The organism is Streptomyces sp. NPDC048002, assembly GCF_040653275.1.
Classification (GTDB): Bacteria; Actinomycetota; Actinomycetes; order Streptomycetales; family Streptomycetaceae; genus Streptomyces.
Genome location: NZ_JBEZNL010000043.1, coordinates 1 through 56,760, shown reverse-complemented (window position 1 = coordinate 56,760; position 56,760 = coordinate 1). Strand labels below are relative to the sequence as shown.

The following is a 56,760-nucleotide window of genomic DNA, read 5'->3' as shown; positions in this document are numbered from 1 at the left end:
TCGGGATCTCCTCCTGGCAGCGCGGCGAGGCCATGATGAGCGACGAGGACCTGGCCACGTACAAGAAGCTCACCAAGGTCGCGGGCGAGTCGGCGGCCGAGACCAACTACGAGGCCATCGCCGAGGCCGACCCGGACCTGATCATCCTCGGTGTGCCGGTCCCCGCGCTCGGCGACATCGACATGAAGCGCCTGAAGTCGATCGCCCCCGTCGTCGCGGTCGGCCCGATGGTGCCCTCGCAGTGGCGCGAGGTGTCGGAGAAGCACGCCGACGCCGCCGGAGTGCTCGACAGCTACGAGAAGGTCAAGGCCGAGTACGAGGCCAAGGCCGCGGAGCTGAAGACCAAGTACCAGGACGTCCTGCCCCAGTTGAAGCTCGGCCACGTCGGCAGCTACGGCGACACCTCCAAGGGCACCTTCCAGCGGGAGTTCGGCGGCTCGTGGGGCACCAGCATCGCCGAGGACATCGGCGCCACCTACTACGGCGAGGTCAAGAAGAAGGGGCCCGGCTCCCAGTCGGTCAGCGAGTACCCGTCCATCGAGGAGCTGTCGGACTCGCTCGGTGAGGCCGACGCCATCACCTACTCCGTCAACGCGGACGGCAGCGTCCCGGAGGGCGTGCAGTACGTCATGGACTCCAAGCTGTGGAAGAACCTGCCCGCCGTCAAGAACAAGATGACCTTCCCCGTCGCCTACACCGAGGCGGCCACGTACGGCGACGCCCAGAAGACCCTCGACGCGCTCGACAAGTCGCTCGCCCCTCTGCTGGACAATTGACGTCCTCCCCGCTCTAGAGATCGGGAATTCCTGGCTCCCGTTGGCTGGGGACCAGCGGTCCGCCAGCTCATACACGATCAACACCAGCCGGGTTGAGACCAGCCCGGACCAGCATCATGCGCGCGGAGTTCTTGTCCCTGAGGGACACGGCTCCGCACGCGGTGCAGGTGTAGGTACGTTCCGAAAGAGGAAGTGCGTGCTTGGCTCTCGCTCCGCACAACGCGCAGTCCATGGTGGTATGCGCGGGATGCACGAGACGGATATCCCGTGCGTGTTTGCAGCCCATCTCGATCAGGGCCGTCTTGGTGGCGCCGATCGCTGCATCAGCGGCCTTGCGGGCCATGGTGGTCTTCGCGAGGAACTTCGGCTTGAAGTCCTCGACGGCAATGGTGTCGTGGTCCGTCACAACACGCTTGGCCCATTTGCGGGCGGTGTCCTGCCGCTGCCGGGCGATCTTCGCGTACGTCTGCGCCCGCCACTTCTTCGCCTCGCGGTAGCCCTTCGACCCTGCCTGCCCGATCTTCGGCTTCCGACGTGCCATCATCCGGTCGTACCGGGCCTGCTTCCCCTGCGCCTTGCGTCCGTGCTGCGGGTGGGGGAGATCATGGACGTCGGACGTGGTGGTGGCTGTCTCCTTGACGCCCCAGTCCACACCCAACACCCGGCCCGTGGCCGGAAGTGGCTGGACCTCGGGCGTGACAACGAACGATGCATACCAGTGCCCCAGGCTGTCCTGGTGGACGCGCACGCTCGTCGGTGCTGCGGGCAGGTCCCGCGACCACACCACGGTCAGGACGATGCCGCCCGCGATGTGGAGGCGGCCGTCCCTGAGCCGGAAGCCGCGGCGGGTGTAATTGAGGGTGGGCAGCGCGTCGCGCTTGCGCTTGATGCGGGGCATCCCAGCGCGTTGCCTCACAGGCAGCTTCGCCTTGATGTCCGACAGTGCCTTCGTACGGGACCTTGCGAAGTCCCGGATGGTCTGCTGCTGCGGCACCGAGGCACCCTCACGCAGCCACAACATGCCCGCGCGTGCCTCGGTCAGCATCTTGTCGAGTTGGGCCGGACCGCACGTCGTCTTACCAACCGTGTCCCGATTCGCGGCGTGGACCTTACGAGACATGGCCACGCACTCGTTCCACACCCACCGGCAACGCGCCCACTCGGCCATCAGGTGCGCTCTGGCGGTCGACGACACACGAAGCCGGTAGGTGTACCGGGCACGCCCGGCATACTCCGGGCCCCTCTGTGGTGTCGCCATATTGCGATCGTTGCACTGGACAGGCGATTTGGGGCCACTTCTCTGAAGTCATACATAAGTGCCCTTGGAGGAACCCGATGACCGTCGGGATCCGCGCCGCCGAACGGGCGGGCAGCAGGCGGGAGTTGCCGCGTCTCGGGCTGCTGGTGGGCGGGATGCTGCTGCTGGCGGGTGTCGTCGTGCTCAGCATCGGCGTCGGCGCCCACCGGGTCCCGCCCGTGGAGGTGGTGCGGGCCCTGTTCGACTACCGGGGAACGGACGACCATGTGATCGTCCGGGATGTCCGTGCGCCGCGCGCGCTGCTGGCCGTGGCGGTCGGCGCCGCGCTCGCGGTCGCCGGCGCGCTCATCCAGACGCTGGCCCGCAACCCACTGGCGGAGCCCGGCATCCTGGGGGTCACCGCGGGTGCCGGACTCGCCGTCACGGTGGGTTCGGCGCTCGGGCTCGCGAGCGGGGCGGGCGGCCAACTCGCCTGCGCGGTCGTCGGATCCGTGCTGGCGGCCCTGCTGGTGATGGCGGTCGGCCGGCAGTCGCCGCTGCGGCTGGTGCTGGCCGGCATGGCGCTGACGGCGGTGCTGGGCGGTGTCGGGCTCGGCCTGCGGCTGATGCTCCCGGACGTCTTCGACGCCTTCCGGTTCTGGTCCGTGGGCTCACTGGCGGGCCGCGAACAGGCCCCGCTGCTGCTGCCGATGACGGCGATCGGGCTGTCCCTGCTCGCCGCGCTGCTGCTGAGCAAGCCGCTCAACGCCCTGGCGCTCGGCGAGACGGTGGCGCACACGCTCGGCGCCCGGGTGCGGCACATCCGGGCCGCCACGCTGACCCTGATCACGGTGCTCAGCGGCGCGGCCACCGCGGTGGCCGGGCCGATCCTCTTCGTCGGGCTGATCGTGCCGCACCTGGTGCGCAGGCCCACCGCGGGCTCGGTGCCCTGGCTGATCCTGTACTCGATGGTGCTGGGCCCGGTGCTGCTGCTCGTCGCCGACATCGGATCGCGGGTCCTGCTGCCGACCGGCGAGGTTCCGGTGGCCGTCGTGACCGCCTTCCTCGGCGGCCCGATGCTGATCTGGGCCGTCCGCCGGCACGGGGCGGGGTCACTGTGAACGTGATCGCTCTCGCCCTCGGGACCTCGCGCCGCACCGTGCTGACGTCGACCGTCCTGGTCGCCCTCAGCCTGGGTCTCGGGTTCCTCGGACTGTGTTACGGCGGCGCCTCCTGGGCCACCCCCGGCGAGGTGGTCGCCGCGCTCAGCGGGACGGACCACTCCGTGGTCATCGTCGACTGGCGGCTGCCCCGGGTCACGGCCGGGCTGGTCTTCGGCGCCGCGCTCGGCGTAGCCGGAGCGCTCTTCCAGAACCTGACCCGCAATCCGCTGGGCAGCCCGGACGTCATCGGACTCGACTCGGGCGCGTACACGGGCGCGCTGTTCGCCATCACGGTCCTGTCGGGCACGTCCGCGCAGCTGGCGGGCGCCTCGCTGGTGGGCGGCCTGATCGTCTCGGCCGTGGTGTACGTCCTCTCCGTGGACCGGGGCTTCTCGGGGCTGCGGCTGGTGGTGATCGGCATCGCGGTCAACGCGATGGTGACGGCCCTGAACTCGTGGATCGTGCTGCGGGCCGAGCTGGAGGTCGCCATCGCGGCGGTGGGCTGGAACGCCGGCTCGCTCAACGGCGTGGACTGGGCCGATCTGTTCATTCCGTTCTGGGTGATCGGGCTGCTGCTCGCACTGATCGCCGCGCAGGCCCGTGCCGTGCACCAGACCTCGCTCGGCGACGCGCTCGCGGTCACCACCGGGGTCGCGCTGAACCGGCTGCGGCTGCCGATGGTGCTCGTCGGTGTCGGCTGCACGGCGACCGTGACCGCGGTGGCCGGGCCGATCGCGTTCATCGCGCTGGCGGCCCCGCAGATCGGGCGCCGGCTGGCGGGCGCGCCCGGAGTTCCGCTGCTGCCCGCCGCGTTGACGGGTGCGGTCCTGCTCCAGGGCGCCGATCTGCTGGCCCAGGCGCTGCTCGCGCCGGTGGCGCTGCCGGTGGGCGTGGTGAGCACCGCGATCGGCGGCTGCTATCTGATCTGGCTGCTGTCCAAGGAGGTGGGGCGACGGTGAGCGCCGACCGCAAGCAAGGTACGAGGGTGGACCAGGAGCCTTCGGGTGAGGCGACGGTCGCCGTCGAAACCGCAGGCGAAGCCGGGGCGGACGGAGAACCGCGGCGCGCCGCGCTCCGGCCGGCGCGTCTGACGGCGCGTCTGACGGCGCGGCGGATCACCCTGCGCTACGGCGAGCGCGTCGTGTCGACCGAGCTGAGCCTGGACATCCCCGACGGCGCCTTCACGGCCGTCGTGGGCCCCAACGCGTGCGGCAAGTCGACCCTGTTGCGGGCGTTCGTGCGGCTGCTGGACCCCGCGTCCGGGCACGTGGAGCTCGACGGCCGCGAGGTCGGCGGCTACAAGTCCAAGCACCTTGCCAGACAGCTCGGCTTCCTGCCGCAGGACCCGCTGTCCCCCGAGGACATCAAGGTCCGTCAACTGGTCGCCCGGGGACGCTTCCCGCACCAGTCGCTGTTGACGGTGTGGTCGCCCGACGACGAGGCCGCCGTACGCACCGCCATGGCCTCGGCGGGCGTCGCCGACCTGGCGGAACGGCCCGTCCAGGAACTCTCCGGCGGCCAGCGCCAGCGGGTGTGGATCGCCATGGTCCTGGCCCAGCAGACGCCGTACCTGCTGCTGGACGAGCCCACGTCCTTCCTCGACATCACCCACCAGTACCAGTTGCTCGGTCTGCTGTCGGCCCTGCGCGACGAGGGCCGCACGGTGATCGCCGTCCTGCACGACATCAACCAGGCCTGCCGTTTCGCCGACCACCTGGTGGCCATGCGGGACGGTCACGTCGTCGCCGAGGGCAACCCCGCGGACATCGTGGACGCCGAGTTGATCAAGCACGTGTTCGATCTGCCCAGTGTCATCGTCCCTGACCCGGTGACGGGCACGCCCATGGTCGTTCCCACGCTTCAAGGAGCATGAGTTGAGCACCCCACGCGTCCCCTCGGATCGCCTGCTCCCCCTGACCGGCGCCCAGTTGGGGATCTGGAACGCGCAACGCCTCGAACCGGACTCGCCGTACTACGTCGTCGGTGACGTGGTGGAGATCCGCCAGGAACCCGGTGCCGAGCCGATCGACACGGCCGCGCTGGCCGAGGCGGTCCGCGCGGTCAACGAGGAGGCGGAGAGCCTGCGTCTGCGGGTCTTCGACACGCCGGACGGGCCCCGGCAGACCGTCAGCGACACGCCGGTCGACCCGCCCCGTGTCATCGACCTCGGCGCGGAGGCGGACCCCTCCGCCGCCGCGGCGGCGCTGGTGGAGGCAGAGCGCGCGCGGGCGGCCGAGGTGTGCCGGGAAATGACCGACCGGCCGCTGTACTCCCCCGTCGTCCTGCGTCTGTCGGACCACGAGGTCTGGTACACGCAGATGGGCCACCACCTGGTCATCGACGGTTACAGCGGCGCGATGCTGGCCCGCCGCACCGCCACCCGCTACACGGCGCTGGTGCGTGGCAAGGGGGCTCCGCGGAAGGCCTTCGGCACGATGGCCGCCCTGGTCGCCGACGACCGGGCCTACCGCGACAGCGACGAGGCGGCCGAGGACCGCGCGTACTGGGTGGACCGGTTCACGCCGCTGCCGGACCTCGGCGACACGCCGGCCGTCGCCGGGCCGCCCGGTCCTGCCCTGACCGCTCGTACCGTGCTGCCCCCGCAGGACACGGCGAGGCTGCGCGCCTTCGCCGACGAGGCGGGCGTCACCTGGGGCGAGGCGCTCATCGCCTGTTACGCCGCCTTCCTCCAGCGGATGCTGGGCCGCTCCGAGGTGGTCTTCGCGCTGCCGTTGATGTGCCGGTCGACCTCTGCCGAGCTGCGCACTCCGGCGATGGCCGTGAACGTGCTGCCGCTGAAGGTGGCGGTGCACGCCACCGACGACCTCGCCGAACTGACCAGGCGGGTCGCCGGTGTCCTGCGGGAGACCCGCGCGCACCAGCGCTACCGGGGCGAGGACCTCCCGCGTGACCTCGGGGTGCCGGGCGCGGGCGGGCTGCTGCACGGCCGTGGCATCAACCTGAAGGCGTTCGACCTGGCGATGAACTTCGCCGGGGCGAAGGGCACCATGCGCAACATCGCCGGCGGCCCGCCCGAGGACATGGGCCTGGCCGTGCTGCCGACGCCGGACGGCGGGCTGCACCTGGGCTTCGAGGCCGACTCCCGTACCAACGACCAGGCCACGGTCGACGGCAAACTGACCGCGTTGCGGGCCCTGTTGACCGGTCTGCTCGACGGGCTGACCGTGGCCCGCGTCCCGATGTCCGGGGAGCCCGGCGGGCCGCCCGCGCGGTGGACGCCGTCTGCGCTGCCCGGCACACCGCTGGACGTGCCGACCGCCCTGGACGCGATGGCCGCCGCCGACAGCGAGCGCACGGTGCTGGTCTGCGGCGACGAGCGGCTGTCCGCGGGCGGGCTGGCGGAGCGGGTGCACCGGCTCGCGCGAGCGCTGCACGCCCGCGGGATCGGCCCCGACGACGTCGTCGCCCTGGCGCTGCCCCGTTGCGCGGACATGGTGGCCGCGCAGTTGGCGGTACTGGACGCGGGCGCGGGCTTCCTGCCCCTGGACGTCACGCATCCGGCCGAGCGGCTGCGCTCGCTGATCGAGGACACCGGCCCCGCGCTGGTCCTGACGGCCACCGAGACCGAAGGACTGTCCTGGGCCACCCTCCTGGCCGAGGCGGACACCCACCCGGGCGGCCCGCTGCGAGCGGAGGAACTGGCCGCGCCGCGGCACCCCGAGCACCTCGGCTACGTGATCCACACCTCCGGATCGACCGGACGCCCCAAGGGTGTCCTCGTCAGGTCCGGTTCGCTGGCGGCGCTGCTGCACCACCAGCGGTCCACCGTCGTCGCCGACACCGAGCGCGGCGCGGGCCGCCGCCTGCGCGTCGCGCACACCTACTCCTTCGCCTTCGACTCCGCCTTCGAGCACCTGGTCTGGCTGCTGTGCGGGCACGAACTCCACGTCTACGACGCGGAGACCACCCGGGACGCCGAGGCCCTGCTCGACGCGTTCGCCCGGGACGGCATCGACGTCGTCGACACGACGCCCTCCATGGCCGCGCCGCTGCTCGACGGCGGTCTGCTGGACCTGCGTCCGGCGCTGCTCGTCCTCGGCGGCGAGGCGACCCCGCCCGCGCTGTGGCAACGGATCGGCGAGTCCGCCGTCCCCGCCCGCAACATCTACGGGCCGACGGAGGCGACCGTCGACAGCACCTGGGCACCCGTCACGGGCAGCGTCCCGTCGATCGGGCACCCGCTGGCCGGGACCCGGGCGTACGTCCTGGACAGCGCCCTGCACCCGGTGCCGCGGGGCAGCGCGGGCGAGCTGTACCTGGCCGGCCCGCACCTGGCACGCGGCTACCACGGCAGGCCCGGCGCGAGCGCCGAGCGTTTCGTGGCCGACCCGTTCGGGCCGCCCGGTGCGCGGATGTACCGCACGGGTGACGTGGCCCGCTGGGTGCCGGAGCGGGGCTTCGAGTATGTGGGGCGCGCCGATCACCAGGTCAAGATCCGGGGCCACCGGGTGGAGACCGGCGAGGTGGAGGCCGCGCTCACCGCGGTTGCCGGGGTGAGCGCGGCGGGCGCCGCCGTACGGTCGTCCCGGCTGATCGGGTACGTCGTCCTCAGCCCCGCCGACACGACGCCGGGCCGCACCTCCGACGCGCGCCCCAGCTTCACCACCGACACGCGCCCCGGCCGCACCGCCGACACGCCCCCCGGCCACGCCGCCGACTCGACGCCGGCCCTCACCGGCGACGCCGTCCGCGCCGTTCTCGCCGAGCGGCTGCCCGAGCACCTGGTGCCCGCCGCGGTGGTGGTGCTCGACGCGCTGCCCCTGACGCCCAACGGCAAGCTCGATCGCGCCAGGCTGCCCGCCCCGGCGGCGGCAGGCGGTGGCCGGGCCCCGAGCACGGAACGGGAGCGACTGCTGTGCGCCGCCATCGCCGAGGTGTTCGAGGTGGCCGAGGTCGGAGTGGACGACGACTTCTTCACGCTCGGCGGCGACAGCATCACCGCGATCACCGTCAGCGGCAGGCTGCGCGCGCTGGGACTGGAGTTGCGGCCGCGTGATCTGCTGGCGCGCCGCACCTTGGCGGCGCTGGCGGCCTCGGCCCAGTGGGTGGCGGACGCCCCCGAGCCGGCCGACGAGCCCACCGGTCCCGTTCCCGCGCCGCCGATCGTGCGGGGGCTCCTCGACCCGCACCCGGATGTGGCCGTCGTGGCGGGGTACGCCCAGTGGACGGCCCTGGCGGTCGACGAACTCACCCACGCCGACCTGGTGTCCGGGGTGCGCAAGGTGCTGGACCGGCATGACGCCCTGCGGCTGCGCGTCGGCGACGACGGTCTGGAGATCCTCCCCGAGGGCGCGGTCCGGCCGGTCGTCCGCGAGGTGCGCGGCGAAGACGTGGAGACCGTCGCCCGGCGTCTGGTGGGCGAACTCGACCCCCGGGCCGGCGACCTGCTGCGGGCGGCTCTGGTCCGCTCCGCCGGCGACGCGCCGGACCGGCTCGTCCTGGCCGTGCACCACCTGGCGATGGACGGCGTGTCCTGGCGTGTCCTGCTGCCCGACCTGCACACCGCCTGCGCGGGCCGAACGCTCGCCCGCACCGGGGCGTCCTGGCGACGGCACGCGACGCTCCTCGCCGCCCAGGGCACGTCCGGCGCGCGCCGCGCCGAACTCCCCGTGTGGCGGGCGGCACTGGACGCTGCCGCCCGGCTGGGCGAGCGGCCGCTGGACCCCGCCCGGGACACCGTGGCCACCGCCCACCGGTCGGTCACCGTGGCGTCGCCGGAGGTCACCGAGGCCGTGCTGACGACGCTGCCCGCCGCGTACCGCGCGAGCGTCGACGAAGTGCTGCTCGCGGCCCTCGTCCTGGCGCTGCGCGAGTGGGGCTCCGGCGACGACGCCGTGACCGTCACCCTGGAGGGCCACGGCCGCGAGCAGCTCGATCTCTCCGCGACGGTGGGCTGGTTCACCAGTGAGTTCCCGGTGCGCGTCCCGGCGACGGGCGGCGTCGGTGACGTCCTGCGCGCGGCCAAGGAGGCCAAGCGCTCCCTGCCGGACGCGGGCATCGGCTACGGCGTCCTGCGCCACCTGGACCCGGCGACCGCCGCCGAGCTGGATGCCGTACCGCCGCCGGACGTGCTGCTCAACTACCTCGGCCGGTTCGCGCCGTTGTCCGGCACCGGGTGGCGGCTGCCGGAGCGGGACGCGTTCTCGGTGCTCGAACCGGACGGCAAGGCCCTCGAACAGGTGCTGGCGCTGAACTGCTTCGTCCACGAGGAAGGCGCGCCCCGGCTGTCCGTGGACTGGACGGCGGCGACCGGCGTGCTCGACGCGGACACCGTCGCCGCCCTGCACAAGTGCTGGGCCACCGCCCTGGACGCGCTGGCCGAGCACGCGCGCGGCGCGGTCGGCGGGCTCACCCCGTCGGACCTTCCGCTGGTCGGCCTGGACCAGAGTGCCATCCACGCGCTGGAGCGGGTCGGCCCGGTCGCGGACGTGTGGCCGGCCACACCGCTCCAGGTCGGGCTGTCCTTCCACACCCTGGTCCGCGACGACCGGGACACCGACGTCTACGTCGTGCAGGCGGTGACGACGCTGGAGGGCGAACTCGACGCGGAGCGCATGGCCGAGGCCGCGCGGGAGCTGCTGTGCCGCCACCCCTCACTGCGGGTGTACCTGGCCACGGCGGGCGACGAGGTGGTCCAGGTCGTCCCGGCCGAGGCGGTGCTCGACTGGAGGGCGGACGACCGGTTCCCCGAGGCCGCGCACGAGGAACTGCGCCGTCCCTTCGATCCGGCCCGTCCGCCCCTGATCCGCTTCCTGCTGTGCCGCACCGGCCCCGCCGAGCACAAGCTGGTGATCACCAATCACCACGCCCTGCTGGACGGCTGGTCGATGCCGCTGGTCGGCCGTGCCCTGCTCGGTATCTACGCGGAACTCGGCGGCGGCCCGGACGTGCCCGCCCCCACTGACGTGTCGGAGTACTTCCGCTGGCTCGCCGAGCGGGACCGGGCGGCGTCCCTGACCGCCTGGCGGGAGGCCTTGGCGGGCGTCGACGGTGCCACGCGGCTGGCCCCGGCCAGTACGGAGACCGCGGTGGAGCGGCCGGGCCGGGTCGCGGTCGAACTGGGCGCCGAGTTCAGCGACCGGCTGCGCGCCTTCGCCCGCGAGCGGGGCGTGACCCTGACGACGGTGCTGGAGACCGCCTGGGGACTGCTGCTGGGGAAGCTCACGGGCCGCCGGGACGTCGTGTTCGGCTGCCCGGTGTCGGGGCGGCCCGCCGAGGTCGACGCGGTGGGCTCGATGATCGGCCAGCTCGGCACCACCGTTCCGGTACGGGTACGGCACACCCAGGACCAGAGCACGGCAGAGCTGCTGGCGCAGGTGCAGGCCGAGAGTGTCGCCCTCGCCGACCACCACTACGTGGGCCTGCCGGAGATCCAGCGGGCGGCCGGTGTCGGTGAACTGTTCGACACCATGCTGGTGATGGAGAACTTCCCCCTCTCCAGCCGGGACCGGCAGCCGGTCGGCCCCGGACTCGACCTGGCGGGCGTGGACATCACCGACGCCACGCACTACGCGCTCACCGTCATCGTGCTGCCCGGCGAGGCCGTCACGATCGGACTCGGCTACCAGCCGCGCGCCTTCACCGAGGACACGGTCCGCGACTACGGCCGCAGGCTGCACCATCTGCTGCGGGAGATCGTCGCCGACCCGGAACGGCCCGCGATCGCCCTGCCCAGCCTCGACGCCGACGAGCGGGACCGCGTGCTGCGCGTGGGCACCACCATCGTGCCCGCCCGGGAACGCGGCCACTGGCTGGCGGAGTTCGCCGGCTGGGTCGGCCGCAAGCCCGACGCCGAGGCACTGGTGTGCCGCGACCGCAGCCTGTCGTACGCCGAACTGGACCGGCAGGCCAACCGGTTGGCCCACGCTCTCATCCGGCGCGGGGTACGGCCGCAGGACCCGGTCGCCGTACTGCTGGGCCGGGACGTGGAGATGACGGTGGCGCTGTTCGGCATCGCCAAGGCGGGCGCGGTGTACGTGCCGATGGACTCGGGTTACCCCCGGGACCGGCTGACGTACATGCTGGACGACATCGCTCCGGCCGCCGCGCTCACCACGGGCGCCGAGGTGCCGAGCACCCGCGAGGTGCCGGTGCTGCGTCTGGACGACCCGGCCACGCTGGACGGGATGCCCGACACCGATCCCGCCGAGGCGCGTGCCGCCCTGACCGAGGACGCGCTGGCGTACGTCATCTACACGTCCGGAACGACCGGCCGCCCCAAGGGAGTCGGGGTGACCCACCGAGGTGTGCCCGATCTGATCGCCCTCCAGGAGGAGGTCGTCGGCGTCACCGAGCACGACCGGTATCTGCACTTCGCCTCGACCGGGTTCGACGTGGCGTTCTGGCAGACGATGGTGCCGCTGCTGTCCGGCGGCACCTCCGTGATCGCCCCCGACGAGGTGCGCGTACCGGGCGACGAACTCCTCGACTACATCGTCCGGCACCGGGTGACCGGCGTGAACCTGCTGCCGTCGTTCCTGGCGGCGATGCCCGACGACCGCACGGTCGACCCGGACGTGTTCTTCGTCGTCGGCGCCGAACGCCTCGACCCGGAGCTGGCCCGGCGCTGGGGCAAGGGCCGAAGGGCGCTCTTCAACGCCTACGGTCCCACCGAGGTCACCATCAACTCCGTTACCTGGCAATACGATCCGGACGATCCGGGCCCGCTGCCGATCGGCCGCCAGGACCCCGGGGTACGCGCCTACGTCCTCGACGGCGGCCTCCAGCCGGTCGGAACCGGGGTGACGGGCGAGCTGTATCTCGCCGGACGGAGCCTGGCCCGCGGCTACATCGGCCGCCCGGCGCTGACCTCCGCGGCCTTCGTGGCCGACCCCTTCGGGCCGCCGGGGGAACGGATGTACCGCACCGGCGACCTCGTGCGCTGGCGTCCGGACGGGCAGTTGGTGTTCCTCGGCCGCGCCGACCACCAGGTCAAGATCCGCGGCTTCCGCATCGAGCTGGGCGAGATCGAGTCCGCGCTCACCCGCCACCCGGGCGTACGGGCGTGCGCGGTCATCGTGCGGGAGGGCCGGCTCGTCGGCTACGTCATCCCCTCCGACGGCTCCGAGTGGGACCCGGCGGCCGTACGGGCGTATCTGGCATCCCAGTTGCCCGACCACATGGTGCCCACGGCACTGGTGCCGCTGGACCGGCTGCCCCTGAGCCCCGGCGGGAAGCTGGACGCGGCGGCGCTGCCCGCCCCCGAGACCGCCACGGCCCGACGGCGCGAGGCTGCCACCGAGGCCGAGGCCGTGCTCCTGGGCGTGCTGCGCGACATCCTCGGCGACGACGCCATCGGACCGGACGACGACTTCTTCGCCCTGGGCGGGGACAGCATCGTCTCCCTCCAGGTCGTGTCGCGGGCGCGTCGCCAGGGGCTGCTGCTCGGCGCGCGCGACGTCTTCGAGGGGGCGACGGTCGCCGGGATCGCGGCCCGCGCCCGCACCCGGGACACCACCACCGCCCCGGCCGTCGGGGACGCGCCGCTGACCCCCCTCATGCGCGACCTGCTGCGCCGCGCGGGAACGGCGGCGGACGGCTTCTGCCAGTGGGTGGAGATCTGTGTCCCGCCCGGCGGCCGCGCGACGCACTGGCAGGGCGTCCTCGACACCGTCCTGTCCCGTCACGACGTCCTGCGCGCCCGGCTCACCGACGACGCGCTGCGCATCCCGGAGGCCGGAGCGGTACGCGGGGCGGACGTGCTCACCGGCATCACGCAGACCGGCGATCCGCGGGCCGTCGTCGACGCGTGGACGGCCGCCACCCGTGACGCGATGGATCCGCGCACCGGACCGCTGCTGCGCGCCCTGTGGGTGGACGCGGGACCGGACCGGCCCGGCCGGCTCGTGCTGCTCGCCCACCACCTCGTCGTCGACGGCGTGTCCTGGCGCGTCCTGCTCGACGACGTGCGCCACGCCCACGAGGGCGGGACTCCGGACCGGCACGGACAGTCGTTCCTCGGCTGGGCGCGCTCCCTGCGCGAGGCGGACCGGCGGGACGAACTGCCGCACTGGCGGCGGATGACCGCCCCGCGGTCCCTGGCGCCGCGGCCGCTCGACCCCGCACGGGACACCTCCGCGACCGCGGCGCACCACGAGATCCGGCTGACCGCGGAGGCCACCCGCGCCCTGGTCACGACTCTGCCGGCGCTGTTGCGCACGACGCCCGACGCGGTGCTGCTGCCGGCCCTCGCGCGGGCGGTGCGGAGCTGGCGCGGCACGGCGGAACTGCTGGTGGCGCTGGAGAGTCACGGCCGCCCGCCCGAGGTGGACCTGTCCCAGACCGTCGGCTGGTTCACCGCCGTGCACCCCGTCCTGATCGACCCCGAGGACGGCCCCCGGGAGGTCGGCGAGCGGCTGCGCGCGCAGGGCGACGGGCTCGGCCACGGCATCCTCACCACGGCCGGACTGCTGGACCCGGTCGAGCCGGAGATCTCCTGGAACTACCTGGGCCGCTTCCCCGGCGCCCCCGCCGGGGAGGTGCCCTGGCAGGCCCCCGCGGACGCGGATCCGCTCGGCTCCGGCGGCTCGGACCGGATGCCGCTGCCGTACGCGCTGATGGTCAACGCGCTGGTGCGCGACGACGCGCTCGGCCTGCGGATCACCTGGCCGCGCGCGCTGTTCGAGGAGTCAGAGGTCGCTCGGCTGGCCGACCACCTGAGGACCGAGTTGCTGCGTTCGGCCGCCGACCCGGAGATCGCCGCGGTCGGAACGGGCGGCGCGGGGGCGGAGGTGCAGTCGCTGACGCCTCTTCAGGAGGTCATGCTGCGGCACTCGCGCGCGGAGCGGCCCGACCCCTACACCGTTCAGTCGACGTTCTCCCTGTCCGGGGCGCTCGACCTCGACGCGCTGCGTGCCGCGGGCGAGGAGTTGCTGATCCGGCATCCCAACCTGGGCGCGGTCTTCCCCGCGGGCCTCGCGGTGCTCCCCGTCGCACCGCGACCGGAGTTCCGGGTGACGGACGGCCCGGCCGATCAGGTGCTCGCCGCCGATCTGGCCCAGCCGTTCGACCTGGCCGAGGGCCCGCTCTTCCGGCTCACCGTGATCCGTCACGGCGCCGAGCGCGCCGACCTCGTCCTGACCAGTCATCACGTGCTCACGGACGGCTGGTCGGCACCGCGGATGCTCGGGGAGCTGTTCGCGCTCTACACGGCCAGGGTCCGTGGCGCGGCAACGGACCTGCCCACGCCCGTGCCGTTCGCCGACTACCTGCGCTGGCGCGCCGAGCACGAGCCCGATCTCGCGCTGTGGGCAGCGGAGTTGGCAGGGTTGCCCGAGGGCGACTACCTGGGGGCCGGGGAGCTGGGACCGGCGTGGCGGGAGCCGACGGTCGTCACCTTCGACCGGGAGCTGGTGGCCGGGCTGACCCGGCTGGCCGCCGAGCGCGGTCTCACCCGGAACACGCTGGTGCAGGGCGCTTGGGCGGTGCTGCTCGCCCGGCGCTCCGGCCGCCGGGACGTCTGCTTCGGCGCCATGGTCGCCTGCCGTCCGCCGGAGCTGGAGGGCGTCGAGGAGATCATCGGCCTGCTGGCCAACACCGTGCCCGTGCGGGCCCGGCTGACGGGCACGCTGGCCGACACACTCGCCGCGCTCCAGGCGGGTCAGCGCCGGCTGGTCGACCACCAGCACGTGGCCCTCGCGGACCTGGAGCGGACGACGGGGCGACAGCGGCTCTTCGACAGCCTCGTGGTCTTCGAGAACTACCCCGTGGACCCGGACCGGCTGCGTGAACCCGCCCCTGGGCTCACCCTCGTCGGGACCCGGTTCCGGGAGGCCACCCACCACCCGGTCACCCTGACCGTCATGCCGGACGGCGACACCTGGACGGCCGTACTCGCCCACCGGGGCGCACCGGACGCCGACGGACTCGCCGCGGAACTCCTGGCACTCCTGCGGAACCTGGGCGACCACCTCGACGACGACATCCTCACCTTCCTGGAGTGCCGATGAGCAAGGACACCGCGTCACCGGCGCCCGCCGAGCGGGTCGACGGACAGCTGATGCGTATCGCGTTCATCCTGGTCCTCGGCACGTTCATGGCCTCCCTGGACTCGACGATCGTGAGCGTCGGCATCGACACCCTCGCCACCGAGTTCGACGCCACCGTCACCGAGATCCAGTGGGTCAGCACCGCCTATCTGCTGGCCATCGTCGCGGCGGTGCCCGCCTCGGGCTGGCTGGCCGACCGCTTCGGGGGCCGGCGGGTCTGGCTCGTCGCGGTGGGCGTGTTCCTGGTCGGGTCGGCGCTGTGCGCGCTGGCCTGGTCGGCGGCCAGTCTCATCGTCTTCCGGGTGCTCCAGGGCCTGGGCGGCGGTCTGCTGCCGCCGACCGGGCAGGCGCTGCTGGCGCGGATCGCCGGTCCCTCCCGTACCGGGCGGGTGATCAGTGTCGTCGCGGTGGTGCCGCTGCTGTCGCCGGTGCTCGGCCCGTTGGCCGGCGGAGCCCTGCTGGGTGTGGCGCCCTGGCAGTGGCTGTTCCTGGTGAACCTGCCGATCGGCCTCGTCGCCGTGGTGCTGGCCCGCCGTCATGTCCCGGTGCTGCCGCCGTCGCCCCGGCGGGCGGCGTTCGACGTACGGGGCGCCGCGCTGCTCTCCCCGGGGCTGGCCGTGCTGGTGTACGGCCTGACCGAGGTGGCGCACGGCCGTGAGGTCACGGCGACGATCGGTGTGGTGGCGGGCGCCGCCATGCTGGCCGCGTTCACCGTGCACGGCCTGCGGACCAGCGGCACCCCCCTGATCGACCCCCGGCTCTTCGCCCGGCCGCCGTTCGGCGCCGCCGCGCTCGCGCTGGTCGTCCTGGGCGCCTCGGTGTTCGGCACGATGTTCCTGCTCCCGCTGTACTTCCAGACCGGCCGCGGCCTCTCGGCGTGGGAGACGGGTCTGCTGCTGGCTCCGCAGGGGGCGGGCGCCGTCGTGGGTACGGTGCTGGTGAACCGTACGATCGACAGCGTCGCCCCGCGGACGCTGGTCGTCACCGGGATCGCCCTGGTCCTCGCCGGCACCGTGCCCTTCACCCAGCTCGACCACGGGCTGCCGGATTTGGCGAGCGCTGCGGCACTCACCGTGCGCGGTTTCGGGATGGCGATGATCAGCTCTCCGGTGATGAACATCGTGTACAGCCGCATCGAGCCCGAACGCATCCCGCGGGCCTCCGGTGCGCTCAACCTGCTGAACACGGTGGGCGGTTCGGTCGGCACGGCCGCGCTGGCCGTGGTGCTCCAGGACCGGCTCGCGGCACGTGACCAGGACATCCCCGCGGCCTTCTCCGACACCTTCTGGTGGGTGGTCGGACTCGGCGTGCTGGCGGCCGCCGGTGCGACCCGGCTGCCCCGGACCCATGCCGTGCGGAGGCCGTGATGGAGGTGTCCACCCGCGTGGGCGGCACCGCGCCCGCCCCGGTGCTCGATCCGGCCGGTCCCCCCGTCGGCGGACCGCTGCCCGGTCCGGCGGAACTGACGGCGGCTCATCCGCTGCCGCCGGCCGTGCGCGCGGCCGTGGCCGGTCACCGCGAGACGATCGCCGGCGTGCTCGACCGCAGGGACCCGCGGCTCCTCGTGGTCGTCGGCCCCTGTTCGGTGCACGACACGGACGCGGCACTGGAGTACGCGGACCTGCTCGGCGCCGCCGCGCGACGCCTCGCGGACGACCTCGTCGTGGTCCTGCGCGCCTATCTGGAGAAGCCGCGCACCGCGTGCGGCTGGCCCGGTCTGCTCACGGCACCGGCGCTCGGCGAGCAGGGGGACATCGCGGCGGGCCTGCACACGGGCCGGTCCTTCCTCACCCGTGCCGCGGGCACCGGTCTGCCGCTCGCCTACGAGTTCGTCGACCCGGTGCTCGCCCCGTACGTGGCCGACACGGTGTCCTGGGGTGCCGTGGGGGCGCGGACGGTCGCCAGTCCCCCGCACCGCCATCTGGCGTCCTGGCTCGGTATGCCGGTCGGGATGAAGAACTGTGTCTCCGGCGGCCTCGACACCGCCGTGGCCGCGATCCAGGTCGCCGCCCGTCCGCACGATCTTCCGGTGCTGTCGCCGGACGGACGTCTGGCCGCCGTGCGGAGCGTCGGCAACCCGCACGCCCACCTGGTGCTGCGGGGCGGTCCCGCCCCCAACCACGACCGCGCGTCCCTCGCGTGGGCCCGCACGCTCCTGGCGGCGGCCGGTCTCCCCCGGCGGGTGGTCGTCGACGCCTCGCACGGCAACAGCGGCAAGGACCACAACCGTCAGCCGGGCGTGGTCGCCGACCTCGCCCGGCAGGTCGCCGAGGGGGACACCACCCTCACCGGCGTCATGATCGAGTCCTATCTGTCCGACGGGGGCCAGAGCGCGGAGGCATGGCCCCCGCGCCCCGATCTCAGCGTCACGGACACCTGCCTTGGCTGGTCCCGCACCGTCCCCCTGCTGGACACACTCGCCCTGGCGGCCCGCCGCCGGGCCCGGGTTCAGCTCGCCTGACCCGGAACCGTCAGGTGAAGGACGCGGCCACGGTGCACGGGGCCGGCCCGCCGACGTGCCGTACCCGGTGAAGGCACACGGCGAATGAGCGTTCCCGACGCCCCCTGGTGCGGCTGATTCCGGTCCCGGTAAGCTCAGCCGACCCGGGCGACAAAGGGAACGTCTGCCGTACGGGACCGGCCACGATGACCAATCCGACCTCGTTCGGAGACTTCCGTGGCCGAGATTGAACGGTGAGGAACCCGCGCGCGTAGAAGTGCGGGAACGGCGTGAGCCGCCCGACGAGCGCAAGGAGGGGTGATGGCCGACCGTGGCATGCTCCGCGCCGCGCGGGTGGCACTCTTCACCCTGGTGTGCGTCGCACTCGCGGCCACCGGTCACAGCCTCGCCGGAGGACACCGGCCACCCCTTCTCGCCCTCGCGCTCGGCGGCACGACCGTCGCCCTCCTCGCGGGGCGCCTCGCCGGAAGGGAACGCACCTTCGGGCAGCTCGCCGGCGCGGTCACGCTGACCCAGGGCGCCCTCCACCTGCTCTTCACTCTCACCGGGCCCGGCCACACCGCCACGGCCCCCGCCGCCCAAGGCGGCCTGCACGCCAAGCACTTGGCGCACGCGGACGCCACGGCGTTCTACGGCGCGGAAGCCGTGAACGGGGCGGCCGACGCCGGCGCCGCTCCGGTTGGCATGGTCATGGCCTCCACGCATCTGAGTCCCTTGATGCTGCTCGCGCACCTCGTCGCCGGACTCGGTACGGCCTGGTGGCTGCGACAGGGCGAGGCGCTGGTGTGGCGGCTGTGCCGACTGCTCGGCGCACCCCTGTCGACGGCGCTGCACGCGCTCGTTCTGCTGCGCCGCTGGGCGCGGCTCCAGGCACGGCTGGCATGGCGGCGGCTGCCTCCGCTCTTCCGCACGGCCCACCAGGTGCCGTGCCGGATCCGGGTCCTGGAGCACACGCTCGCCCGGCGGGGTCCACCCGTTCTGTTCACTCACTGATCCGGCCGGGCCGACGGTGCCGACGCACCGCCGACCCCTTCCGGTGTTCCTCCGCCCGTGTCCCCGGTCAACCGGGAGCGCGGCGGCTCTCACGCGTACCACCCCCGCCCTCGGCACGGCACCGCTCGTCACGCCGGGAGCGCCGGTGGCACGCGCCCTTTGGCAGTGAACAGATCCCGGCCGCACCCTGTGCGGTCCGGGCTGGACCTCAGGAGCTGAACCCAGGCATGAGCACCACATCCGACGCCTCCCCCGACGGCGCCCCACTCGCCGACTCCCCGGCCGGGACGCCCGCGTCCGCCGCTTCCCCCACCGCCGCCCCGGCCGCCACGCGCACGCGCTCCGGCTGGTGGCCCCTGCTGACCCGGCTGCACTTCTACGCCGGTGTCCTCGTCGCCCCCTTCCTGCTGGTCGCCGCGCTGACCGGGCTGGCGTACACGGCTGTTCCGCAGCTGGACCGGATCGTGTACGGCCAGGAGCTGCGGGTGGAGAAGGTGGGTGAGACGGCGAAGCCCCTGTCGGAGCAGATAGCCGCCGCCCGCGAGGCCCACCCCGAGGGCACCATCGCCTCGGTGATCCCGCCCGAGGCCGACGACCACACCACCAAGGTCGTCCTCTCCGTCCCCGAGCTGGCCGAGCAGGACAAGCAGCGCACCGTCTACGTCGACCCCTACACCGGCGAGGTCCGCGGCGCCCTCACCACCTGGTTCGGATCGACCCCGCTGGCCACCTGGCTCGACGACCTGCACCGCAACCTGCACCTCGGGGAGACGGGCCGCCTGTACTCCGAACTCGCCGCGAGCTGGCTGTGGGTGCTGGTCCTCGGAGGTCTGCTGCTGTGGTTCGGACGCCGGCGCTCCTACGCGGGCGGGGCCAAGCGCAACACGGTGGTGCCCGAGCGCGGGACGAAGGGTGTGCGCCGTAGCCGCAGCCTGCACGCCGTCACCGGTGTGTGGATCTCGGCCGGACTGCTCGTCCTGAGCGCGACCGGGCTGACCTGGTCGGCGTACGCCGGTGAGCGCTTCACCGAGCTGCGCACCTCGCTGAGCGCCTACGCGCCCGAGCTGGACACCTCGGTCTCCGGCTCGGAGGCGTCGGGCGGCCACGACCACTCCGACGAGCACGGTTCCGCGGACGCGGGCGCCGGCCTGCCGGAGGGTCTGAGCGTCGACCAAATCCTGGAGAACGCCCGTGGCGCCGGCCTCGACGGCCCGGTGGAACTGACCGTGCCCGCCGACGAGGAGAGCACCTGGACGGTCGCCCAGACCGACGGGCTGTGGCCGGTCCACCTGGACCAGGCGGCCGTCGACCCGCACAGCGGCGAGATCACCTCCCGCGTCGACTGGGCCGACCACCCGGTGCTCGCGAAGCTCAGCACCCTCGGGGTGCGCGCCCACATGGGCACGCTGTTCGGCCTGGCCAACCAGATCGTCCTCGCGGTCATCGCGCTCGGCCTGAGCGTGGGCATCGTGCTCGGCTACCGCATGTGGTGGCAGCGGCGGCCCACGCGCGCCGACCGCCGTGCCCTCGTCGGCCGCGCGCCGGCGCGCGGCACCTGGCGGCACCTGCCCTGGCCGGCGCTGGTCGTCGCCGTACCGGTGGTGGCCGCGGTCGGCTGGGCGTTCCCGTTGCTGGGCTGGTCCCTGCTGGCCTTCCTGGTCCTGGACGCCGTGCTCCCGCTGCTCCAGCGGCGGCGGGCCGCGACTCCCCCGGCCGGCGCCTGACGGGACCCGGGCTCCCGTGCGGTCCGCACTCGGCACCGAGTGCGGACCGCACGGTCCTGCCGGACTCCGCTCAGCGGTGCCGGAACTCGGGGGGCCGCTGGTCGGCGAAGGCGCCCATCCCGTCCTGCTGGTCGGCGGTGGCGAGGCCGAGTTCACGCTCGCCGAGAGGGGTGAAGAACCGCTCGACGTCGGCGTCGGTCACCTCGTCGAGTGTCGTCGGCGACCATCGGGGGTTGCGGTCCTTGTCGATGACCTGGGCACGGATGCCCTCCACCAGATCGGGTGCGGTGAGGGCGGCGCAGGAGACGCGGTACTCCTGGTCCAGCACCCGCTCCAGCACTCCGAGACGGCGGGCCCGGCGCACCGCGGCGAGGGTGACCTTGAGCGAGGTCGGGGACTTGGCGAGCAGGGTCTCGGCGGTCTCCTTGGCGGCCGGGTCACCGTGGGCGAGGAGCCGTCGCACGATCTCCTCGACGGTGTCGGCGGAGAAGCAGGCGTCGATCCATTCCTTGCGGCCGGGCAGCTCCCCCTCGGGATCGGGCGTCACATGGCGGGCGACGGCCTCGCGCGCGGGCAGGTGGGCGAAGTCGTCGACGAGATCGCCCAACTGGGCCGAGGGCACATAGTGGTCTGCCAGCCCGCACAGCAGGGCGTCCCCGGCGCCGATCTGCGCGCCCGTCAGCGCGAGGCAGGTGCCCAGCTCACCGGGGGCGAGGCCGAGCAGGTAGGTGCCGCCGACGTCCGGGACGAAACCGATGCCGGTCTCCGGCATCGCGATCCTGGACCGTTCGGTGACGATCCGGACGCTGCCGTGCGCGGAGACGCCGACGCCTCCGCCCATCACGATGCCGTCCATGAGGGCTGCGTACGGCTTGGGGTAGCGGGCGATACGGGCGTTGAGCCGGTACTCGTCGCGCCAGAACGCGGCCGAGGCGCTGCCGTCCCGGTCGCGGGCGTCGTCGTGGATGGCGCGGATGTCACCGCCGGCGCACAGACCGCGCTCTCCCGCACCGCTGATGACCACGGTCTCGATCGCCGGATCGTCCTCCCACTCCGTGAGCGCCTGGTCGATGCGCGACACCATGTCGTGGGTGAGGGCATTCAGGGCCCTGGGGCGGTTGAGGGTGATATGGCCCGCCCGGCCCGTCACATGGAACAGGACGTCGTTCATCCGAATGCCTCCGTCAGTCCGCGGGCCACGATGACACGCATGATCTCGTCGGTTCCTTCCAGCATTTGTTGGAACCGCAGGTCTCGGTCGATCTTGTCAGTGCCGTACTCACGGAGGTGACCGTAGCCGCCGTGCGGTGGCTACGCCCGGTCGGCGACGGGGCCGTTCATCGGGCCAGGGAACAGTCGCCGCACTTCTCACCGGAAGGCACCCGGTAATAGAGGCAACAGCTGCGCCTGCGGAAGGTGAGATCGGGTCCCAGGACCTTTCCGGTGCCGTTCAGCCGGCCCGTGTTCAGCAGGCCCGCGACGAGTGCGGAAAGGGGGTCGGCCAGGTCCGGGCGGGCGGTCAGGACGGCCCGCGCCGCCTCCACCAGCGCCGACGCCGCGTTGCCGGCGAGCAGTCCGGGAGCCACCTTGACGCGCAGTCCGGCGGCGAGCACGTCCAGGTGCCGGGTCATGACCATCTCGTACAGCACCTCCGTGAGCCGCGGTATCGCCGGGGCGTACCAGCCGTCGGGGTCCGCGGGCAGGCGCAGTGCGGGGCCGTCGTCGGCGCGCAGGACCCGGCTCAGATCGGGGACGATCGCGTGCACGACCGTGCAGGCCAGCAGGGGTGACCACAGGCGGGCGGCGTGCCCGAGCTGCACGATGGAGGCGCCGATGCGCAGTTCACCGGTGCCGTAGCGGTCCGCGGTCGCCGCGACGAGGTCGGCGAAGCCGCGGGCGTACGCCTCCTCGACCGGATGCCAACCCTCGGCTGGGCCGCCCGACTCGACGGAGAAGAAGGATCCGAACGCCGCGATGTCCTGGAGGGCTTCGGCGACGACGGTCCCGGGTGCCTGGCGTGAGGTGTTCACTTCGGCCTCCCGAAGGAGTCGGTGCCCGTGAGGAGCGTGATGGGCGGCGCACCGGTGCCGGGGCGCCTGGTCACCTCGGCGTCGACGCGGTAGACATCGGCCAGCAGTTCGGCGGTGAGGACCTGCGCGGGAGGACCGGTGGTGACGACGCGGCCGCCGGCCAGCACGCAGATCCGGTCGCAGAACGCGGCGGCCAGGTTGAGGTCGTGGAGCGCGACGAGGGCCGTCACCCCGAGCCGCCGGACCAGGCGCAGGGTGTCGAGTTGGTGGCGCAGGTCGAGGTGGTTGGTCGGCTCGTCCAGCACCATCGTGCCCGCCCGCTGGGCGAGGGCCCTGGCGATGAGCACGCGCTGCTTCTCGCCGCCCGACAGCCGGGAGAAGGGGGCACGGGCGAGTCCGGCGGCGTCGAGTTCGGCGAGCGCGGCCATGATGACGGCACGGTCGTCGGCGTCGTCCCCGTCGAAGGGCCGCTTGTGCGGGGTACGGCCCATGGCCACCACGTCGTAGACGGAGAGTTCGAAGTCGCCGGCGGACTCCTGGAGAACGGCGGCGAGCAGCCGGGCGAGGCTCTTGCCCTTCATCCGCCGGACGTCCTGACCGTCGAGCAGCACCCGTCCCGAGGTCGGACGCAGCGCCCGGTAGACGGTGCGCAACAGGGTCGATTTGCCGGCCCCGTTGGGTCCGACGAGGCCGACCACCTCGCCGGGGTCCACGCGCAGGGACGCCCGGTCCACCAGGGCCCGTCCCTCGACGACGACGGAGACGTCCTCCACGGCCAGGGTGCCGGGCGCGGCCGTGACCGACATCGGATCCACCGTCTTCTCCATCACCTTCTCCGTCGCCTTGGCGGTCGCCTTCTCCGTCGGCTTCTCCGTCGGCTTCTCCGTCGGCTTCTCGCTCGGCGTCTCCGTCGTCCTCGTCATGCTGTCCTCCGACGCATCAGCCACAGGAAGAAGGGACCGCCGACCAGGGCGGTGAGGATGCCCACCGGAATCTCCTCCGGACTCATGACCGTGCGTGCCGCGAGATCCGCGGCGATGAGGAACGCCGCGCCTAGCAGGGCGGCGGCGGGCAGCGCACGGCGGTGGTCGGCGCCGACGAGCAGGCGCACCACGTGCGGCATGATCAGGCCGACAAAGCCGATCTGGCCGCTGACCGCGACGATCGTGCCGATCATCACCGCGACCAGCGTGAACAGCGCCGCCCGGAAGCGGTGCACGTCCAGACCGAGCGCGACGGCCGCCTCCTCCCCCGCGAGCAGCAGGTTCAGCGGCCGGCAGACGCCGAGCAGGACGGCGGTGCCGAGCAGGACGGCGCCCACGGGGATCCAGACCACGGTCCAGGTGGTGCCGCCCAGCCCGCCGAGCATCCAGCGCAGCGCCGACTGCGTCTTGTGCGGGTCGTCGGAGGTGACGATCAGGAAGCTGGCGAGCGCCGACAGCACCTCGGCGGTCGCCACGCCCGCCAGCACGAGCCGGACGGTGGTCATCCGGCCACCGGAGCGGGCCAGGAAGTAGACGGCGACCAGCGCGGCCAGTGCCCCGAGGAAGGCCGCGATCGGCAGGGAGAAGACCCCGAACAGGGAGAGGTTGAGGACGACGACGAGCACCGCGCCGACCGAGGCGCCCGAGGAGACCCCGAGCAGCATCGGGTCGGCGAGCGGATTGCGCACGAGGGCCTGAAGGGCCATCCCGGACACCGCCAGGCCCGCGCCGACGACCCCGGCGAGCAGCACCCGCGGCAGCCGTACGTCGATGACGATCGTCTCGCGGACCGGGGTCCAGGTCGGATCGGCCAGCGCCGGATGCACCCGGTGCAGGAGGATGCCCCACACCTGTCCGGCCGGGACGCTGATCGACCCGACGGCGATCCCGAACGTGGCCGCGACCACGACGAGCGCGCCGAGCACCAGTAGCACGAGCGGGAAGGGCATCCGACGGGTGCGCCGGCCATCGGCGCCGCCGTCCCGCACCGCGGGGAGGGCGGACTTCGTGCCCTGCTCCTCGGTCAGTTCCGCCGCCTCACTCACTTGAAGCGGTCCGGGTGGATCTGGCGGGCCAGGGACTCCACCGCTGCGGGGACCCGGACGCCCAGCACCGTGGACGACAGGGGCAGCACGGCGAACCGCTCGTTCTTGATGGCGGGTACGTCCTTCAGGGCCGGGTTCGCCAGCAGGAACTTCTTCTTGTCCTCGACCGTCTGGTCGCCGTAGTCGTAGATGACGATGACCTCGGGCGCCCGTTCGGCGACCTGCTCGAAGGACACGTCACCGAACGCCTTGTCCAGATCGGCGAAGAGGTTCACGCCACCGGCCTGCTCGATCATCTCGTTGCCGATACCGGCCCCGCCGGCCGTGAACGCGGTCTTGTCACCGCTGTCGTAGACGAAGAGGTCCACCGGATCGACTCCGTCGAGCTTCTCCTCGACCGTGTCGAGGGTGGCGTGGAGTTCCTTCAGTTCCGATTCGGCGCGTTCCGAGACGCCGAAGATCTTGGCGACGTTGCGGATCTCCTGGTCCATCGTGGCCATCGTCACGGGGCCGGAGGGGCATTCCTCGATGTTCAGGTAGGAGTTGATGCCCGCGTCGGACAGGGCCTCGCGGCTGCGGCCGTCCTTCTCGTCGAAGGTGGAGGCGAACCCCCCGTACGCCAGGTCGGGTTCGGCCGCCAGCAGCGTCTCGAAGGACGGGTACTCCTTCGCGATGACGTCGATGCCGTCGTAGGCGTCCTGGTACTCGGGGAGGATCTCGTCGTCGAGGTAGGCCGTACCCACCATCGAGTTCTCCAGGCCGAGTGCCAGCATGACCTCCGTGGCGTGCTGGTTGAGCGACACCGCTCGCTCCGGGGGACGCTGATAGGTCGTCCTCACCCCGCAGTTGGACACCGTCACCGGGTAACCGTCGGCGGCGGCACCCTTCGGAGCGGCATCGTCCCGCGTGGCGCTCTCACCGCAGCCGGACATCAGCAGGGCCGCGGCTATCGCCGACAGCAGGGTCACAGGGCGCTTGCCCGTCATGGGGTGGGTCCTCTCACCGAGGGATGGCACGGGAACGGTCCGGATCACGGTCCGGGGCACGGCTGGGGGCACTCGCGTCGAGTGTCGACGACCGGGTAAGCGGCGTCGCCCCCGCTCGGCTACGGGGTCGCGACGGCAGCCGGAGCCGCTGAACGACCGCACCGGGTAGGTGGAAGCGGGGTCACAAGACGGAGCGGGGCAAGGGTACGGAGCCGCGGGAAACCGGGTGTCAGCGGGCGGCGCGCAACCCCCGCGGTCGACCACGGTACGCCGTGGCCGCAGGGCATCGAGCCGGGTCGCAACCCCTCCAAGGGCATCACTACACGCCCTCCTCTCCGGGGAAATCCGCCCCAGCTACGTCGAGGAGGCGACCGCGTGAGTCTCCTGGCTCTCGGGTCAAGGCTCGCCCCGGCCTTCCCACCCGCATCCGGGCAGTGGTCTGTTCGGGGTCCGCTCGCCGATCACAGTGGCGGGACCGCGCCGGATTCACACCGGCTTCCTCGTTCCGCCGTCGCCTTTGTCGCGAGCCATCATGGCACGTGGTCGGCCCGGTCCACCACGCCCGCCCGGCAACGGACCGGGGTGACACGCCCCACGCGAGCGCCGTGCGCACGCGACACGCGCCCCCGCCGTCCCTGCCCGTCAGCGGTGCCCCAGTACGTTCACCACCTGGCCGTTGGGGTCGCGCACGCAGAACCGCCGCACCCCCCACTCCTCGTCCTGCAAGGGATGAACGATCTCCGCACCGCTCTCCCGCACAGCCGCGTAGGCCGCGTCCACGTCATCCACCTCGACGCTGAGGTCCGGGGTGACGGGCGCGGTCTTGTCCTCGCCCATGAGACTGATCTGCGCGGTCGGGCTCGACGGCGACGCGAGCGTCATGATCCAGCCGTGGTCCATGACCTTCTCGAACCCCAGCAGCCCGTAAAACTCGCGGCTCTCCTCCACAGCCTCCGACCGGACATTGGGTACGACACGACGAACGGCCATCGACAACTCCAAGGCAACACAGATCGGGCGTTGAGCCTCAGGTTGAGGCTCCCCAGCAGTACTACGCCACAACGGCCGCCGCACGCACCGCAGATCCCGGACAAGGCCCACCACCACGTTCAGTGTCCACAATCCCCTTGCGCAATGGTCAAGAGTCGTTGACCATTGCTCGCATGCCTGCCGACGACCTTCCCGAGACCTTTCACGTCACCACGGACGAACAGCTGCGTGCCGTCTCCAACCTCACGCGGCACCGGATCATGGCCGTGCTCCGCTTCGAGCCCGCCACCATCACGCAGATCGCCGACCGAGTGGGCCTCGCGAAGGGGAGTTCCAGCTACCACGTACGGCTGCTGGAGCGGGCCGGACTGGTGAAGGTGGTCCGGACCCGGAAGGTACGCGGGGTCACCGAGCGCTACTACGCCATGGCCGCGCGGTCGATCGTGCTGCCGGACCCGGGCGAGGGCGGCCCGGACGTCCTGATGCGGCACGCGATGGCGGACCTGGAGAGGGCTTCCGCGGACAGCGCCAGGCACGTCCGCATGGCGCATCTGCGCCTCACCGACGAACAGTTCGCCGAGCTGGGGACGCGACTGGAGGCGCTGGCGGACGAGTACCGGGCGCTGTCCGATCCGTCCCTGCCGGACACCTCCCTCGTCTTCGCCCTGTTCCACCCGGCCTCGCGCGCACAGGCCGCCGAGGAGGACGCCAAATGACGTCACCCATAAGCAAGTTGCCGACCGGGTTCGGACGGCTGTGGACCGCGCAGACGATCTCCTCACTCGGTGACGGTGTGTCACATGCCGCCCTGCCGCTGCTCGCGCTGACCTTGACCCGGGATCCGATGGCACTCGCCGTCGTCACCGCCGCCGGAACCCTGCCGTGGCTGCTCTTCGGGGTGCTCGGCGGCGCCCTGGTCGACCGCTGGGACCGACGCGTCACGATGTGGGTCACCGACGCGGCGCGGGCGGCACTGCTCGTGGTACCGGCGGCAGCCGCGGCCCTGGACTTGCTGAGCATCCCGCTGCTCGCCACCGTCGCCTTCCTCCTCGGCCTCGGCGGACTCTTCTTCGACACGGCCGCCTCGGCCTACCTCCCGGACCTCCTCGGCCGTGACCCCGCGCTGCTGGAGCGGGCCAACTCCCGCCTGCGCGGGACCCAGACGGCGATGTCCGGCTTCGCCGGGCCCCCCGCGGGCAGTGCCCTGCTCACTCTCGGGCGGGCGGTTCCGCTCCTCGCCGACGCGGTCTCGTTCGCCCTCTCGGCCCTGCTCGTACGGTCCTTGCCCGCGGCGCCCCGACCCGTTCCGCAGGCCCGCGAGTCGCTGCTCCAACAGGCCCGCGCCGGCGCCTCGTACGTCTTCCGCGACCGCTTGCTGCTCGGGCTCGCGCTGCGTCCGGCGGTCGGGAACATCGCCTTCATCGCCGTGGAGACGGTCCTCGCCCTCTTCGCCCACGACCGCCTGGGCATCGGCACCTTCGGCTTCGGCCTGCTGCTCACGGCGGAGGCGGCAGGCGGACTGGTCGGCGCGGGCATCGCCTCCTTCCTCGGCCGCCGCCTCGGCACCGGCACGGCGCTGACCTGCACGGCCGCGGTCGAGGGACTCGCCGTCCTCGGCCTCGCCACCGCCTCGAACCCGTACCTCGCGGGCCTCGCGCTCGCCGTCTGCGGCGCGGGCATGGGCGCCACGATGGTCCTCGCTCCCTCCCTCCGTCAGGCGATCGTCCCGACGCACCTGATGGGCCGGGTCACCTCCACCTCCCGGATGCTCGCCATGTGCGCCGCCCCGTTCGGCGCCTTCCTCGGCGGCTGGCTGGCCACCGCCTACGACGTACGCACCCCTCTGTACACCGCCGCGGGTCTGCTCCTGGCGATGACGGCGGTCACGGCGACGATGACCAGCGACAGCCGCGTGGAGGCGGCCCTGCGTGCCGCCGCGCGGGACGATGAGGCAGCGACCCAGGACTCCCCTCGGAGCCTGACCTCTTGACGAGGCGTCATCCAGCCTCCCGCGCACCGCGACAAACCGAGCGACGGCGGCCCGGATCACCGGGCTGCGAGGTGGACGTGCTCAGGGCGCGGCTGCGGGGTTGAGCACACCGACCGCTGGGCTCGCGGTCCGAGGTACCGCCGTCGTCAGTGGAAGCGCCGCGCGGCGTCGATCCAAGTGGCCTCGTGGCGATTGTCCGTGATCTCACGGAAGTTGCGGGCGGCGACGGTGGCGCTGGGCCGACTACGCTTACGGGGCGCCGTGTTGAGGAGTACGGACGTGGCCGCCGACAGTGTCTTGATCGCCTGGTAGGGCCTGGCTCCCGAGGAGTTCCAGGCGATGGGTCTTCCCTGTCTGATACTCCGGCGGACGACCTTGAACGCCTGGCGGACACCGCCGAGCATGTCGATCTCGTCCTCGGTGAGGAAGCGCTCCGCGGCCAACTTGGCCATGAGCGCCTCGATCTGGCCCTCGGCGGTGGTGGCCCGTTCGAGGCAGCCCCAGCCGGGATGCTCGGGCGTGGTGACAGGCGTGTGGCCGCCCGTGAGGGCGTTCCACGTCTTCCAAACGGCCACGAACTCGCCGTAGAGGCGTTGGAAGTCCTGAGCTGCCGCGAGATCCATCTCGCGGCTCTTCCTGACCTGTTCCCAACGGTCGGCGACCCGGGTGGTGACAAGCCAGCCGCCGCCCAGCGTGACGGCCACGGTGAGCAACGGAGCCCCCAAGGACTCGGTGATCGACATGGGTCTCCCGACGGCAGGCGCGGCCACTTCGGACTCAAACTGCCCAAGGGGGCCCCGCCCGCACACACGAGAGCCGTGCTCTGTCAGTTGCCCTGGGTACCGGAGTCGAGCTGTCGGGCGTCGGACGCGATCAGCTTCGCCGCGGATGCCGGGAGCGCGTTCTGCCGGGCGGCCAGTTCCGCGGTTCTGGCGAGCAGCGAGTACTTGCCGTGGGCGAGCTGCGTCAGGAGCACGGACACCGTGCTCTGCTTGCCGCGGGAGGCGAGGATCAGGTGCCCGAGCCCGGCCCGGTCGGCCTTGACGGTGAAGGTGCTGGTCGCCGTGGCGGTACCCGAGGGACCGGTCGCCTTGACCGTCAAGGTGTGTTCGCCGGCGGTCAGTTCCGTCAGGGCCAGCTCCTCCCCCGCTTCGCGCGGCACACCGTCGACGGTGATGACGGTCTGCGCGGCCTCGGCGTTGTCCACGTCCACCGCGATCACGGGACGCTGGGCGCGGTCCAGTTGGGCGCCGTCGGCGGGCGAGGTGACGGTCACGGCCGTCGCGGGAGTGACCTGCTGGGCCTGGGACTGGGTCCAACCGATCAGCTCAGTGGGCCGGTTGGTGATGATCGCGTCGACGCCGTACTCGTCGTACAGCTTCCATTTCGCGGCCGAGTCGATCGTCCACACCATGATGGCGACCCCTGCGTCATGCAGCTGATGCACGGTCTCCGGCCGGGCTTCCAGCGCGGCGCCGCTCGGGTTGTACGACGTCAGGTGCAGGTCCTCGGCGACGGCCACGGGGTCGGCGTGCAGCGTGCCGGTGAGCAGCCCGAGCGGCAGTTCGGGCGCGAGTTCGTGAACCCAGCGCAGGTGGTTCTCGGTCAACTTGACCCGGTCTTGAAGGACCGGGCTTGGAGGTAGTGCCCAGCTGGCTGCTGGGGTGGACTTCTCCGTCCTGACACCCCGTTATGGGGTGTCAGGGACGCGTGACTCACGCCCCGCGTTCCACACGCTCTCGCCGCGGGCGGCGATGTTGTGGGAAGCGTTCCGGTCGGCGTGGGCAACGACCCCGCACCCCCGGCAGATGAAAAGCCCCTGGCCGACACGGTTTCGCTTGTCGACGTGGCCGCATTCGGCGCACGTCTGCGACGTGTAGGCGGGATCAACGAAGACCAGGGGCACACCGGCCCGCCTGGCCTTGTAGACGATGAAGTCTCCGAGCTGAGCGAATGCCCAGGAATGGAGTGCGACCCGTTGGGGCTTGCGGAGCCGTACCCGGGTGCGGATTCCCTTGAGTTCTTCGAGGGCCAGGCCGCGTCCGGTGCGTTCAGCCTCGGTCACGATCGTCTTGGAGATGATGTGGTTGGTGTTGGCTGCGTGCCGCGCCTCTTTGCGGGCACGGGCCTTGAGCCGCCGTCTGGCGCTCTTGGTGCGCTTCTTCTGGAGCTTGGCGCGCAGCGCGAGCTGCCGCTTGCGGTACCGGTTGAGTCCCCGCCCGGCAGCGAGGTAGCCAGTGGAGGCGGTGGCGATGTTCCCGATGCCGAGGTCCACGCCGATGAAGCCGTCCGGCTCGTACTGCCCGGCCTCGGGCACGTCGCAGGTGGCGACGAGGTAGAACACGCCGTCACGCTCGATCAGGTCGGATTCACCCTGCCGGTGCGCCTGGAGCATCCTGAACGCGTCGGCGGAGCAGGCGAAGCGGATGTTCTTGACCCGGCCGTCCACGGTCCAGATGGAAACGGTCCGCTGATCGTACTGCCAGCTCAGGCACCGGTCGTCATACGGCTGGGCAGCCTCGGGCCGGAAGGTGACCGGTTTGGACTCGGCCCTGCGGCGACGCCTGGAACCTTCCTTGCCGAGGTTCCCGGCACGGATGTTGGCCCTGAGCGTGGTGTACGCGTCGCGCACCTTCTTGATGACGTGCTGCGCGGCCTGCGCACCCAGCCCCCGCGCCTTGAGGTGGGTGTAGGTGTGCTTGCGCAGCTCGTACTCACGCGGCACGCCGTGCTCGAACGCCACCTCCGACACCCAGTTCGCGGCGTCGTTGACCGTACGCAGGGTGCGCTCAAGCATGGATGCCTGCGCGGCATCCGGCATGAGTTTGACCTGCGTCACGATTTTCACAGCCGTGATCGTAGCAATGCTCTACGTCACCACGTCGGGAATCGAACCCCTCCATCCGGAGGGGCCGTACCGTTGCATGCACGATCCACGCACACGTGGTCTTCACACCCAAGCACCGGCGTGCCATGCACCGACGAGACCCTTCGACGCTGCGAAGAGGTCATGCGCGACGTGTGCACCGACTTCGGCGCCCAGCTGCGGGAGTTCAACGGCGAACGCGACCACGTCCGCCTGCTCGTGCACTACCCGCCCAAGGTCACCATCTCCCGACTCGTAGGCTCCCTCAAGGGCGTCTCCGCCCGGCGCCTCCGGCAGGAGTTCCCCTGCCACATCCGCACGTACCTGTGGGGTGAGCACTTCTGGTCGCCGTCATCAAGGAGTACATCGAGAACCAGGACCGTCCCGGCTGAGGCCAACAGCGCAGCCCCGTGCACCCGCGCGGGTCAGAACAGCGTTCGCTCCAGGACACCGTGTACCGCGGGGGCGGGTGGGTACCCGCCGCGGCATCAGCCCGACCACGGGACACGGACGAGGAAGTGGAGTTGAAGATGTCGAAGATCGAGGAGTCGGTCGAGGTCGACGCCCCTCTGCGCGCCGTCTACGACCAGTGGACCCAGTTCGAGAGCTTCCCTCAGTTCATGGATGGCGTCGAGCGGATCGAACAGCTGTCGACGACGCTGACCCACTGGGTGACGGAAGTCGGCGGGGTCCGCAGGGAGTTCGACGCGGAGATCACCGAACAGCACCCGGACGAGCGGATCGCCTGGACCACGGTGCACGGGGAGGTGCGGCAGGCCGGAGCGGTGACCTTCCACCGGCTCGACGACACCCGTACCAAGGTGATGCTCCGACTGGACCACGACCCTTCCGGAATCGCGGAGACCGTCGGAGACAAACTCGGGTTCGTCCGGCATCAGGCCAGGGGCGACCTCAAGAGGTTCAAGGCGTTCATCGAGGACCGCGGCGGTGCCTCGGGCGGTTGGCGCGGAACGGTCTGAGTACCGCCATGGGGGTGCGCCGCGGCGCACCCCCATGAGCTTGCGATTCCACCGGGTCAACCGGGTCAACCGGGTCAACCGGGTCAACCGGTGGGTTCGTCCGGTTCGGGGTCCTCTTCGACGTGGGAAGTGTCGGAGTCGAGGTCGCGGTCGTCCCTCCGGCCGGTGCCGGCCTCGTCGGTGTCGGGCACCGGCCCCTCTCCCTCCCCCTCGCCTCGCCCGTCGGGGACGGGGATCGCGAGCGGATCGTCCTTCGGCTCACCCGTGGCCTGCTGGTCCTGGGGGTCCCGCGGCAGCGGCTTGTCGGCCCGCGGGCTCGTGTAGCGGTCTTCGTGCTCGTCTCGCCTGCTCATCCTCGTGCCGCCTCTCCTTCGGAAGAACGCCTGGTGTCCGCCGCGCGCCCGCGACCGGGTTCTGGCATGACGTGGCCCTACCGCTCCGGGCCCCGGCGGCCGTCCGTCCGCCGGTCCACCGGCCGATGGGGCTGCTCCTCCGGTCGCGGCGGCGGGGGCCGACGGCGGCGCTTGCGGATTCCGAGTTGCGCCATCCCGATCAGCAGGGCGACGACGACGATCCCGACCAGGAGCGGTATCACGCCCGTCGCTCCACCCGCGGCTGTCGTGTAGGGCATTTCCATGGCAGTCATGGCCCGCGAGTACCCCTGCGCCGCTTCTCTATCACCAGGCCGACAACGCGCCGCGCCCCTCCGATCCCACCGGCGGGGCCACATCCCCGCTCCCAGCATCCGGCTTTCGGAGTCGATCGCGGTCATGCGGGTACTCGGGGGCCCTGCCGGTACCGGAGAGGAGTGGGCACCCATGAAGATCGCGCTTCTTGCAGCCTCCGAGGGCGTGGAACAGGTCGAACTCACCGAGCCGTGGCAGGCCGTCAAGGACGCAGGGGACGTTCCGTCGCTGGTCTCCACCGAGCGAGGGGACATCCAGGCGTTCCACCACCTGGACCGCGCGGACACGTTCCGCGTCGACGACATCGTGGGGGAAGCGGATGTGGCCGAGTACGGAGCACTGATCCTGCCGGGCGGGGTGGCCAACCCCGACGCCCTGCGGATGAACGAGCAGGCCGTGCAGTTCGTGAAATCGTTCTTCGAGGCCGGCAAGCCAGTGGCCGCGATCTGCCACGCGCCGTGGACGCTGATCGAGGCGGGCGTGCTGCGAGGGCGAACCCTGACCTCGTGGCCCAGCCTGCGCACCGACATCCGCAACGCGGGCGGCGACTGGGTCGACGAACCGGTGCACATCTGCCGCGCCGGCCGGAGCGTCCTGGTCACCAGCCGGAAACCGGACGACCTCGAAGTCTTCACCAGTGCCTTCACGAAGGAGTTCGCCTTCGCGGCCCTCTGACACCGCTCACCGGTCCTCTCGACCGTGGTTTCCGGGGTGACACCGTCCGGCGGTGCGCCGCGTGCCGAAGGGAGTTGCCGACGATGAACAGCCAGCGGAGCGGCCCGAGGATCGTGGTGACCGGTGCGACCGGCAACGTGGGCAGCAGTCTGGTGCGGGTGTTGAACGAGGACCGCCGCGCCGGTCCGGTGGAAGGCTGGGCCCGCCGTTCCCCCGAGCGGGCGGACTCCGGCACGGCCTGGCGCAAGGTGGACCTCAATGTCGAACGCGAGGACCTCCCGGCGCTGCTCACCGGTGTCGACGTGGTGGTGCACCTCGCTTGGCGGTTCCACCCGGCCCGCGATCCGGCGGTCACATGGCGGACCAATGTCCTGGGCAGTGTGCGGCTCTTCGAGGCTGTCGCGGCAGCCGGTGTTCCCGCGCTGGTGCACGCCTCTTCCGTGGGTGCCTACTCGCCTGGCCCCAAGGACCGGCAGGTCGACGAGTCCTGGCCGACCCACGGTTGGCCCGCGGCCGCCTACACACGGGAGAAGGCATATCTCGAACGGGTACTCGACACTTTCGAGAAGCGGCACCCGGAGGTTCGCGTGGTACGGATGCGACCGGGGTTCAGTTTCAAGAGGGAGTCGGCGAGCGAGCAACGACGCATCTTCGCCGGCCGCTACCTCCCGGGCAACCTGGTCCGCCCGGGCCTGCTGCCGTTCTTCCCGGACCTGCCCGGACTGCGCGTACAGGCGCTCCACACCGACGACGCCGCGGATGCCTATCGGCTGGCCGCCCTCGGTGACGTCCGAGGTCCGTTCAACCTTGCCGCCGATCCGCCGATCGACGCCGACATGCTGGCCGGCTTCCTGGACGCCCGACCGGTGACCGTTCCGGCCTCCATCGCCCGAGCCGGCCTGGCTGCCGCGTGGACCGCTCGCCTGATACCCACGCCGCCCCAACTCCTCGACGCCGTACTGCGCGTGCCTCTCATGGACACGACGCGCGCCCGCACCGAACTGGCATGGACCCCGGAGCACACCGCTACCGACGCCCTGCGCGAACTCCTCGCCCCAATGCGGGCAGGAGCCGGCGCCGAAACCCGCCCGCTCGCCGGACGAATCGTCGGATGACCCCGGGCTGCGCCGAGTCCCCGGCGCCCGCCGCATGAGACGAGGACATCCCAGCCACCGACCATCACGGCACACCGACCGGAAGGAACCCCGTCAAGCCTCGCGGATCCAGCCCCAAGCGGGAACGCCAGTACGAGCACATCAAGGAGTCCGCCGAGCGACGCGGTGAGTCCACCGAGCGGGCGCAGGAGATCGCCGCCCGCAGGCACGCAGGGCCCCACCAAGGATCAACTGTACGAAGAGGCGAAGAGCAAGAACGTCCACGGCCGGTCCACCATGACCAAGCAGCAGCTGAAGACCGCACTCGGCCGCTGAGCCGGATCTCCTTGGATCTGAGTACCGGCAGCGACGAGGAAGGCTCAGTTTTCCGGGGAGGTGGGGTGCCACTCTGCCATCACGATCGTGGCGTCGTCGAGCAGCTTGTGCTCCTGGTGGCGCATGAGTTGCTGAAGGAGGCGGCGCAGGGCTTCGGGGGCGGGCTCCCCGGCAGCCATGGCCCGGATGACCGTGTCGGCGAGGCGCTGTTCGCCGAAGAGGTCGCCTCGAGGGGAGCGTGCTTCGGTGACGCCGTCGCTGTAGAGCAGGATGCGGTCGCCGGGTTCGAGACGGGCACGGTGCAGGCTGGGTGGCGTACGGCTGTGAAAGTTCCAGCCCAGCGGAAGGTCTGGTTCACGCTCCAGGATGCGCAGGATCTGCCCACCACGCACGAGCAGGGGCGGAGGGTGTGCGCAGTTGACCCAGGTGAGGGTCCCGTCGGCCAGGTCGAGATCGGCGATGATCGCGGTCATGAGCCGGTCGGTGAACCAGGTGTCCAGGATCCGGTCGATCTCACCGATGAGGTCGGTGAGGCGACCGCCCGAGCGGCGGGTGGCGCGACAGGCCGCGAGGCCGGCCGCACTGGCTCCGCCGGAGGCGAGGTCGTGGCCCATGGCGTCCAGAAGAGTCAGGTGGAGCCCGCCGTCGGTGAAGCTGTGGTCGAAGACGTCTCCGCCCGCGTTGTAGGCCGGCTCCAGCACGGCGGTCGAGGTGGCTTGGGCGGTACCGATGGTGCGGGGCGGGAGGAACGCCCACAGCAGCTCTGCCTGGACGGTCATCGGCTGTCGGCGCTCGGCTTCGACGAGCAGTTCACTGTGCGTCGACTTCGACACCAGCAACAACGCGGTCAGCCCCGCGAGCGTCTCGCAGTCCGCGACGGGCAGGGCCGGCCCCTCGGCCCTCAGCACGCCCAGTCGTTCCACCCCGTCGACCATGGGGATCCAGGCGGTCGTGCCGTCCTGCGTCAGGTGCGTGCGCTCCAGCCGGTAGGCCAGCCCCGCCAGGGAGGAGTCGATGTCCAGTTCGAGCTCCGCGGCGGGCACGGGCTGGGGCAGGGCGATGAGCCGCGTCTGCTGGAGGTCCGATACGTACAGGCCGGTGGCCGTCAGCCCCAGGGACCGACCGATGTCGAAGACCAGACCGGCCAGGTCGCGGCCCGAGATCAGCTGTGACCGCGCCACAAGGTCAGCCAGGAAAGTCTCGCTCGCCTCCACGAGAGCGCCCCTTCTCCAGGGTGGCGACAGGAGTCGTCCACGGTGCGGCCGGCCGCGTCGGTGCGCCGGGGGATCCTCCGTTCGACCGCCGCCGTTCCTTCCCCGTGGAGGTGGTCACGGCCCCGGGCGAGTTCCCGTACCGCGCGGGCCTCCAGGTCGCGGAGGGGGCCGTAACGTGGCGTCGTAGGCTTCGAGGATCGCGGCGCGGCGCCGGGCGGTGCGCGGCGCGGGTTCAGGTGGCGGTGGGCACGGCCGAGTCGTCCTCCGGGCGGGCGCCGGGCAGGTGGTAGCGAGCGGCGATCAGGGCGGAGTCGATGTCGCGGGTGCCCGTCGCCACGCACAGGGTGTATGCGACGTCGTCCATGCGCTGGCGCACCTGGTCGCTGCCGTTCTCGGCGTGCAGGAGCCACAGTGTTTCGTACTGCTCGATCAAGTTGGTCAAGACGGCTGGATGGGCCATGAGCATGTGAGCCTCCCTGTGGTTGCACCCCGCAGGGCGGCTGACCTGTACAGCCCACCGTGTACCTCGTGTCACGCGCGTCATGCGCGCGCGTGACGTCGAACATCCGGGAGTACTCCGCGGCCCTCCCGAGCGCTTGAACCGGAACGGTCGGGGAAATCTCTCGGCCAAGCGTCTAGCTTCCTGGGACCGCGGAACTCGGGGGACGCCGAAGGAGGCAGAGATGCGTCAGAGTCGCGTGAACAAGACCGTGAGGACGGACAACCCGCGTATCCGCCGAGAAGCCGACGAACGTCGCCCAGAACGCACCGAAGTGCGTGAGGACATCAGACGCACCTGGTGGCCGGAGGGCCACTGAAGGGGACGTACCGACCTCAGCCCTGCCTTGAGTGAACGGGGCTGTTGGCGACTTCGTCCGGACAGCGACGATGCGATGCGCCACGGTCACGCAACCAGTCGGCGGTGGCGAGTGCCAGCGACGCGGCCATCCCGGCGAGCGCCACCGCGAGGGCGGTGACCAGGGCTGTGCGGTAGTGGTCCGTGCCGCCGAGGACCAGGTAGTAGATGCCCGGGAGGGCCGCGGTACCCACGGCGGCGCCCAGGCGCTGGCCGGTCTGGAGTGCACCGCCCGCCGCCCCGGCCATCCGCACCGGGACGTCACGCAGAGTCATCGTGATGTTCGGCGACACCACGAAGCCCCCTCCGACACCCGCGACGAACAGGGCGGGTGCCGCCATCCAGGGCGCCGCGTCGCCCGGTACGAGCCACAGCAGCAGCGCCGTGCCGCCCATGCCGAGGATGACCGCGCTCAGCCCGCACACGGTGAGCAGCCGTCCGAAGCGGTCCACGAGACGGCCCGCCACGACCGCGGCACCGGCGGAGCCCAGCGCGAACGGGGTGACCGCCGTCCCGGACTCCAGTGGGGTGAAGCCGAGCCCGCGCTGGTAGAAGAGGGCGAAGACGAGCCACACCCCGCTGAAGCCGATGAAGTACAGGGCGCCGACGCCCGCGCCGACGGCGTAGCCGCGCACCGTGGTGAACAGGCGCGGGTCCAGCAGGGGCTCGCTGCCCCGCGCCACGAGCCGGAACTGGCGACGCGTGAAGAGAGTGAGCAGCACAGCGCCCAGGGGAAAGAGCCACCACAGCCGTCCGACGCCACCGGAGTCCGCCTGGACCAGCGGGTACATGACCGCCAGCACGCCGAGACCGAGCAGCGCGATCCCGAGGACGTCCAGCGAGCCCCGGGCGGAGCGTTCGACGCGTGGCAGCAGGCGCAGGCCGAGCAGGAGGGCGACGATGCCGATGGGGACGTTGACGAGGAAGATCCACCGCCAGCCCTCGGAGCCGTCCGCGAGCGCGAGGATGGCGCCGCCGGTGAGGGGCCCGGCGGCGGAGGAGATGCCGACCGTGGCGCCGAAGAATCCGAAGGCACGACCGCGTTCGGCACCGCGGAACATCTGCTGGATGAGAGCGGAGTTCTGCGGCGCCATGAAGCCCGCCGCGAGGCCCTGCGCGATCCGGGCCGCCACCAGCAGGGTGATGTCGGGTGCCGCACCGCACGCCGCGCTGAAGAGGGTGAATCCGCTCAGGGCCAGCAGGAAGATGCGGCGCCGGTCGAGCGCGTCACCGAGCCGTCCGGCGGTGACCAGGGCCAGGGCGAAGGAGAGCGCGTAGCCGGACACCACCCACTGCACCTCGGCGGGACCGGCGTCCAGGCCGCGCTGGATGGTGGGCAGGGCCACCGCCACGATCGTCACGTCGAGCAGGCTCATGAACCCCGCGACGAGGGTGACCCACAGCGCGTGCCATCTGTTCGGATCGGGGACGTACTCGCCCTGGTCTCTGCCCGCGCGCGGTCCGTCCGCCGTCACGTCCGACTCCGCTGCCACCGGGCTCCTTCCGACACGCCACGGGGTACTTCGCGCATGCCGTTCCGGGTTGCGCGAGCCCAGCCCTCACCGTACGAAATGAGCACCCGCATTCGTGGGTACTCGCCCCCTCACCATGAGACGAGGCACCGATGGCTGACACACCCGCACACGGCGACACCGATCCTGCCGCGATCGAAGCCGAACGGCGACGCATCCGGGAGGCGCATCTGCGGCCCGCCGACCGCCGGGCCGCCTCCACCGCCCGAGGCCTGCACCACACCGCCCTGATCAGCAGCGACGTCGAGCGCACCATCCGCTTCTACCAGGATCTCCTGGGCTTCCCGCTCACCGAGCTGATCGAGAACCGGGACTACCCCGGCTCCTCGCACTTCTTCTTCGACATCGGAAACGGGAACCTGCTCGCGTTCTTCGACTTTCCCGGCCTCGACGTCGGGCCGTACGCCGAGGTGCTCGGCGGGCTCCACCACGTCGCGATCTCGATGGACCCCGACCGCTGGGCCGAGATCGTGCGCCGCTTCGACGAAGCCGGCATCGATCACGTCATTCACAGCGATGTGTCGGTGTACTTCCGCGACCCCGATGGTGCCCGTATCGAGCTCATCGCCGACCCGCTCGGCGAAATGTACGGAGACAAGGTGCTGTGACGCTCAACCCCGCGGCAGCACGGTCAGCACGCGGACGACGTGCTCGCGGAACTCCAGCATGAAGTCACTGAGGAACTGCCGGGTCGACTCGTCGTTGACCTCGCCGTCATCGCCGAACACCTCGGGTGTGAACTTGATGTACGCCTCCGGCGCCGTCATCTGCCGGGCGTTGCAGAAGGCCATCACCGCCCTCAGGCTCTGCTGGGCGACCGCGGTCCCGATCTGTCCGACGGAGGCACCGATCATCGCGGCGGGGATGTGGTCGAACGAGTTCTGCCCCCAGGGACGCGAGGCCCAGTCGATGGCGTTCTTGAGCGCACCCGGGATCGACCGGTTGTATTCCGGTGTCACGAACAGTACGGCGTTGGACCGCGCGATGGCGTCCTTGAGAGCGCGGGCCTCGGAGGGATAGTCGCTGTCGTGGTCGGGGCTGTACAGCGGCAGATTCCCGATCGGGATCTCGGTGAAGCGCAGTTCTTCCGGCGCCAGCCGGATCAGGGCTTTCGACAACACCCGGTTGATCGAAGTCGACGACAAGCTGCCGACGAAATAGCCGATTTCGTAGGTGTCCATCAGACAGGCCTCACAGGGGATCGGGGAAAGCCCGCCGGCGCAGCGATCACCGGCACGAATAATCAGAAAACACCAAAAAGCACACCCCGGCAATGCGGCGAAATGCCGGTGCCGACGTGCCCTGCCCTGGTCAGGGGGCCTCGCCCCCGTCCATTCGGGAGAGCCAGGTGGCGAGCAGCGCTTCGAGCGATACGGTCTCGGCGGGTGTCAGCACATCCAGCAGGCGGCGCTCGTTGCGCATGTGGTCGGCGAACGCCTGGTCGATCAGGTCGCGCCCGGGGTCCGTGAGGGCGACGATCCGGCCGCGCTGATCGTCGTCCGAGCGGCGGCGGGTGACGAGTCCGGCCCGCTCCAGCCGGTCGATCCTCTTCGTCATCGCACCGGTGGTGACCATGGTGTGCGCGGCGAGTTCGCCGGGTGCCCGCTCGTAGGGCGCACCGGCGCGCCGCAGGGCGCACAGCACGTCGAACTCCCCCTCGCCCAGTCCGTACCGGTCGTAGACGAGGCGCAGCTCCTCGGTGAGCCGATCGGCCAGCCGGTGCAGCCGGCCGATCACCCCGTGTGGGGAGGTGTCGACGTCAGGCCGCTCCCGACGCCACTCGGCCTGGACGCGGGCCACGTGATCCAGCGGTCGGCGATCTTCCATGACCCCATAGTACCTTCCCAGGAAGCTACTATTCCTTCCATGGAAGCCAATACGCGCTGGACGGCACTGACCGCACTCGCACCCGTGGCCTGGGGAACCAACTACTTCGTCACCCACGAGTACCTGCCCACCGGCCATCCGCTGTGGGGAGCCGCCTGGCGAGCCCTGCCGGCCGGACTCGTCCTGCTGGCCCTGCGCCGACGACGGCCGCACGGCACGTGGTGGTGGAAGTCCGCCGTACTGGGCCTGAACAACGTGAGCGTGTTCTTCACCCTCGTCTACGTCGCTTCCCAGACCCTGCCGACGAGCCTCGCCTCGACGGTCATGGCGGTGTCCCCGCTGACGATGATGCTCGTGGCCTGGCCGCTGATATCCGAGCGCCCCGGGTTCCTCCACCTGGCCGGTGCCGGAATCGGCCTCGCCGGGGTGTGCCTCATGCTGCTCACCGGTGCGGAGGAGGTGAGCGCCGGGGGCGTCCTCGCGTCGGCCGCCGCCATGCTCGCCTCCTCCTTCGGCCACGTTCTGACCAAGCGCTGGAGTGCGGACGTCGACGTGCTCTCCTCCACCGCCTGGCAGCTCCTCGCCGGCGGTCTGCTGCTGCTCCCGGCCGCGGTGGTCATGGAGGGGGCGCCTCCCGCCCTGTCCGCGTCCGCGCTCCTCGCGTTCGCCTATGTCGCACTGGTCGCCACCGCGCTGGCCTTCACCGCCTGGTTCGCCGGCCTGCGGCACCTGCCCGCGGGAACCGTCGGACTGCTGGGACTGCTCAACCCCGTCACGGGCGTGCTGCTGGGCACGGTGATCGCCGCCGAGGCGCTGACCGTTCAGCAGGCGGGCGGACTGGTACTGGTCCTGGCCGGAGTCGCCCTGGGCAGGCCTATCCGCGCACGGCCTACGGCCCAGCGGCCCGGGACGGGCGCATCCGGACCCCGGACGGCTCCGCCGACCGACGACGCCGAGTACCCGCACCGCAGGAGTACGTCCGCGCGAAGCCCACTGGACTGACGGCATCAACCCAGCTCACAGCATGCACTCTTGACGCAGCGTCAACAGTCATCGACTATTCACTTCGCATCGCCGCACCAGGCACAGGCTTTACACAGCTCCAACGTCCCGCGTTCACCAACACAGCGGGACGTTTCGCACGTTCCGCAACCCACCTTCAGTTCGGAACCACGGAGTCCCCACATGAGCCTCTCAGCACGTCAGCGTGTCCTCGCAGTGGCCGGCATCGCCCTCACCGGGCTGCTCGCCGGCGCGGTCCCGGCAGCCACGGCCCCCAGTGTCGCCGCCGCTCCCGACATCGCGGTCGCCAACGTCAAGCAGCACCTCACGGACCTCCAGTCGATCGCCACCGCCAACGGCGGCAACCGGGCCCACGGAAGAGCCGGTTACAAGGCGTCCATCGACTTCGTCAAGGCGAAACTGGACGCCGCCGGATACACCACGAGAATCGACCAGTTCACCTCCAGCGGTGCCACCGGCTACAACCTCGTCGCCGACTGGCCCGGCGGTGACTCCAACCAGGTCCTCATGGCCGGCGCGCACCTCGACTCGGTCTCCTCCGGCCCCGGCATCAACGACAACGGCTCCGGATCGGCGGCCGTCCTGGAGACCGCCCTGGCCGTCGCACGGACCGGCTACCAGCCCACCAAACACCTCCGCTTCGCCTGGTGGGGTGCCGAGGAACTCGGCCTCGTCGGCTCCAAGTACTACGTCAACAACCTGCCGACCACCGAACGCGCGAAGATCAGCGGCTACCTGAACTTCGACATGATCGGCTCCCCCAACCCGGGCTACTTCGTCTACGACGACGACCCCACGATCGAGCAGACCTTCAAGACCTACTTCGCCGGCATCGGTGTCCCCACCGAGATCGAGACCGAGGGCGACGGCCGCTCCGACCACGCCTCGTTCAAGAACGTCGGCATACCCGTCGGCGGCCTGTTCACGGGCGCCAGCCGGACCAAGACCTCCGCGCAGGTCCAGAAGTGGGGCGGCACGGCCACGGCCTTCGACCGCTGCTACCACTCGTCGTGCGACACCACCGGCAACATCAACGACACGGCGCTGGACCGCAACAGCGACGCCATAGCCCACGCGATCTGGTCCCTCTCCTCCGGCACGACGAACCCGCCGGGCACCGTGTTCGAGAACACCACGGACGTGTCCATCCCGGACAACGGCGCGGCGGTGACCTCGTCCGTCAACGTCACCGGAAGGACCGGCAACGCGCCCAGCAACCTCGCCGTCGGCGTGGACATCATCCACACCTACCGCGGTGACCTCGTCGTCGACCTCGTCGCCCCCGACGGCACGGTGTACAACCTCAAGCCCTACTCGTCCTCCGACTCCGCCGACAACGTCAAGGCGACCTACACGGTCAACGCCTCGGCGGAGGTGGCCAACGGGACCTGGAGCCTTCGTGTCCAGGACAGGGCGGCGTACGACACGGGCTACATCAACAGCTTCAAGCTGACCTTCCCGTGACCCTGCGCCTGCCGTACGGCCCGTAGCGGTGGCCTGTCGCCCGAATCCGGGTGACGGGCCACCGTCCGTACCGGCCGCTTGCCGGATCCGTTCGGGGGCACCTGGCAGGGCAACGCCCCTCACGGACGGAGAAGTTCATGCACCGGAGCCCCCGCATCGCCCGCCCCGCACGACTGGCCCGCCGCGCACGACTGCTCCGCCCCGCACGACTGGTCCGTCCCGCCGCGGGAGCGGACCGGTGAGCGGGGGCATGGCACCCTTCCGCAACCTGCATCTCGCCGCGGGCTTCATCGTCGTCATGTACGCACTCCTGGGCGCCCTGCTGGGAGGCGTGGTCGCCGCGGCATTCTCGGCCGGCGGCCCGGTGGCCGGCGTCGCGGCCTGCGCGGGCGGGCTGCTGGGGGCCGCAGTAGGCTTGTGGCGCATCCACCAAACCCCTCAGAACGAACGCGCCGACGAAGGCACCTTCTGACCGTGATGCGATGAGTTTCTCCGCCCCAGCAGGTCCATGCCTCCACGAAACGATCAGGAGGAGCATGACCATGGGCACACCCGAGATCCTCTTGGAAGGCATCCGGTTCGGCGAATCACCCCGCTGGCACAACGGACAGTTGTGGTTCTCCGACTGGGGTGCCCACCAGGTGATCGCACTGCACGAGGACGGCCGCCATGAGGTGGCGGCCGTCGTCGACTCCTTCCCGATGTGCATCGACTTCCTCCCCGACGGACGACTCCTCGTCGTGGACTCGGCACACCGAAGGCTGCTGCGCCAAGAACGCGGCGGATCCCTCGCCGCGCACGCCGACCTCTCCCAGGTCTCCCAGAAGCCGTGGAACGACATCGTGGTCGACGGACGGGGCAGCGCGTACGTCAACACCATCGGCTTCGACTTTCCCGGCGGCGCCTACGCACCCGGCCTGATCGTGCTCGTCACACCGGAGGGCGACGTCCGTCCGGTCGCCGACGACCTGGCGTTCCCCAACGGCATGGCCCTCACACCCGACGGCGGCACGCTGATCGTCGCCGAGTCCTATGCGAACCGGCTCACGGCGTACGACATCGGCGGCGACGGAAGCCTCGGCGACCGCCGCGTCTGGGCGGCGACGCCCGGCGACCACCCCGACGGAATCTGCCTCGACTCCGAAGGCGCCGCCTGGTACGCCGACGTCGCCAACCAGCACTGCGTCCGTGTCCGCGAGGGCGGCGAGGTGCTCGCCACCGTCGATCTCGACCGCGGCGCCTTCGCCTGCGCGCTGAGCCGCGGCGACGACCCCCGTCTCTTCGTCGTGGGCCAGATGTGGGGCGGCCCCGAGACGCAGCAGCCCAGCGGCCGGGTCGTGGCCTTCCCGGCTCCTGCGCCGGGAGCCGGGAGGCCTTGAGTCAGCCCCTCAACGCCTGCGGCAGGGAACGCCTAAAGTATGCCGATGATCTTCAGAAGGAAGCGGGAAGCTTCCGACCTCACCGCCACCGTGTCCGAGCTGGAGGACGCGGTCGGCGCTCGCGACGGTGACCGCACCGAGCGGGCCTTCACCACCATGATGAACCTGGTTCAGGCAGCGTCGGGTGCCGAACTCAGCCTGGCGGGGCCCCGATTGGCGGCGTTGATTCCCGCCTTCCCGCCGACCGGACCGCGTCCGATGCTGGCGATGGCGGCCGGCTACTGCGTCGAGAGCGGGGCCGACCCCGCGGCCTGCGCCGAGCCGATCCTCGGCGGCGTCCACCAGGACCTGCTCGACGCCCTGGAGTTCGCGCGCGGATGGGCCGCCGGCGGCTCGGCCGAGGACGAACTCCCCGAGCCGGACGGGAAGATCATCGACGACGCGCTGCTGGCGCGCATCGGCGGCGACGAGCACGAGGCGCTACGCCTGGCGCTGGCCTGGTGCTCCGTCGAGGAGTGGCAGCCTCCCGCGCTGGCGGTACTGTGCCGCAGCACGGAGGTACGCCGTCGGTACGCGTCCGAGGTCCTCCCGGCGTGCCGAGAACTGGCGGCTCTGCAACGGCACGACCTCAAGTGCCTGGCGTACGCGCTCGCGGTCCTGGACGACGAGGACCTCGTGGTGCTGCACAGGCCCACCGGGACCGGGTTCGAGGTGCGCATCGGCGGCATCGGGGACAACTTCCAGCTGCACACCCTGCTCGCCCATGTCCTCGTCGGCGGCGGTCACATACCCGGGACGGCGCCTGAACCGGAGGGCGTCCGACTGGCCACCGACCCCGAACCCGCCCAGGGACGCACCCAGGTTGTCGCGACCGGGGCGTTCGAGCTGCTCGCCCCGGACGGCGAGCGGATCTGGAACGAGGGGCTGCCCGACGACATCCCCGTAGTGGAGGGGCGTCGCCTGCTCGTGCTCGACGAGCCGCTGTACGAACGCAGTTGGAACGCCGACCGGTTCTTCCCGCACCTCCCGGGCACGGCCGAACTGACCCGCGTTCTCAACGCGGACGAGACGCGGCTCTGGTTCGCCCGTACATCGACCCCTGAGGGGACTCAACGCCCCTCCTGATGCGGTGACCCGAGCCCTCCGACGGGCTGTGCCACGCCGAGGGCCCCTGCCAAAGGATTGGCAGGGGCCCTCGGCTCACTTCAGGTGCCTCGTGAAGAACCGCGCCGCGGCGTCCCCGGCGGACTGTGGAACTCCGGTGTGCCCGCCCATGTGGGCGTGCAAGGACTTCTCGGCGGAGCCGAAGGCGTCGAACAGGTCCAGGGCCGCCTGCCGGTCGTTGCCCTCGTCGTCCCATTGGAGCAGGACATGCAGCGGGATGGCGACCTGTCGGGCCTCCTCGACGATGGCGCGCGGTACGAAGCTCCCGGCGAAGAGGGTGGCCGCCACGATGCGCGGCTCGACCACCGCCAGCCGGACGCCGATGCTGATCACGCCTCCCGAGTAGCCGACCGGTCCACCGATCTCGGGCAGGGACAGCACGGCGTCCAGGGCGGCCCGCCATTCGGGGACCGCCCTGTCGACGAGCGGGAGGACGAGGGCGTCGACGATCTCGTCGGTGACGGGCTCGCCTGCCTCCAGTGCACGGCGCAGTGCGGCGCGGGCCTGCTCGGCGGCCGGCCAGTGGGGGCGGTCGCCGCTTCCGGGAAGCTCGATCGTGGCCGTGGCGAAGCCGTCCGCCGCGGCCTGCCGGGCTCGGGCCTCCAGGCGGGGGTACATCTTGCGCAGGCCGAGCGGTGGGTGGCCCAGCAGGACGAGCGGGGCGGGCGCGGTCGGGGACGCGGAGGCCGGGGTCCACAGGAAGCCGGGGATCTCGCCGAGGGTGAATTCCCGCTCGCTGATGCCGTCGCCGAGGAGTTGTCCAGTGACGAAACGCATGGTCGTGCCTTTCGGAAGTGCGCGGAACGGCGCTCCCGGGCGACGACCTATCGCCCGACCGTGACTCCGGAGGAGAGCACCCATGTCGAAACGTTCACGGGTACCACCTCCTCGATCTCTCGCACGGCCCTCGGAAACTAGCAGTGGTCCCGATCGGACGCCAACGGATTTCCGCGCGCCCCCGAAAGACGCATCGGGTGCCCCGACCCACCGGGGCACCCGATCCACGGGCGGGCGTCAGTGGGCCTGCGGATGCAGCAGCCGGGCCAGCAGGTCGTCCAGGGCGACCATGCCGGTCAGGCGCCCGGCGTCGTCGCGGACCAGGGCCAGGGAGGCGCGGCGCTGGCGCAGCAGCTCGATGGCGTGGCTGATGGTGTCCTGTTCGGTCAGTTCCGGTACCGGGCGGGCCAGGTCACGGGCCGTGGCCGTGCGGCCCCGGCTGCGGGCGATGAGCGCGTCCCGCGCGTGGACGGATCCCACGACCCGCGGGCCGTCCCGCACCAGCAGCCGGTTCCGGTCGTGCTCCGCGGCGGTGGCGAGGATCGCGTCCACGTCCGCCTCCGCGGCGACGGAGGTGATCTGCCCGGCGGGGATCTGGAGGGCGCCGACCGGGTTGTAGGGCTCGGTGAGGGAGCTGGTGAGCAGCTCGGAGTCGGTCTCGCTGATGAGTCCGAGGCGCTGCGACTCGTCGACGAGGTGGGTGAGCTGTTCGCGGTTGTGGACGGAGGCCAGTTCGTCGCGCGGGGTGACCCGGCACAGCCGTACCAGGGCGTTGCTGATCCGGTTGAGGAGCCAGATCAGCGGCCGTACCGCCTTCACGACCGCGCGGAACGGCGGGGAGAGCAGCATGGCCGAACGTTCGGGGTGGGCGATGGCCCAGGACTTGGGCGCCATCTCGCCGAGCACCATGTGCAGGAACACGACGACGATCATGGCGACGGCGAACGCGACGCCGTAGCTGACGGCGCTGGGCAGGCCCAGATCGTGCAGGAGCGGGTCGAGTTCGTGCGAGATGGCGGGCTTGGACACCGAGCCCAGCCCCAGGGTGCACACGGTGATGCCGAGCTGGGCGCCGGCCAGCATGAGGGAGAGCTCGCGCATACCGGCCAGTGCGGCCTTGGCGCCGGGTCTGCCCTGCTCGGCGGCCTTCTCCATGCGATGCCGCTTGGCGGCGACCAGCGCGAATTCGGCGGCGACGAAGAATCCGCTGCCGATCAGCAGCAGGACGGTGACGAAGACGGCCATGGGGAAGCTCATGACGGCTCCTCGTCGTCAGCGGTGTGCGCCGCGGTGACGGTGTCGGGGTCGGGGTCGGGGTGGCGTTCCAGCCGTACGCGTTGGGGGACGTGGCGGTCGAGGCTGCGCACCAGCAGCGTCGCCCTGCCGCCGTCGGGGAGGTCCAGGTCGAGCCGGTCACCGACCGTGGGGAAGCGGCCGAGGCGGTCCACGACGAGGCCGGCGACGGTGTCGTAGTCCTCCTCCTCGGGCAGCTCGATGCCGGTGGCCTCGGCGATCTCGTCCAGTCGGCGTCTGGCGTCGACCAGCCATCCGTCGGCGTCCGCCACGGCGAGTTCGGTGACGGTGTCCGTCTCGTCGGCGATGTCGCCGACGAGTTCCTCGGCGATGTCCTCGTAGGTGACGATTCCGGCGACTCCGCCGTGTTCGTCGAGGACGACCGCGAACTCGTCGTCGAGTCGGCGCATCTGCTCGACCGCGTCCGGCAGGGTGAGGGTGTCGGGCAGCAGCAGGGGCCGTCGGGCGAGGGCGCCGGCGGTGGTGTCCGTGAGGTGGGCGGCGGGCCGGCGCATGAGTTCGCGTACGCCGAGTACGCCGGTCATGTCGTCGGGGTGGTCGCCGAGGACGGGGTAGTTGGAGTGGCCGTGCTTGGCGATCAGGTCGACCGCCTCGGCGGCACTGGCGTCCCTGCGGACGAAGACGGCGTCCGCGCGGGGCACCATCACCTCGTCCAGCGTGCGTTCGGAGAAGCCGAGGGCGTGGTCGAGCAGCGCGGCGGTCTCGCGGGGCAGCTCTCCTTGCTCGTGGGACTCCCCGATCAGGTGACCGAGTTCCTCCAGGGTGGCGCCGTGGTGGAGTTCCTCGACCGGTTCGATGCCGACCTTGCGGAGCAGTCTGTTGGCGGCGCCGTCGAAGATCCGCACCACGGGGCCGACGACCTTCAGGTAGGCCAGTGTGGAGGGGGCCAGCGCCTTCGCCAGTCGCTCGGGGACGGCGATGGCCAGGTTCTTCGGGGCCAGCTCGCCGAGCACCATCTGCACGACGGTGGCGCCGGCGAAGGCGAGGACGACGGAGATGCCGGAGACGGCGGCGTCGGGGATGCCGATGCCGGACAGCACGGGCCGGAGCAGGGCGGACACCGACGGTTCGGCGATGAAGCCGACGACCAGGCCCGTGACGGTGATGCCGAGCTGTGCTCCGGAGAGCATGAAGGAGAGCCGTCCCAGCACCTTCAGGGCGCGGGCGGCCCTCTTGTCCCCGGCTTCGGCCTCACGGGCGAGGGCGAGCCGGTCGGCGGAGACGTAGGCGAACTCCTGGGCGACGAAGTACCCGGTTCCCGCGGTCAGCACGAAGACGGCGAGCAGGCCCAGGACCGCGCTCACGGCGCTCATCGAACACCACCCCGCCGTGCGCCGCTGTCAGGAGTTCCGTGGCGGGATGGTCGGGGACTGTGCCCCGAGGGATCCGTCGATCTGGCGGACAAGGGTTGGTGCTCCTCTTTCCTATGGTGTTCCGGGTGAACGATTCCGGCCACGTTCCGGTTCCCGGAGCCACCGGGAACCGGAACGCGGGGGGCGCCGGTCAGGCGTCGGACGGGGCCGGTCCGACCAGCTCGGACAGGACGTCCTCCATGGTGACGAAACCGAGGACCGGTCCGCTGACGCCCGTCACCGCTGCAAGGTGGCTGCCCTCGGCGCGCAGCGCGGTGAGGGTGTCGTCCAGCGGGGTGTCGATGCGGACCCGGGTGACCGGATGCAGGGCCGCGCGGGGGAACGGCTGGTTCCGTTCGGTCAGGCCGAGGGTGTCCTTGATGTGGACGTAGCCCAGCAGCGCGCCGTCCGCACCGGTGACGGGAAAGCGCGAGTAGCCCGCTTCGGCGGCCGCGCGCTCCAGTTCCGCCGGGGTGATCGTGTCGGCCACCGTCCGCATCCTCGGCACCGGCACGAGGATCTCCCCCACCGGCCGGGTGCCCAGCTCCAGCGCGTCGCGCAGCCGCTCGCTGTCCGCGGACGACAGCAGGCCGGCCTCACTGGAGTCCATGACCATGCGCGCGAGCTGGTCGTCGGTGAACACGGCGTCCACCTCGTCCTTCGGTTCCACGCGCAGCAGCCTCAGCAGGGCGTTGGCGAAGGCGTTGATGCCGAAGACGAGGGGCCGAAGGGCCTGGGTGAGGGCGACCAGCGGCGGGCCCAGCAGCAGCGCGGTCGGCACGGGGGCGGCCAGCGCGATGTTCTTCGGGACCATCTCGCCGACCAGCATGTGCAGATAGGTCGCCACGGTCAGCGCGATCACGAAGGAGAGCGGGTGGATCAGGACGTGCGGCAGGTGGATCGCCGCGAAGGCGGGCTCCAGCAGGTGGGCGATGGCGGGCTCGGCGACCGCGCCGAGCACCAGCGAGGAGGCGGTGATGCCGAGCTGCGCCGTGGCCAGCATCGCGGAGATGTGCTCCAGCGCCCACAGCGTCATCCGCGCCCGCTTGTTGCCGTCCTTGGCGCGCGGTTCGATCTGGCTGCGGCGTACGGAGATCAGCGCGAACTCGCCGCCGACGAAGAAGGCGTTGGTCAGCAGGGTCAGGGCACCGATGGCGAGTTGTACGACGGTCATCGGGCATCGTCTCCCGCCTGGACGGGCATCGAGGCCGGTTCGGTGATGCGGACGCGGTCGGCGCGGTGGTGCTCGACGCCGAGGACGTGCAGCCGCCACCCCTCCAGGGCGAGCGCGTCGCCCTCGGCCGGGATGCGCGACAGGCGGGTGGCGATCAGCCCGGCCAAGGTCTCGTACGGTCCTTCCGGCACCGTCAGCCCTATGCCGGCGAGCTGGTCCACGCGTACGGAACCGTCCGCCTCCCAGGCCGCGCGCCCGTCCTCCTGGTCGGGTACGGGCAGCAGGTCGGGCGTCTCCACGGGGTCGTGCTCGTCGCGGACCTCACCGACGACCTCCTCGACGATGTCCTCCATGGTCGCCACGCCGGCCGTGCCTCCGTACTCGTCGATGACGACGGCCATGGTGCGCCGCTCGCGCAGCCGCTCCAGCAGCCGGTCGGCGGTCAGGCTGTCGGGGACCAGGAGGGGCTCGGTCGCCAGGTCGGTGACCGGGCTGTGGGCGCGCCGGTCCGGCTCCAGGGCCAGCACGTCGCGGATGTGGACGGTGCCGATGACCTCGTCGAGGCTGTCGCGGTAGACGGGGAAGCGGGAGAGGCCGGTGGCGTACGACAGGTTCGCCGCGTCGGCGGCGGTCGCGTGCGCCTCCAGAGCCTGTACGTCGACCCGTGGCGTCATCACGTTCTGCGCCGTCAGCTCGCCCAGGTGCAGGGTGCGCACGAACAGCTCGGCGGAGTCCGGCTCCAGGGCGCCGCGGGCGGCGGAGTGCCGGGCCAGCGAGACGAGTTCCTCCGGTCCGCGCGCGGAGTCGAGCTCCTCGGCGGGCTCCAGGCCGAACCGTCGTACGACACGGTTCGCGGTGCCGTTGAGGTGGCGGATGAACGGGCCGAAGGCCTTGGTGAAGGCGCGCTGCGGGCCGGCGACCACCTTGGCCACGGCCAGCGGGCGGGAGATGGCCCAGTTCTTCGGCACCAGTTCACCGACGACCATCAGCACGACCGTGGAGAGCGCCACGCCCAGCACGGTCGCCGTCGTGGGGGCGGCGCCGCCCATGCCGGCGGCCTCCAGGGGCCCGCGCAGCAGCGCGGCGAGGGAGGGCTCGGCGAGCATGCCGATCACCAGCGAGGTGATGGTGATGCCCAGTTGGGCGCCGGAGAGCTGGAGGGTCAGCCGGCGTACGGCCCGCAGCGCGCCCTCGGCGCCGGTTTCACCGGCCGCTGCGGCACGCTCCAGGTCGGCGCGCTCGACGGTGGTCAGCGAGAACTCGGCCGCGACGAACAGGGCGCAGGCGAGGGTGAGAAGGAGGGCCGCCAGGAGCAGCAGGACCTCGGTCACCGTGCCACCCCCGTTCCCTCGTACGGGCGGAATGCGACACGGTCGGGGCTGGAAGGCTCACCCATCAGGGAACCGCTGCTCCTCTCATTCTGAGTCCGGAGGATCCGGATGCCCTCAGCGAGAGCATCGTATCCATCTACGGGACTGTAGAAGCAACGGGTCGTGGCCGGCGGGGAGCCTTCCCTCCGCCGGCCGACAGCGGCACCGCGGTGCGATCGCGATGCCGCTCCGGGCTCTCAGATGTCGCGCACCTCGACCTCGCACTCCACGTCGGGGAACGCCTTGAGCTGCTCCTGGACCGCTTCGCGGACGTCACCTTCCAGCGACACGGACACGCCGGCGGGGAGGTCGGGATCGCCGGAGCGGTTGGCGGAACCCACGATCGCGTGCGGGTCCAGGTCCTCCAGTGCGTGCAGAACCTCGTCGACACGATCGTTGAGAACAGTCGTCGACACATAGGTACGGACGGACATGTCTGCCTCCCGGCGCTCGCTCCTGGCCGGCCCTCGGCCCGCTGCCCTCAGCCTCTCCCCGTCCGGGGGAGGTCCGCACCCTGGCCAGCCCGGGCGGGCGACGGCAGTGAACCGTGTTCACAGCGGGTGCGGGGAGTCGGGCAGCCGGGATCAGGGCGCGGAGGTCCCCCGTCGCGGGCTCTTCTCGGCCCGCTCGGGGTGGAGTCGGGCGAACAGGGCCGTGAATTCGAAGGGGTACTCCACGCACGTCTCCCCCGCGAGGGTCCGGGCGGCGTGGTGACGCATCCGGGGGCCGTAGACCGCGTGGTCGACCAGGTCCGTGTAGGTCTGGCGCTCGCCGAGACCCAGCAGGTCCGCCGTGTCGGCCAGGTAGACGTCGAAGCCCGGGTACATGAGGCCGAGGTAGGGCATGTCGTCCAGGTCGAGGGCGAGTACGGGGTACTCGCCCTGCGCGTCCGGCTCGGTGACGGCCAGGATGCGCCGGGAGTCGGAGCCGCCGGGCAGCAGGAAGCACTCGGACAGATACCCGGACAGCCAGGCGAACTCCTTGCCCCAGAAGTCGCCCATCTCGTCCCCCACGAGTGCGTCGAGCGGGCGTGGCGCGAAGCCGCCGTCCTCGTCGAACCAGCCGTGCCGCTCCAGGAGTCCGGTGTCGTGGGCCAGCCAGGCGCGCAGGCTCGGCGGCAGCGGACGCCCCGAGGGGAACGCCGCCCCGGCGAGTTCCTCAGCCGCCATCGGATGGGCGACGCCGCCCTCCACCCAGGGCACCTCCACGTACGCCAGCGCACTCGCTCCCGGGTCGCTCCGGACGATCTCCAGGACCCGCTCCGTCAACTGCACGCCGTGCATACCGGTGCCTCTCGATCGCTCGCCAGGGGTGGCCACGGGCGATCATGACGGGATCGCCGGCCGCGGGCAAGGCCGATCGCGGGTTCGTGGCCGCGCGATCTCACCGGCACGGTGGTCGGCCTCGGGCCCGTGGAGCAACGGTTCTTCGACAAGGCATCCGGGAACGGGGGTGTCAGCGGATGCGCTCGGCGGCGGCCGGTGCGGCTGCGGATCCACTCCGGTCCGCGACACCGTCGCCGAGGATCGTGTCGGGGTCGAACATCACGATGACGGAGGCGAGGACCAGGGCGCTCACCGGGCCGGCGATCATCGCGAGCATGAAGGAGAAGAGGCTCGCGGAGGACTGGCTGTGGTTCATCACGAACTCGGGGTCCACGGTGATGCCGGCCATTCCGGTGTAGTGCATGCCGGTCACGGCCACACCCATGACGAGGCTGGCGCCCAGGGTGGCCCAGAGCTTGCGGACCGACACCGCCGCCCACAGCGCGGCGGTCGCGGCGACGACGGCGATGACGACGCTGAGGACGACGAACACCGAGTCGTACTGGACCCCCGCGTGGCCCTTCATGGACCGCATGCCGAGGTAGTGCATCGCCGCGACACCGAGACCGGTGAAGACGCCGGCCACGCCGAGGGTCGCCCTCCCGGAACCCCGGATCCCGACGAGGAACACGCCCGCGGCCACGACAACGATGGCAACGAGCAGGCTGACCAGCGTCAGGGCCGGGTCGTACTCCATGAGCGACCCGTCGACGGTGAAGCCCATCATGGCGATGAAGTGCATGGACCAGATCCCGCAGCCGATGGACACGGCGCCGAGCGTGAGCCAGCCGGTGCGCCGCAGACCCTTGTCGCGGCCCATGGAACGTGTCGTGCAGCGCAGCCCCAGCGCCGCACCCAGGCAAGCCATCAGATACGCGGCGATCGGAGTGAAAGCCCCGTAGTGAAAATTGGAGACAGTGCTCATAGCAGCTTCCCGGAAGGAACGGATGCGAGGGCGCCCCGCATGGTCATGGCGGCCGAGGGCCGTCCCGGTCCTGAACGGACAGCGGGGCACGTCAACGTGCACCGACGGCACTTTTCGGCCAGACACCTAATGTTCGGCATTCAACCACACCGCCCACACGGAGCAGGCGGTCTCCATACGGCCCAAACGTCATATAAGTCGACATAGCCGAGGACTTGACCCAGGACGGTGCACTACGTGTGTCTGAACCGTGATCAACCCGTGGCCGGCAGCGTTTCCAAGGCGGCTCGGACCCGGTTCGGACCCTCCGCCCTCCAGCGGTCCCGGTCCGGCATCCCGTCGTTGCGGCGCCAGCGCCAGGCCGAGAACAGAGCCCAGTTCAGGGCACGGCAGCGGTTGAGCAGAACGGTGTCGGCGCCCGGGTAGTGGGACCGGGCCCAAGCATGGCAAGGGCGCGGCTTCCGGAGCGATGGCTTTCGCGCCCTCGCACGGTCCATGTCTCCCACGAATCTCTGGAACCCGGACGGGAGTGGCATAGACACTGGTGGCACCGAGGCGCCCGCCTCGGAGCCGGGCCCCTCCCGGAGGGCCGATCGGCCTCCCGGGCCTGCCCCGTTCGGCCCTCCTCCGCACCCCCGCTCCCCCGCGACGCTGATACCGGACGAGCACCTCGGGAGGGAGAACCTATGAGTGGCGTGGTGACCGTGGGCGTGGACGGTTCGGCTCACAGTCTGGAAGCCGTCGCGCACGGAGCCCGTGAGGCCCGGTACCGCGGCGCGGAACTCCGTGTGGTGCACGCCCTGGTGGGGCCGGTGCAGGTGAACGGTCTGGTGTGGCAGGCCTCCGAGAACCTGCTGCAGGACGAGGCGCGCCGGATCGTGGACGAGGCCGTCGGGCGGGCGCGGGAGATCGTGCCGGACGGCTCCGTCTCGGGTCAGGTACTCACCGGCGACCCGCTGGACGTGCTGGCGGCACAGAGCCGGCGGTCGGAGCTGATCGTGGTGGGGAGCAAGGGGCGCAACCGGTTCGCCGACCTGCTTCTGGGGTCCACCGCGGCCGGGCTCGCCGCGCACGTGCGCTGCCCCGTCCTGGTCGTACGGGAGACGGCCGACCCGGCCGGTCCGATCCTGGTCGGCGTGGACGGATCGCCGGCCAACGCGGCGGCCATCGGGTTCGCGCTGGCCGAGGCGGCGATGCAGGACGCCCGGGTGGTCGCCCTCCACGCATGGACGACGTGGAACGCTCCGCTTCCGCCGCCCGACGACCCCAGGGAGCCGTACGCGAACCGGGCGGGCATGCTCGCCGACACCGAGCGCCGGCTCCTCGCCGAGGCGTTCGCCGGCATGAGCGACCTCTGGCCGGACGTGAAGGTCGAGCACAGGACGGTGCACGAACCGACGCGGACGGCGTTGATCGAGGCCAGTGCCTCGGCCCGGCTCACCGTCGTCGGCTCGCGCGGTCGCGGCGGGTTCAGCGGCCTGCTGCTCGGCTCGGTGAGCCAGGCCGTACTCCACCACGCGCACAGCCCGGTCGCCGTCGTACGCGGATGACGAGGTGGCGACGGGTGCCGGCGCGGTGCCGGCTCGGGCTCACGATCCGGGCGGAGGCGTACGCCGCCCGGCGCCAGGCCCGAAGAGGCTGATCACCATCGCGGTCATGACCAGACCCGTCGCCATCATCACCCCGTGAGGCAGCACCGCACCGGTGACCACGGCGCCGAGTGCCACCGCCAGGGCGGGCCGGGCGCGCCGGCGCCGGTACTCGCGGGGCGGGCGAGGGCGCCCCTTGCCCAGTGCGCGGGCGAAACGCGGATCGTCGTGCCAGAGCACCACTTCAAGGGCGGCGATCTTCTCGTCGTCGGACTCGGACACGGTCCCCACCTCCTCAGCGGCCCCTCCTGGACTCCACCTTCCCTCCCCTCAGCGGCTACGGGCATGGGGGCCGGCACCCATATGTGGTCCGGCGACGTCAGTCCTGGCCCGCAGGGGTCGGCCGGGACTGGCGGAGTGCGGCCAGCTCCGCGTTGAACTGGGCTCCGGTGAGGAGCGCGAGGTTGGATATCCACAGCCAGACGAGGAACACGACGATGCCCGCCAGAGATCCGTACAAACGGTCGTACGTGCCCGCGTAGTTGGCGGTGTACACGGTGAATCCCACGGAGGCCAGCAGCCACAGGACGACGGCGAGCAGGCCGCCGACCGCCCGGTGCCGCAGGCCGTAGGCGGTGGCCTGGCCGGAGCGGAACAGGACCAGCACCATGACGGTGGCGAGGAACGCCAGCAGGGGCCACTTCAGGACGTTCCAGGCCGCCACGCCGACGGCGTCCACGCCGATGAGCCGCCCCGCGGCACGGGCCGCGTCGCCCGTCAGGACGAGCGCCAGCACGCTGGACACGAGCAGGGCCAGCAGCGCGAATGCGGTGATGATGGTGAGCGGCGCCTTCTTCCAGAGCGGGCGGCGGTCCTTGACACCGTTGATCGCGTGCAGGGCGCGGCGGAAGACGCTCAGGTAGCTGGAGGCCGACCACAGCGCCCCGACGGTGCCGAAGACCGCCAGCAGCCGGGCCGGGGTCTCCTGGTGGGACATGCTCTCCAGCGCGCTGAGCACGGCGGGGCGCGCCTGGCCCGGGACGACCGCGGCCACCTGGTCGACGAAGTGCCCGCCTCCGGGGCGGCCCGCGACACCGAGCAGCGAGAGCGCCACCAGCAGGGTGGGAAAGAGGGTGAGCACCGCGTAGTAGGTGAGCGCGGCGGCCCAGTCGGTGGCGTCCTCCCGCCACAGTGCCGTCGGCGTCCTGCGCAGCGCCGGCCACCAGTCCTGCCTGCGTCGCACGGCGGTGCGGCCCGAGTGGGCGGCGAGGGGAGTCAACGGCTGGTCGGTGGTCACACCTGTCTGCTTGCCCACGCTGCGAGGGCACATGCGCCCGCTCCACCGGTGGGCTTGCCGGAGCGCAGCGGCACCGGCATTCCCCCCCGCCGGGGAGGGTGGGTTAAACCGAAGGGCCGGGGGCCGGGCCCGGGCCCCGGGCGGGGGTTTCCCG

Annotated in this window: 48 protein-coding genes, 4 pseudogenes and 1 riboswitch (1 of these 53 only partly in view); of the genes and pseudogenes, 23 read left to right on the top strand and 29 right to left on the bottom strand. The window is 71.6% G+C overall.

What is annotated here, in order from left to right; all coding sequences use genetic code 11:
- Nucleotides 1-776, top strand: partial view of an ABC transporter substrate-binding protein gene (locus AB0E07_RS33970; protein ID WP_362260725.1) — the 3' portion only. 241 nt of this gene lie to the left of the window's left edge; 776 of the gene's 1,017 nt are visible here — the last part of the coding sequence; its start codon lies beyond the left edge, outside the window; the stop codon is at nt 774-776.
- A gap of 67 nt (nt 777-843) precedes the next feature.
- Here the strand turns inward: AB0E07_RS33970 and AB0E07_RS33965 are convergent, their stop codons facing one another.
- Nucleotides 844-2,034 (bottom strand): transposase, encoded by a 1,191-nt coding sequence (locus AB0E07_RS33965; RefSeq protein ID WP_362260723.1) that lies wholly within the window; start codon nt 2,032-2,034, stop codon nt 844-846.
- A 77-nt stretch (nt 2,035-2,111) separates the two neighbouring features.
- On the opposite strand from AB0E07_RS33965, the gene AB0E07_RS33960 reads away from it, so the two are divergent.
- The 8 genes from AB0E07_RS33960 to AB0E07_RS33925 all read left to right on the top strand — a co-directional run bounded on the left by AB0E07_RS33960 (nt 2,112) and on the right by AB0E07_RS33925 (nt 20,362).
- Complete coding sequence (locus AB0E07_RS33960; RefSeq protein WP_362260721.1) at nt 2,112-3,134, top strand: iron chelate uptake ABC transporter family permease subunit; 1,023 nt, start codon at nt 2,112-2,114, stop codon at nt 3,132-3,134.
- A gap of 2 nt (nt 3,135-3,136) precedes the next feature.
- On the top strand, nt 3,137-4,135 hold the full coding sequence (locus AB0E07_RS33955) for an iron chelate uptake ABC transporter family permease subunit (protein ID WP_362260758.1): 999 nt from the start codon (nt 3,137-3,139) through the stop codon (nt 4,133-4,135).
- A gap of 128 nt (nt 4,136-4,263) precedes the next feature.
- Nucleotides 4,264-5,049, top strand: coding sequence for an ABC transporter ATP-binding protein (locus AB0E07_RS33950; RefSeq protein ID WP_362260755.1), 786 nt, complete (start codon nt 4,264-4,266; stop codon nt 5,047-5,049).
- Between the two features lies 1 nt (nt 5,050).
- Nucleotides 5,051-15,145: an amino acid adenylation domain-containing protein gene (locus tag AB0E07_RS33945; protein WP_362260719.1), complete on the top strand. Its 10,095-nt coding sequence runs from the start codon at nt 5,051-5,053 to the stop codon at nt 15,143-15,145.
- On the top strand, nt 15,142-16,551 hold the full coding sequence (locus tag AB0E07_RS33940) for an MDR family MFS transporter (protein ID WP_362260717.1): 1,410 nt from the start codon (nt 15,142-15,144) through the stop codon (nt 16,549-16,551). Before AB0E07_RS33945 ends, AB0E07_RS33940 begins: the two co-directional genes overlap by 4 nt.
- On the top strand, nt 16,551-17,645 hold the full coding sequence (locus AB0E07_RS33935; RefSeq protein WP_362260715.1) for a 3-deoxy-7-phosphoheptulonate synthase: 1,095 nt from the start codon (nt 16,551-16,553) through the stop codon (nt 17,643-17,645). The genes AB0E07_RS33940 and AB0E07_RS33935 overlap by 1 nt, the downstream gene beginning before the upstream one ends.
- A 300-nt stretch (nt 17,646-17,945) precedes the next feature.
- Nucleotides 17,946-18,638 carry a hypothetical protein gene (locus tag AB0E07_RS33930; protein WP_362260713.1) on the top strand — a complete coding sequence of 231 codons (693 nt, stop codon included), beginning with the start codon at nt 17,946-17,948 and terminating at the stop codon, nt 18,636-18,638.
- A 227-nt stretch (nt 18,639-18,865) separates the two neighbouring features.
- Entirely contained in the window at nt 18,866-20,362 is a 1,497-nt protein-coding gene (locus tag AB0E07_RS33925; RefSeq protein WP_362260711.1) for a PepSY domain-containing protein, read from the top strand.
- A gap of 70 nt (nt 20,363-20,432) precedes the next feature.
- Here AB0E07_RS33925 and AB0E07_RS33920 read toward each other — a convergent pair whose 3' ends face one another.
- The 7 genes and pseudogenes from AB0E07_RS33920 to AB0E07_RS33890 all read right to left on the bottom strand — a co-directional run bounded on the left by AB0E07_RS33920 (nt 20,433) and on the right by AB0E07_RS33890 (nt 26,397).
- Nucleotides 20,433-21,533 carry an enoyl-CoA hydratase/isomerase family protein gene (locus AB0E07_RS33920; protein WP_362260709.1) on the bottom strand — a complete coding sequence of 367 codons (1,101 nt, stop codon included), beginning with the start codon at nt 21,531-21,533 and terminating at the stop codon, nt 20,433-20,435.
- A pseudogene (locus AB0E07_RS33915) lies at nt 21,530-21,691 on the bottom strand (acyl-CoA dehydrogenase family protein); the annotation flags it as partial. The gene AB0E07_RS33920 and the pseudogene AB0E07_RS33915, both read right to left, overlap by 4 nt.
- A gap of 8 nt (nt 21,692-21,699) precedes the next feature.
- The gene (locus AB0E07_RS33910; protein WP_362260707.1) at nt 21,700-22,392 is read right to left on the bottom strand and encodes a (2Fe-2S)-binding protein; all 693 of its coding nucleotides are present in this window, start codon (nt 22,390-22,392) and stop codon (nt 21,700-21,702) included.
- Nucleotides 22,389-23,198 carry an ABC transporter ATP-binding protein gene (locus AB0E07_RS33905; protein ID WP_362260753.1) on the bottom strand — a complete coding sequence of 270 codons (810 nt, stop codon included), beginning with the start codon at nt 23,196-23,198 and terminating at the stop codon, nt 22,389-22,391. The genes AB0E07_RS33910 and AB0E07_RS33905 overlap by 4 nt, the downstream gene beginning before the upstream one ends.
- A gap of 113 nt (nt 23,199-23,311) precedes the next feature.
- A complete protein-coding gene (locus AB0E07_RS33900) occupies nt 23,312-24,325 on the bottom strand; it encodes an iron ABC transporter permease (protein WP_362260751.1) in 1,014 nt (337 codons plus the stop codon).
- 92 nt (nt 24,326-24,417) lie between these two features.
- Nucleotides 24,418-25,407 (bottom strand): ABC transporter substrate-binding protein, encoded by a 990-nt coding sequence (locus tag AB0E07_RS33895; protein WP_362260705.1) that lies wholly within the window; start codon nt 25,405-25,407, stop codon nt 24,418-24,420.
- A 377-nt stretch (nt 25,408-25,784) separates the two neighbouring features.
- A riboswitch (cobalamin riboswitch) is annotated at nt 25,785-25,912 on the bottom strand.
- Nucleotides 25,913-26,049: 137 nt separating this feature from the next.
- Complete coding sequence (locus AB0E07_RS33890; RefSeq protein WP_362260703.1) at nt 26,050-26,397, bottom strand: VOC family protein; 348 nt, start codon at nt 26,395-26,397, stop codon at nt 26,050-26,052.
- Nucleotides 26,398-26,570: 173 nt separating this feature from the next.
- On the opposite strand from AB0E07_RS33890, the gene AB0E07_RS33885 reads away from it, so the two are divergent.
- Complete coding sequence (locus AB0E07_RS33885; protein ID WP_362260701.1) at nt 26,571-27,113, top strand: winged helix-turn-helix domain-containing protein; 543 nt, start codon at nt 26,571-26,573, stop codon at nt 27,111-27,113.
- Complete coding sequence (locus AB0E07_RS33880) at nt 27,110-28,387, top strand: MFS transporter (protein WP_362260699.1); 1,278 nt, start codon at nt 27,110-27,112, stop codon at nt 28,385-28,387. The genes AB0E07_RS33885 and AB0E07_RS33880 overlap by 4 nt, the downstream gene beginning before the upstream one ends.
- 146 nt (nt 28,388-28,533) lie before the next feature.
- Here the strand turns inward: AB0E07_RS33880 and AB0E07_RS33875 are convergent, their stop codons facing one another.
- From AB0E07_RS33875 to AB0E07_RS33865, 3 genes are all read right to left on the bottom strand, one after another.
- Complete coding sequence (locus AB0E07_RS33875) at nt 28,534-29,130, bottom strand: hypothetical protein (protein ID WP_362260697.1); 597 nt, start codon at nt 29,128-29,130, stop codon at nt 28,534-28,536.
- Nucleotides 29,131-29,213: 83 nt separating this feature from the next.
- Complete coding sequence (locus tag AB0E07_RS33870) at nt 29,214-29,996, bottom strand: glycerophosphodiester phosphodiesterase family protein (protein WP_362260695.1); 783 nt, start codon at nt 29,994-29,996, stop codon at nt 29,214-29,216.
- Nucleotides 29,997-30,077: 81 nt separating this feature from the next.
- Entirely contained in the window at nt 30,078-31,208 is a 1,131-nt protein-coding gene (locus tag AB0E07_RS33865; RefSeq protein WP_362260749.1) for a transposase, read from the bottom strand.
- Between the two features lie 80 nt (nt 31,209-31,288).
- On the opposite strand from AB0E07_RS33865, the pseudogene tnpA reads away from it, so the two are divergent.
- Both tnpA and AB0E07_RS33855 read left to right on the top strand, forming a co-directional pair.
- Nucleotides 31,289-31,607, top strand: a pseudogene (gene tnpA, locus AB0E07_RS33860) (IS200/IS605 family transposase); the annotation flags it as partial.
- Nucleotides 31,608-31,783: 176 nt separating this feature from the next.
- Nucleotides 31,784-32,233: an SRPBCC family protein gene (locus AB0E07_RS33855; RefSeq protein WP_362260693.1), complete on the top strand. Its 450-nt coding sequence runs from the start codon at nt 31,784-31,786 to the stop codon at nt 32,231-32,233.
- An 83-nt stretch (nt 32,234-32,316) separates the two neighbouring features.
- Here AB0E07_RS33855 and AB0E07_RS33850 read toward each other — a convergent pair whose 3' ends face one another.
- Nucleotides 32,317-32,586: a hypothetical protein gene (locus tag AB0E07_RS33850; RefSeq protein ID WP_362260691.1), complete on the bottom strand. Its 270-nt coding sequence runs from the start codon at nt 32,584-32,586 to the stop codon at nt 32,317-32,319.
- A 77-nt stretch (nt 32,587-32,663) separates the two neighbouring features.
- Nucleotides 32,664-32,879 (bottom strand): DUF6479 family protein, encoded by a 216-nt coding sequence (locus AB0E07_RS33845; RefSeq protein WP_362260689.1) that lies wholly within the window; start codon nt 32,877-32,879, stop codon nt 32,664-32,666.
- 172 nt (nt 32,880-33,051) lie between these two features.
- Between AB0E07_RS33845 and AB0E07_RS33840 the strand changes: the two genes are divergently transcribed.
- The 3 genes and pseudogenes from AB0E07_RS33840 (at nt 33,052) to AB0E07_RS33830 (ending at nt 35,024) form a co-directional block, all read left to right on the top strand.
- A complete protein-coding gene (locus AB0E07_RS33840) occupies nt 33,052-33,594 on the top strand; it encodes a type 1 glutamine amidotransferase domain-containing protein (protein WP_362260687.1) in 543 nt (180 codons plus the stop codon).
- Nucleotides 33,595-33,677: 83 nt separating this feature from the next.
- Nucleotides 33,678-34,709, top strand: coding sequence for an NAD-dependent epimerase/dehydratase family protein (locus tag AB0E07_RS33835; RefSeq protein WP_362260685.1), 1,032 nt, complete (start codon nt 33,678-33,680; stop codon nt 34,707-34,709).
- A 47-nt stretch (nt 34,710-34,756) separates the two neighbouring features.
- A pseudogene (locus AB0E07_RS33830) lies at nt 34,757-35,024 on the top strand (hypothetical protein).
- A gap of 44 nt (nt 35,025-35,068) precedes the next feature.
- Here AB0E07_RS33830 and AB0E07_RS33825 read toward each other — a convergent pair.
- From AB0E07_RS33825 to AB0E07_RS33815, 3 genes are all read right to left on the bottom strand, one after another.
- Nucleotides 35,069-36,205, bottom strand: a complete 1,137-nt coding sequence (locus tag AB0E07_RS33825) for a PP2C family protein-serine/threonine phosphatase (RefSeq protein WP_362260683.1) — start codon at nt 36,203-36,205, stop codon at nt 35,069-35,071.
- Between the two features lie 265 nt (nt 36,206-36,470).
- Nucleotides 36,471-36,704, bottom strand: a complete 234-nt coding sequence (locus tag AB0E07_RS33820) for a DUF5133 domain-containing protein (protein ID WP_362260681.1) — start codon at nt 36,702-36,704, stop codon at nt 36,471-36,473.
- 368 nt (nt 36,705-37,072) lie between these two features.
- Entirely contained in the window at nt 37,073-38,569 is a 1,497-nt protein-coding gene (locus AB0E07_RS33815) for an MFS transporter (protein WP_362260747.1), read from the bottom strand.
- 149 nt (nt 38,570-38,718) lie between these two features.
- Between AB0E07_RS33815 and AB0E07_RS33810 the strand changes: the two genes are divergently transcribed.
- Entirely contained in the window at nt 38,719-39,234 is a 516-nt protein-coding gene (locus tag AB0E07_RS33810; RefSeq protein ID WP_362260679.1) for a VOC family protein, read from the top strand.
- Nucleotides 39,235-39,237: 3 nt separating this feature from the next.
- Here AB0E07_RS33810 and AB0E07_RS33805 read toward each other — a convergent pair whose 3' ends face one another.
- Nucleotides 39,238-39,807: an NADPH-dependent FMN reductase gene (locus tag AB0E07_RS33805; RefSeq protein WP_362260677.1), complete on the bottom strand. Its 570-nt coding sequence runs from the start codon at nt 39,805-39,807 to the stop codon at nt 39,238-39,240.
- Between the two features lie 130 nt (nt 39,808-39,937).
- Complete coding sequence (locus AB0E07_RS33800) at nt 39,938-40,453, bottom strand: MarR family transcriptional regulator (RefSeq protein WP_362260675.1); 516 nt, start codon at nt 40,451-40,453, stop codon at nt 39,938-39,940.
- A 39-nt stretch (nt 40,454-40,492) separates the two neighbouring features.
- Here AB0E07_RS33800 and AB0E07_RS33795 point away from each other — a divergent pair, with 39 nt between their 5' ends.
- The 5 genes from AB0E07_RS33795 to AB0E07_RS33775 all read left to right on the top strand — a co-directional run bounded on the left by AB0E07_RS33795 (nt 40,493) and on the right by AB0E07_RS33775 (nt 45,444).
- On the top strand, nt 40,493-41,455 hold the full coding sequence (locus tag AB0E07_RS33795; protein ID WP_362260673.1) for an EamA family transporter: 963 nt from the start codon (nt 40,493-40,495) through the stop codon (nt 41,453-41,455).
- A 183-nt stretch (nt 41,456-41,638) separates the two neighbouring features.
- Entirely contained in the window at nt 41,639-42,940 is a 1,302-nt protein-coding gene (locus AB0E07_RS33790; protein WP_362260671.1) for a M28 family metallopeptidase, read from the top strand.
- 250 nt (nt 42,941-43,190) lie between these two features.
- Complete coding sequence (locus tag AB0E07_RS33785) at nt 43,191-43,412, top strand: hypothetical protein (protein ID WP_362260669.1); 222 nt, start codon at nt 43,191-43,193, stop codon at nt 43,410-43,412.
- Nucleotides 43,413-43,482: 70 nt separating this feature from the next.
- On the top strand, nt 43,483-44,319 hold the full coding sequence (locus AB0E07_RS33780) for an SMP-30/gluconolactonase/LRE family protein (protein ID WP_362260667.1): 837 nt from the start codon (nt 43,483-43,485) through the stop codon (nt 44,317-44,319).
- A gap of 45 nt (nt 44,320-44,364) precedes the next feature.
- Nucleotides 44,365-45,444: a hypothetical protein gene (locus AB0E07_RS33775; protein ID WP_362260665.1), complete on the top strand. Its 1,080-nt coding sequence runs from the start codon at nt 44,365-44,367 to the stop codon at nt 45,442-45,444.
- Between the two features lie 75 nt (nt 45,445-45,519).
- Here AB0E07_RS33775 and AB0E07_RS33770 read toward each other — a convergent pair whose 3' ends face one another.
- From AB0E07_RS33770 to AB0E07_RS33730, 9 genes and pseudogenes are all read right to left on the bottom strand, one after another.
- A complete protein-coding gene (locus AB0E07_RS33770; protein WP_362260663.1) occupies nt 45,520-46,260 on the bottom strand; it encodes an alpha/beta hydrolase in 741 nt (246 codons plus the stop codon).
- A gap of 237 nt (nt 46,261-46,497) precedes the next feature.
- On the bottom strand, nt 46,498-47,517 hold the full coding sequence (locus AB0E07_RS33765) for a hemolysin family protein (protein ID WP_362260661.1): 1,020 nt from the start codon (nt 47,515-47,517) through the stop codon (nt 46,498-46,500).
- Nucleotides 47,514-48,887 carry a hemolysin family protein gene (locus AB0E07_RS33760; protein WP_362260659.1) on the bottom strand — a complete coding sequence of 458 codons (1,374 nt, stop codon included), beginning with the start codon at nt 48,885-48,887 and terminating at the stop codon, nt 47,514-47,516. The genes AB0E07_RS33765 and AB0E07_RS33760 overlap by 4 nt, the downstream gene beginning before the upstream one ends.
- Before the next feature lie 190 nt (nt 48,888-49,077).
- Nucleotides 49,078-50,100, bottom strand: a complete 1,023-nt coding sequence (locus AB0E07_RS33755) for a hemolysin family protein (protein ID WP_362260657.1) — start codon at nt 50,098-50,100, stop codon at nt 49,078-49,080.
- Nucleotides 50,097-51,431, bottom strand: coding sequence for a hemolysin family protein (locus AB0E07_RS33750; protein ID WP_362260655.1), 1,335 nt, complete (start codon nt 51,429-51,431; stop codon nt 50,097-50,099). The genes AB0E07_RS33755 and AB0E07_RS33750 overlap by 4 nt, the downstream gene beginning before the upstream one ends.
- Before the next feature lie 236 nt (nt 51,432-51,667).
- Complete coding sequence (locus AB0E07_RS33745; RefSeq protein WP_362260653.1) at nt 51,668-51,904, bottom strand: hypothetical protein; 237 nt, start codon at nt 51,902-51,904, stop codon at nt 51,668-51,670.
- 150 nt (nt 51,905-52,054) lie between these two features.
- Entirely contained in the window at nt 52,055-52,789 is a 735-nt protein-coding gene (locus AB0E07_RS33740) for a hypothetical protein (RefSeq protein ID WP_362260651.1), read from the bottom strand.
- A gap of 136 nt (nt 52,790-52,925) precedes the next feature.
- On the bottom strand, nt 52,926-53,720 hold the full coding sequence (locus tag AB0E07_RS33735) for an MHYT domain-containing protein (RefSeq protein ID WP_362260649.1): 795 nt from the start codon (nt 53,718-53,720) through the stop codon (nt 52,926-52,928).
- Between the two features lie 254 nt (nt 53,721-53,974).
- A pseudogene (locus tag AB0E07_RS33730) lies at nt 53,975-54,148 on the bottom strand (aminoglycoside phosphotransferase family protein); the annotation flags it as partial.
- A gap of 258 nt (nt 54,149-54,406) precedes the next feature.
- On the opposite strand from AB0E07_RS33730, the gene AB0E07_RS33725 reads away from it, so the two are divergent.
- On the top strand, nt 54,407-55,270 hold the full coding sequence (locus tag AB0E07_RS33725) for a universal stress protein (protein WP_362260647.1): 864 nt from the start codon (nt 54,407-54,409) through the stop codon (nt 55,268-55,270).
- 39 nt (nt 55,271-55,309) lie between these two features.
- Here the strand turns inward: AB0E07_RS33725 and AB0E07_RS33720 are convergent, their stop codons facing one another.
- Nucleotides 55,310-55,591 carry a DUF3040 domain-containing protein gene (locus AB0E07_RS33720; protein ID WP_362260645.1) on the bottom strand — a complete coding sequence of 94 codons (282 nt, stop codon included), beginning with the start codon at nt 55,589-55,591 and terminating at the stop codon, nt 55,310-55,312.
- 97 nt (nt 55,592-55,688) lie between these two features.
- Nucleotides 55,689-56,624, bottom strand: a complete 936-nt coding sequence (locus AB0E07_RS33715) for a YihY/virulence factor BrkB family protein (RefSeq protein WP_362260643.1) — start codon at nt 56,622-56,624, stop codon at nt 55,689-55,691.
- Nucleotides 56,625-56,760 lie beyond the last annotated feature (136 nt).

Excerpts from the sequence above, each read along its gene's own strand:
- AB0E07_RS33965 (WP_362260723.1), bottom strand. The coding sequence starts at position 2,034 with ATGGCGACACCACAGAGGGGCCCGGAGTATGCCGGGCGTGCCCGGTAC.
- AB0E07_RS33960 (WP_362260721.1), top strand. The coding sequence starts at position 2,112 with ATGACCGTCGGGATCCGCGCCGCCGAACGGGCGGGCAGCAGGCGGGAG.
- AB0E07_RS33940 (WP_362260717.1), top strand. The coding sequence starts at position 15,142 with ATGAGCAAGGACACCGCGTCACCGGCGCCCGCCGAGCGGGTCGACGGA.
- AB0E07_RS33935 (WP_362260715.1), top strand. The coding sequence starts at position 16,551 with ATGGAGGTGTCCACCCGCGTGGGCGGCACCGCGCCCGCCCCGGTGCTC.
- AB0E07_RS33930 (WP_362260713.1), top strand. The coding sequence starts at position 17,946 with ATGGCCGACCGTGGCATGCTCCGCGCCGCGCGGGTGGCACTCTTCACC.
- AB0E07_RS33925 (WP_362260711.1), top strand. The coding sequence starts at position 18,866 with ATGAGCACCACATCCGACGCCTCCCCCGACGGCGCCCCACTCGCCGAC.
- AB0E07_RS33920 (WP_362260709.1), bottom strand. The coding sequence starts at position 21,533 with ATGAACGACGTCCTGTTCCATGTGACGGGCCGGGCGGGCCATATCACC.
- AB0E07_RS33905 (WP_362260753.1), bottom strand. The coding sequence starts at position 23,198 with ATGTCGGTCACGGCCGCGCCCGGCACCCTGGCCGTGGAGGACGTCTCC.
- AB0E07_RS33900 (WP_362260751.1), bottom strand. The coding sequence starts at position 24,325 with ATGCCCTTCCCGCTCGTGCTACTGGTGCTCGGCGCGCTCGTCGTGGTC.
- AB0E07_RS33895 (WP_362260705.1), bottom strand. The coding sequence starts at position 25,407 with ATGACGGGCAAGCGCCCTGTGACCCTGCTGTCGGCGATAGCCGCGGCC.
- AB0E07_RS33890 (WP_362260703.1), bottom strand. The coding sequence starts at position 26,397 with ATGGCCGTTCGTCGTGTCGTACCCAATGTCCGGTCGGAGGCTGTGGAG.
- AB0E07_RS33885 (WP_362260701.1), top strand. The coding sequence starts at position 26,571 with ATGCCTGCCGACGACCTTCCCGAGACCTTTCACGTCACCACGGACGAA.
- AB0E07_RS33880 (WP_362260699.1), top strand. The coding sequence starts at position 27,110 with ATGACGTCACCCATAAGCAAGTTGCCGACCGGGTTCGGACGGCTGTGG.
- AB0E07_RS33875 (WP_362260697.1), bottom strand. The coding sequence starts at position 29,130 with ATGTCGATCACCGAGTCCTTGGGGGCTCCGTTGCTCACCGTGGCCGTC.
- AB0E07_RS33865 (WP_362260749.1), bottom strand. The coding sequence starts at position 31,208 with ATGCCGGATGCCGCGCAGGCATCCATGCTTGAGCGCACCCTGCGTACG.
- AB0E07_RS33855 (WP_362260693.1), top strand. The coding sequence starts at position 31,784 with ATGTCGAAGATCGAGGAGTCGGTCGAGGTCGACGCCCCTCTGCGCGCC.
- AB0E07_RS33850 (WP_362260691.1), bottom strand. The coding sequence starts at position 32,586 with ATGAGCAGGCGAGACGAGCACGAAGACCGCTACACGAGCCCGCGGGCC.
- AB0E07_RS33845 (WP_362260689.1), bottom strand. The coding sequence starts at position 32,879 with ATGACTGCCATGGAAATGCCCTACACGACAGCCGCGGGTGGAGCGACG.
- AB0E07_RS33840 (WP_362260687.1), top strand. The coding sequence starts at position 33,052 with ATGAAGATCGCGCTTCTTGCAGCCTCCGAGGGCGTGGAACAGGTCGAA.
- AB0E07_RS33835 (WP_362260685.1), top strand. The coding sequence starts at position 33,678 with ATGAACAGCCAGCGGAGCGGCCCGAGGATCGTGGTGACCGGTGCGACC.
- AB0E07_RS33820 (WP_362260681.1), bottom strand. The coding sequence starts at position 36,704 with ATGCTCATGGCCCATCCAGCCGTCTTGACCAACTTGATCGAGCAGTAC.
- AB0E07_RS33810 (WP_362260679.1), top strand. The coding sequence starts at position 38,719 with ATGGCTGACACACCCGCACACGGCGACACCGATCCTGCCGCGATCGAA.
- AB0E07_RS33805 (WP_362260677.1), bottom strand. The coding sequence starts at position 39,807 with ATGGACACCTACGAAATCGGCTATTTCGTCGGCAGCTTGTCGTCGACT.
- AB0E07_RS33800 (WP_362260675.1), bottom strand. The coding sequence starts at position 40,453 with ATGGAAGATCGCCGACCGCTGGATCACGTGGCCCGCGTCCAGGCCGAG.
- AB0E07_RS33795 (WP_362260673.1), top strand. The coding sequence starts at position 40,493 with ATGGAAGCCAATACGCGCTGGACGGCACTGACCGCACTCGCACCCGTG.
- AB0E07_RS33790 (WP_362260671.1), top strand. The coding sequence starts at position 41,639 with ATGAGCCTCTCAGCACGTCAGCGTGTCCTCGCAGTGGCCGGCATCGCC.
- AB0E07_RS33785 (WP_362260669.1), top strand. The coding sequence starts at position 43,191 with ATGGCACCCTTCCGCAACCTGCATCTCGCCGCGGGCTTCATCGTCGTC.
- AB0E07_RS33780 (WP_362260667.1), top strand. The coding sequence starts at position 43,483 with ATGGGCACACCCGAGATCCTCTTGGAAGGCATCCGGTTCGGCGAATCA.
- AB0E07_RS33775 (WP_362260665.1), top strand. The coding sequence starts at position 44,365 with ATGATCTTCAGAAGGAAGCGGGAAGCTTCCGACCTCACCGCCACCGTG.
- AB0E07_RS33770 (WP_362260663.1), bottom strand. The coding sequence starts at position 46,260 with ATGCGTTTCGTCACTGGACAACTCCTCGGCGACGGCATCAGCGAGCGG.
- AB0E07_RS33765 (WP_362260661.1), bottom strand. The coding sequence starts at position 47,517 with ATGAGCTTCCCCATGGCCGTCTTCGTCACCGTCCTGCTGCTGATCGGC.
- AB0E07_RS33760 (WP_362260659.1), bottom strand. The coding sequence starts at position 48,887 with ATGAGCGCCGTGAGCGCGGTCCTGGGCCTGCTCGCCGTCTTCGTGCTG.
- AB0E07_RS33755 (WP_362260657.1), bottom strand. The coding sequence starts at position 50,100 with ATGACCGTCGTACAACTCGCCATCGGTGCCCTGACCCTGCTGACCAAC.
- AB0E07_RS33745 (WP_362260653.1), bottom strand. The coding sequence starts at position 51,904 with ATGTCCGTCCGTACCTATGTGTCGACGACTGTTCTCAACGATCGTGTC.
- AB0E07_RS33735 (WP_362260649.1), bottom strand. The coding sequence starts at position 53,720 with ATGAGCACTGTCTCCAATTTTCACTACGGGGCTTTCACTCCGATCGCC.
- AB0E07_RS33725 (WP_362260647.1), top strand. The coding sequence starts at position 54,407 with ATGAGTGGCGTGGTGACCGTGGGCGTGGACGGTTCGGCTCACAGTCTG.